We start from the raw sequence: 55,546 nt of genomic DNA on the forward strand, positions 1-55,546 counted from the left end.
TCGGCGCCGTTCTTCACGTGCCAGGCGTGCAGGGCGGTGAAGCGCACCGGCTCGAACAGGTGGCCGCAGTGGCGGCCGGCCACGGCGCCGAAGGTCACCGGGGTGTAGTTCGGGCGGAACATGGTGGTGCCGGTCTCGGCGATGCTCTTGCCCTGGGCGCGGGCGGCGATGGCCAGGCCGTTGATGTTGCCCAGCTTGCCCTGGTCGGTGCCGAAGCCCAGCGCGGTGTAGCGCTTGACGTGCTCGATGGACTCGAAGCCCTCGCGGCAGGCCAGCTCGATGGCCGCGGCGGTGACGTCGTTCTGCGGGTCGACGAACTGCTTGGGCGCGCGGGAGGTGGGCTTCTCGTGGGGCACCTGGAACAGCGCCACGGTCGGCTCCTCGGCACGTTCGGAAGCCTTCGGCAGCTCGCCTGCGACGGCCTTGAAGCCGGCGTCCTCGGCGGCCTGGGTGCCGGCGTTGTAGCCGTCCTGCAGGTTGTCGGCGAGGCGGAACACGCCGTTCACCGAGCCTGCGCAGATGCGCTTCTGCAGGCCATCGCCGGGGACGAAGGCGAGGATGTCCTCGCGCCACTCGGGCTTGCCGCCCAGGTGCGAGGCCAGGTGCACCACCGGGCTGTAGCCGCCGGAGCTGGCGATCAGGTCGCAGTCCAGCCAGTCGCCGGGGGCGGTGACCTTCAGGCGGATGGGGTCGATGGCGGCGACTTTCGCGCCAGTCACGCGTTTGCTGCCGCGCGCTTCGATCACTGCGCTGCCGGTGATGACGCGCATGCCGCGCTTGCGGGCTTCTTCCACCCACTCGCCGCGCGGGTTGGCGCGGGCATCGGCGATGGCCACCACTTCCAGGCCGGCTTCCTGCCAGTCCAGGGCCACGCGGTAGGCGTAGTCGTTGTTGGTGGACAGCACCAGCTTCTTGCCCGGCGCCACGCCGTAGCGGCGCACGTAGGTGGAGACCGCGCCGGCCAGCATGTTGCCCGGCAGGTCGTTGTTGGCATACACCAGCGGCCGCTCGTGGGCGCCGGCGGCGAGCACCACGCGCTTGGCGCGCACGCGGTGCACGCGGTGGCGCACCTGGCCCAGCGGCGCGGTTTCACCCAGGTGGTCGGTGAGGCGCTCGTGGATGGTGAGGAAGTTGTGGTCGTGGTAGCCGTTCACCGTGGCGCGCGGCAGCAGCACGACTTCCGGCAGCGACTTCAGCTCGGCCAGCACCTGCGCCACCCATTCGGCGGCGGGCTTGCCGTCGAGGGTCTCGCGGGTGTCCAGCAGGCTGCCGCCGAACTCTTCCTGCTCGTCGGCCAGGATCACCCGGGCACCGGTGCGCGCGGCGGCCAGGGCAGCGGCCAGGCCCGCGGGGCCGGCGCCGACCACCAGCACGTCGCAGTGGCGGTTCATCCAGTCGTAGCTGTCCGGGTCGACCTCGGTGGGCGCGCGGCCCAGGCCTGCGGCCTTGCGGATGTACTTCTCGTACGTCAGCCACATGGACTGCGGGTACATGAAGGTCTTGTAGTAGAAGCCGGGGGGCATCATCTTGCCGCCGACCTTGCCGAACACGCCCATCAGGTCGTTCTGCACGTTCGGCCAGCCGTTGGTGCTGCTGGCCACCAGGCCCGGGTACAGGGCCTGCTGGGTGGCGCGCACGTTGGGCACCTGGGTGGCCTCGCGCGAGCCGATCTGCAGGATGGCGTTGGGCTCCTCGGCGCCGGCCGCGACTATGCCGCGGGCGCGGGAGTACTTGAAGCTGCGGCCGACCACGTCGACGCCGTTGGCCAGCAGGGCGGCGGCCAGGCTGTCGCCGGCGAAGCCCTGGTATTGCTGGCCGTTGAAGGTGAAGGTCAGCGGCTTGCTGCGGTCGATGCGACCGCCACGGGAAAGGCGATTGATCTGGCTCATGTTCAGGCCTTCGCGACTGCGGGCTGGGCGGCGGGTTTCTTCTCGGCGCTGGTCACGCTGGGTTTCTCGCCGATCTTGTAGGTTTCGAGGATCTCGTAGGTCACGGTGTGGCGGGTGGCGTTGAAGTACTGCCGGCAGCCGGCGGCGTGCACCCACAGCTCGTGGTGGATGCCGCGCGGGTTGTCGCGGAAGAACATGTAGTCGCCCCACTCCTCGTCGGTGCAGGCGCCGGGGTCCAGCGGGCGCGGGATGTGCGCCTGGCCCTTGGCGTGGAATTCCTCTTCGGAGCGCAGCTCGCCGCAATGGGGGCAGAAGATATGCAACATGGTGATGGCCCTCTTAGTGTGCGACAGCCGCAGCACCGTGCTCGTCGATGAGCGCGCCACTGTGGAAACGTTCGATGGAGAAGGGTGCGGCCAGCGGGTGCGGCTCGCCGGTCGCCAGGGTGGCGGCGAAGACGTTGCCCGAGCCCGGGGTGGCCTTGAAGCCGCCGGTGCCCCAGCCGCAGTTGAAGAACAGGTTCTTCACCGGCGTCTTGCCGATGATCGGGCAGGCGTCCGGGGTGGTGTCGACGATGCCGCCCCACTGGCGGTTCATGCGCACGCGGGAGAGCACCGGGAACATCTCGACGATGGCCTGCAGGGTGTGCTCGATCACCGGGTAGGAGCCGCGCTGGCCGTAGCCGTTGTAGCCGTCGATGCCGGCGCCGATGACCAGGTCGCCCTTGTCCGACTGGCTGATGTAGCCGTGCACGGCGTTGGACATGATGACGCTGTCGATGATCGGCTTCAGCGGCTCGGAAACCAGGGCCTGCAGCGGGTGCGATTCGATCGGCAGGCGGAAGCCGGCGAGCTTGGCCATGTGCCCGGAGTTGCCCGCGGTGACCACGCCGACGCGCTTGGCGCCGATGAAGCCGCGGTTGGTCTCGACGCCGATCACCGCGCCGTCCTGCTTGCGGAAGCCGATGACCTCGGTCTGCTGGATCAGGTCCACGCCCAGGGCGTCGGCGGCGCGGGCGAAGCCCCAGGCCACTGCGTCGTGGCGGGCCACGCCGCCGCGGCGTTGCACGGTGGAGCCCATGATCGGGTAGCGGGCGCTCTTGGTGCAGTTCAGGTAGGGGATTTCCTCGGCCACCTGCCGGGCGTTCAGCAGTTCGCCGTCCACGCCGTTGAGGCGGTTGGCGCTGACGCGGCGCTCGCCGTCGCGCATGTCCTGCAGGGTGTGGCAGAGGTTGTAGACGCCGCGCTGGGAGAACATGACGTTGTAGTTGAGGTCCTGGGACAGGCCCTCCCACAGCTTCATGGCGTGCTCGTAGAGCTGCGCCGACTCGTCCCACAGATAGTTGGAGCGGACGATGGTGGTGTTGCGCGCGGTATTGCCGCCGCCCAGCCAGCCCTTCTCCACCACCGCGATGTTGCGGATGCCGTGTTCCTTGGCCAGGTAGTAGGCCGTGGCCAGGCCGTGGCCGCCGCCGCCGACGATGACCACGTCGTACACCGGCTTGGGCGTGGGCGTGCGCCACATGCGCTGCCAGTTCTCGTGGTGGCTCAGTGAGTGCTTTAACAGGCCGAAGCCGGAGTAGCGTTGCATGTGGGGTGCTCCTGATGTTTCTTGTCGCCGGGGCTGCTCTTCGTAGGAGCGAGCTTGCTCGCGAATTGTTGTCGGGTTCGCGAGCAAGCTCGCTCCTACGGGAGAGGCCGCGGGAATCTCAACGATAGACCGGGAAGTCGGCGCACAGGCCGGCGACCTGGGTGGCCACCTTGGCCTCGACGTCGGCGTCGCCCAGGTGGTCGAGCACGTCGCAGATCCAGCCGGCCAGCTCGCGGCTCTGTTCTTCCTTCAGGCCCCGGCTGGTGATGGCCGGGGTGCCGACGCGGATGCCCGAGGTGACGAACGGGCTCTGCGGGTCGTTGGGCACGGCGTTCTTGTTCACCGTGATGCCCACGCGGCCGAGGGCGGCGTCGGCTTCCTTGCCGGTCAGGCCCTGCTTGACCAGGCTGATCAGCATCAGGTGGTTGTCGGTGCCGCCGGAGACCACGTCGTAGCCGCGATCGATGAAGACTTCGGCCATGGCCTTGGCGTTCTTGATCACCTGGGCCTGGTAGTCCTTGAACTCCGGCTCCAGCGCTTCCTTGAAGCACACCGCCTTGGCGGCGATCACGTGCATCAGCGGGCCGCCCTGGGCGCCGGGGAACACCGCGGAGTTGAGCTTCTTCTCGATCTCCTCGTTGGAACGCGCCAGGATCAGGCCGCCGCGCGGGCCGCGCAGGGTCTTGTGGGTGGTGGTGGTGACCACGTCGGCGTAGGGCAGCGGGTTCGGGTACAGGCCGGCGGCCACCAGGCCGGCGACGTGGGCCATGTCGACGAACAGCAGCGCCCCGACCTTGTCGGCGATGGCGCGGAAGCGCGGGAAGTCGAGGGTCTTGGAGTAGGCGGAAAAGCCGGCGACGATCATCTTCGGCTTGTGTTCCACGGCCAGGCGCTCGACCTCGTCGTAGTCGATCAGCCCGGTGGCGGTGTCCAGGCCGTACTGCACGGCGTTGTACAGCTTGCCGGAGGAGGAGACCTTGGCGCCGTGGGTCAGGTGGCCGCCGTGGGCCAGGCTCATGCCCAGGATGGTGTCGCCGGCGTTGAGCAGCGCCAGGTACACCGCCGAGTTGGCCGAGGAGCCGGAGTGCGGCTGGACGTTGGCGTAGTCGGCGCCGAACAGCTGCTTGGCGCGGTCGATGGCCAGCTGCTCGACTTTATCCACATGCTCGCAGCCGCCGTAGTAGCGTTTGCCCGGGTAGCCTTCGGCGTACTTGTTGGTCAGCCCGCTGCCCTGGGCCTGCATGACGCGCTTGCTGGTGTAGTTCTCCGAGGCGATCAGCTCCAGGTGGTCTTCCTGGCGTTCTTCCTCGGCGGCCATGGCGGCGAAGAGTTCGTCGTCGTAGCCCTGGATCTGGTCATGCTTGCTGAACATCGCGGTCTCCGTGCGACAGGCGCGTCGCTTGTGGGTGGAGGCTGCCCTGACCGCCCGCGCCGGGAGCCTGGCGGGGCTCGGTGCGAAGAGGTCGGTATTAGCCAGTTGCAATCGATTGTGCGCAATAGCCAGCCCCCCCATTTGCCTGTTTGCGACGTCAAAATGCCCAAACCTACCCGCGCGCTGCACCGCCCGTCCCTGCTTCGTCTGCGCCGGGCCCGCGGTGGCCGCGAAGGCGTCGGCGCGACATCGCCAAGGGTGTAAGCTGGAGGCCGCCAGCGCCCCCGGCGCATGTCGCAGAAGAACAAGAAAAGCAGGCTGCCCCGACTGCCGTCGCCCCGCCCCGCGGAAAACGCCGCGCCAGCCAGCGCAGTGGAGGTATCGATAATGCTCAGCGCTGTCCCGACCAACGGTCGCGAACACCAACCCGACGCCGTTGCGGCCACCGCCACCAGGACCTTCGGCTTCCTGCTGGTGCCCAACTTCACCACCATCGGCTTCGCCTCGGCGGTGGAAACCCTGCGCATGGCCAACCTGGCGGCGCACCGGCCGCTGTACCGCACCCTGCAGATAGCCGCGGACCTGGAACCGGTGCGCGCCAGCAACGGCATGCGCGTGGTGCCGGACTACGGCATCGACGAGGTGCCGCGCCTGGACGCGCTCTTCGTGGTCGGCTCCAACCCCATCCCGGCCAAATGCGACCGGCGCCTGCTCGACTGGCTGCGCAAGCTGGCCCGCCAGGGCGTGCCGCTGGGCGGCATCTGCACCGGCAGCCACCTGCTGGCCAGCGCCGGGCTGCTCAAGGACTACCGCTGCACCATCCACTGGGAAGACATCGAGCAGCTCAAGGAACGCTTCCCCGGCATCGTCATCTCCAACCAGCTGTTCGAGCTGGACCGCGACCGCTACACCTGCTCCGGCGGCACCGCGGCCATGGACATGACCCTGCAGCTGATCGCCCGCGAGCCGGGCGGCGTGGAGATCGCCACCCGCGCCGCCGAGCTGCTGCTGTGCGACCGCATGCGCGGCTCCCGCGAGCAGCAGCGCATCCCCCTGCGACAGAAGCTGGGCAGCGCCCAGCCCAAGCTGAGCCAGATCGTGGCGATCATGGAGGCCAACCTGGAGGAGCCGCTGGAGCTGGACGAACTGGCGCAGCTCAACGAGGTGTCGGTGCGCCAGCTGGAACGCCTGTTCCACAAGTACCTGCAGCGCACCCCCAGCCAGTACTACCTGGAACTGCGCCTGAACCGCGCCCGCGACCTGCTGCTGCGCAGCGAGGCGCAGATCCGCGAAATCGCCCTGTCCTGCGGCTTCACCTCGCCGGCGCACTTCTCCAAGTGCTACAGCCGCTTCTTCGGCTGCTCGCCGCGCGGCCAGCGCAAGCAGAGCCCACTGGGGGCCTGAAACGCGAAAAGCCGTGCCCCCGGGCACGGCTTTTCGTTACGGATGGCGCGGCCGCCTCAATCCTCCATCGGCCGGTGCGCCGTCTCCCGCACGCAGAGCATCGCCAGCAGCGCCACCGCCGCCGCGGCCACCAGCATCCAGGCCGGCGCCAGCTTGTTGCCGGTGAGGCTGATCAGCCAGGTGGCGATGAACGGCGCGGTGCCGCCGAACAGCGCGTTGGCGGTGTTGAAGCTGAAGGCGAAGCCGGTGTAGCGCACGCGGGTGGGGAAGATTTCCGCGAGGAAGCAGGGCAGGGTGCCGTCGTTCATCGCCAGCATCAGGCCGAAGCCGATCTGGATCAGCAGGATGAAGGCGAAGCCCTGGTCGCCCAGCAGGCGGAACAGCGGCACGGTGAGCGCCAGGAACAGCAGCGAGGCGGCCACCAGCATGGTCTTGCGGCCGAAGCGGTCGGACAGCTTGCCCATCAGGAAGATGAAGCCGATGTAGGTGGCCAGCGACACGGTGGAGGCGAGGAAGGAATCGCTCTCGCTCATGCCCATCTCCGCGGACAGGTAGGTCGGCATGTAGCTGAGGATCAGGTAGAAGGCCACCGCGTTCAGGCAGGTGGCGCCCACGGCCACCAGCAGGTGCTTGCGGTGGGTGCCGAACAGCTCGCGGATCGGCGCGCGGTGCTGGCCCTGCTTCTGCTCCATGGCCGCTTCCATCTCGCGGAACTTCGGGGTGTCGGCCAGGTGCAGGCGGATGTAGCGGCCGATCAGGCCCAGGGGCGCGGCCAGCAGGAAGGGCAGGCGCCAGCCCCATTCGTGCAGCTGGGCGCTGTCCAGGTGCGCGTACAGCTGGGCGGCGAACAGCGAGCCCACCAGCAGCCCGGCGGCGGTGCTGGCCGGCACCAGGCAGGTGTAGAAGCCGCGCTTGCCTTCCGGGGCGTACTCGGCGAGGAAGGCCGAGGCGCCGGCGTATTCGCCCGAGGCGGAGAAACCCTGCACCAGGCGGATGGCCAGCAGCAGCCCCGGCGCCGCCAGGCCGGCCTGGGCGTAGCCGGGCAGCAGGGCGATGCAGAAGGTCGAGCCGGACATGATCAGGATCGACAGCGACAGCGCGTTGCGCCGGCCGAAGCGGTCGCCGATGTGGCCCCAGACGATGCCGCCGATGGGCCGCACGATGAACGACAGGGCGAACACCGCGAAGGTCGCCAGCAGGCCGGAGACCTTGTCGGTCTGCGGGAAGAACACCACGGCGATGACCGCCGCCAGGTAGCCGTAGGCGGCGTAGTCGAACCACTCGACGAAGTTGCCCATGAAGGCCGCGCTGGCGGCCCGGCGCAGGACGCGGCGTTCCTCGGAGACGGGGGCGTTCATGGCGCTTCGGCCGTAGGCCAGGGGTTGCTGGGAGAGGCTCATTGTGCGCCTCCCGCCGGTTGGGCGCAGTGTTGCGTGGGGGTGTCGGGAGCGCCGCTGGCGCCGTGCGTGAAGGTGACCATTGCCCATACCTCTGTTGTTATCGAAATGGAAGTTCGGCAGCGGGTAAGTCGTGGCTGGCGCGGATACGCCCGGCGCAGCCTCTTGTTCTTATCGGTCGTGGCACCGCCCCGGGGACGGTGGTGCTCGTTCTGCAAGCGAAGAAGCCGCGTGCTGTGCGCACGCGGCTCCCGGGGTCATTTACGGATGATGTTGCGCTGCGGCCCGTAGGGGAACCGGGTGATGTTCTCGGCGCCCTGCTCGGTGACGATCAGGATGTCGTGCTCGCGGTAGCCGCCGGCGCCCGGCAGGCCCTCGGGGAGCATGATCATCGGCTCCATGGAGACCACCATGCCCGGCTCCAGCACCGTGTCGATGTCCTCGCGCAGCTCAAGGCCGGCCTCGCGCCCGTAGTAGTGGCTGAGGGTGCCGAAGGAGTGGCCGTAGCCGAAGGTGCGGTATTGCAGCAGGTCGTGTTCCAGGTAGATCTCGTTCAGCTCGCGGGCGATGTCGCAGCAGCGCGCGCCGGGCCTGATCAGCTTCAGGCCGGCCTCGTGGACCTTGACGTTGACCTCCCACAGGCGCAGGTGCTCGTCGGAGCAGTGGTCGAGGAACAGGGTGCGCTCCAGGGCGGTGTAGTAGCCGGCGATCATTGGGAAGCAGTTCAGGCTGAGGATGTCGCCCTTGTTCACCTTGCGCGAGGTCACCGGGTTGTGCGCGCCGTCGGTGTTGATGCCGGACTGGAACCAGGTCCAGGTGTCCATCAGCTCGCCGTCGGGGAAGCGCTTGGCGATCTCGCGGATCATGGCCTGGGTGGCGTGCAGGGCCACTTCGTATTCCGGCACCTGGTCGTGCAGCGCCTCGACCACCGCGGCGCCGCCGATGTCGGCCACCTGGGCGCCGTGGCGGATGATGGCGTGCTCCTCGACGGACTTGATCATGCGCATGCGCATGCAGGCGGCGGCCACGTCCACCAGCTCGGCCTCGGGGTAGCGGGCGGCCAGCTTGTCGCGGTTCTGCAGGTTCAGGTGGTCGAACTCCACGCCGATGCGCCGGGCCTTGGGCAGGGCCTGCTGGATGGCGGCGAAGTAGTTGTCGCGCTGCCAGTCGGTGTAGACGATGTTGTCGGTGCCCTGGGTGCGGCGCCAGGGCTGGCCGCCGTCGATGTTGGCGCTGATGCTGACCACGGCGTCCTGGGTGACCACCAGGGCGTAGGGGCGGCCGAAGGAGCAGTAGAGGAAGTCGGAGTAGTAGTTGATGTTGTGGTAGGAGGTGAAGACCGCGGCATCGATGCCCGCCTCGGCCAGGTGGGCGCGCAGTCTGGCCTGGCGGTTGGCGTATTCCTGCCCGGAGAAGGTCGGGCGGACCTTCTGGCCGTTGCGGATGCGGATCGTCTGGGGCATTTGCATGGCGTTCTTCCTCGCTGCTTCTTGTCGGTCGACGCGCCTTTCTGGCCCGTCGTTGGAAGGCATTGCAGCAGAAGGCCGGGACGCTCTTTTGCACGAATCCGACCCGAACTTGGACGTATCCGCTCGGCCCGCGCCGGGGCGCTCTTCGTAGGATGGGTTGAGCTTGCGAAACCCATCGCCATGGCCTGATGGGTATCGCTTCGCTCAACCCATCCTACGGCGGCGTTTCTCGGTGTCGTGGGCGCAAAAAAAGAGGCCCGCAACGTGCTGCCGACACGTGCGGGCCTGTGGTGCAACCGGGGAAAGGGCTAGTGCAGCGCCGCCTGGCGCCGCTCCTGGGTCGGCGGGCGGCCGAAGTGCTCGCGGTAGCAGCGGGTGAAATGCTGCTGGCAGGGGAAGCCGCAGGCCCGCGCCACCTCGGCCAGCGGCCGGGCGCTGCCGCGCAGCAGCTGGCGGGCGTGGGCCAGGCGCAGGCGCTGGTAGTAGCGCGCCGGCGTGCATTGCAGGTAGCGCTGGAACAGGCGCTCCACCTGGCGCCGCGACAGGCCCAGGGTGGCCGCCAGCTGCGGCATGCCCAGGGGCCGCGTGAGGTGCGCGCGCATCAGCGCGATGGCGCGCTGCAGGTCGGCGTGGGGCGGCGTGGAGGCCTGGAGGGTGCCCAGGCTGCGTTCGTCGTCGAGGATGGTGCGCACGGCCTGGGCCAGCGCCGGGCCTTGGCTGCGGCCGATCAGTTGCAGCAGGGCGCTGGCGCAGTCGCCCTCGCCGCTCGCCGGGCGGCAGCCTTCCGGGCCGCAGAGCAGCAGCAGGTCGGCCGGCGGGCGCTGGGCGAGGCTGGCGTCGCAGTTCACGCACAGGCCGCTGCTGGCCCTGGCGGGGCCGCCGTCCAGGCTCAGCAGGGCCCAGACGGCGCAGCTGGCGCCGGCGAGCAGGTTGGCCTGGCGCAGCGGCTCCAGGGCCAGCGCCAGGGCGAACAGGTCGAAGCCGTCCTGCAGCAGGAAGTTCACGTGGGCCGGGGCGGTATCGTGCATGGCGGTTTCCTCAGCACTCGATGATGCTGACGGCCAGGCCGCCGCGGGAGGTTTCCTTGTACTTGTCGTGCATGTCGGCGCCGGTGTCGCGCATGGTGCGGATGGCCTGGTCGAGGCTGATGAAGTGCTGGCCGTCGCCACGCAGGGCCATCTGCGCGGCGTTGATGGCCTTCACCGCGGCGATGGCGTTGCGCTCGATGCAGGGCACCTGGACCAGGCCGCCGACCGGGTCGCAGGTCAGGCCGAGGTTGTGCTCCAGGCCGATCTCGGCGGCGTTCTCCACCTGTTCGGGCGTGGCGCCGAGCACTTCGGCCAGGCCGGCGGCGGCCATGGCGCAGGCCGAGCCGACCTCGCCCTGGCAGCCGACTTCGGCGCCGGAGATGGAGGCGTTCTTCTTGCACAGGATGCCCACCGCGGCGGCGGCGAGGAAGAAATCCACCACGTCCTGCTCGCTGGCATCGGGGTTGAAGCGCATGTAGTAGTGCAGCACCGCCGGGACGATCCCGGCCGCGCCATTGGTGGGCGCGGTGACCATGCGCCCGCCGGCGGCATTCTCCTCGTTGACCGCCAGGGCGTAGAGGTTCACCCACTCCATGGCGCTCAGGGTGGAGCCGATGACGTTGGGCTTGCCGATCTCCAGCAGGTTGCGGTGCAGGCGGGCGGCGCGGCGCTGCACATTGAGGCCGCCGGGGAGGATGCCCTCGGCCTTGAGGCCGTTGTTCACGCAGTCCTGCATGGCGCGCCAGATGCGCATCAGGCCCTCGCGGGTGTCGGTGTCGCTGCGCCACATGCGCTCGTTGGCCAGCATCAGCTGGGAGACGCGCAGGTTGTGGCGGCGGCACAGCTGCAGCAGCTCGGCGGCGCTGTTGAAGTCGTAGGGCAGGCGGGTGGCGTCCTGGTCGAGACTGCCGGCAGCGGCCTGCTCGGCATCGACTACGAAGCCGCCGCCGATGGAGTAGTAGGTGTCGGCATACAGCTCGGCGTCGCCCTCGTAGGCGATCAGGCTCATGGCGTTGGGGTGGTAGGGCAGGTTCTCCTCCAGCAGACGCATGTCGCGCACCCAGTCGAAGGCAATGCGCCGCTCGCCGGCCAGCAGCAATTCGCCGCTGCCGAGCAGTTCGGCCATGCGCGGGGCGATCTGGCTGGGGTCGATGCGGTCGGGCCATTCGCCCATCAGGCCCATGATCACGGCGCGGTCGGTGCCGTGGCCGACGCCGGTGGCGGAGAGCGAGCCGTAGAGCTTCACTTCGACGCGGCTGACGCGCGGCAGCAGCTGGCGCTCGCGCAGGGCGCCGACGAACAGGGCGGCGGCGCGCATGGGGCCGACGGTATGCGAGCTGGAGGGGCCGATACCGATCTTGAACAGGTCGAACACACTGATGGCCATGCCGGGGCTCCTCGAATGGCGATGCCGCTGCCGCCGATTCTCGGCTGCCTGGCCGGGGAAAAGATGTCCGCTCCCGACCTGAAAATGCACCTGGCTGCCACCGGGCCACTGCTGCACGCCGCGCCGCCCAGCGGCTAGAATGCCGCCACTGTCAAACCCGAGGACGCCATGAAACGCTCCCTGATCCTGCTCAGCGCCCTGATGCTCGGCGCGACCCTCCACGGCTGCGGCGGTGGCGACGACAAGGCCAAGGCCGAGAAGGCCGCGGCCGCCGCGGTGCCGGCCGACAGCTGTACCGGCCACCCGCTGGAAAAGGCCCTGCCGCCGAGCAAGGAAATGTACGGCTACCCGTTCATCTCCCGCGAATGCGGCTACAACGACGCCAAGCTGGTGTACGGCACCGCCGACGGCAGCCGCCACCTGGAGATCAGCCTGATCGACACCGGCATGCCGGCGCCGGCCCAGGATGCCAATGGCGAGCAGGCCATCGCCTACCGTGGTGCGCAGGACAAGCTGCGCGACATGACGCATTCCAGCCTGACCTTGCTGAACAAGACTCGTGAGACTGCGATCAAGAACGGCACTGCCGACAAGTTCGGCGGCGACGACTACCTGCCGGTGATCGACACCACCCGCATGGGCGATCCCCTGGGCGTAGTCGCCCCGGCCAAGGGCGAGGCCGGTGAGTCCAGCCTGACCGGGCTGATCAAGGGGCGCTACGTGCTGACTCTGAGCAGCCCGGACAAGCCCAATGGCGGCAGCACCCAGTCCATGCGGCAGTTGTTCGTGCCTATCGTCGAGCAGATGAAGTTGACGGCGTTGCCCTGACCGGCCGCCTCCGGCGTTATCCGCCGAATCGCGGACAGAGTCCGCTCCTACGGTTACAGGGAAGCACGGGCGTAGGAGCGGACTTTGTCCGCGATTGGATTCCCGGCCACGCCGGACGCCCCGGTGGCACGAACGGCCCCCTTCGCGAGCCGTCGTAGGATGGCGTTGAGCGAAGCGATACCCATCACCCCGGCCGCATGGGTTTCGCCAAGGCTCAACCCATCCTACGAAAAGCGCCTCGGCGTAGCCGGCAAGACTGTTGCTCCTACAAAAGCTGCGATTTCGCTACGCTGCCTGTGGATGACTCTTATCTTCCCGAGGCAGCTTTCGATGTTCGACATTTCCCAGCAATTCGCCAGCGACAACTATTCCGGCATCTGCCCGGAGGCCTGGGCCGCCATGGCCGAGGCCAACCGCGGCCATGAGCGGGCCTACGGCGACGACCAGTGGACGGCGCGCGCCTCCGACCACTTCCGCGAGCTGTTCGAGACCGATTGCGAGGTGTTCTTCGCCTTCAACGGCACCGCCGCCAACTCCCTGGCCCTGGCCGCCCTGTGCCAGAGCTACCACAGCGTGATCTGCGCCGAGACCGCCCACGTCGAGACCGACGAGTGCGGCGCCCCGGAGTTCTTCTCCAACGGCTCCAAGCTGCTGCTGGCGCGCACCGACGAGCAGGGCAAGCTGACCCCCGCGGCTATTCGCGAAATCGCCCTGAAGCGCCAGGACATCCACTATCCCAAGCCGCGGGTGGTGACCCTCACCCAGGCCACCGAGGTCGGCACCGTCTACCGCCCGGACGAACTGGGCGCGCTCAGCGCCACCTGCCGCGAGCTGGGCCTGCACCTGCACATGGACGGTGCGCGCTTCTCCAACGCCTGCGCCTTCCTCGGCGCCACTCCGGCGGAGCTGACCTGGAAGGCCGGCGTCGAGGTGCTGTGCTTCGGCGGCACTAAGAACGGCATGGCGGTGGGCGAGGCCATCCTGTTCTTCGACCGCGAACTGGCCGAAGGCTTCGACTACCGCTGCAAGCAGGCCGGCCAGCTGGCCTCGAAGATGCGCTTCCTCGCCGCGCCCTGGGTCGGGGTGCTGCAGGATGACGCCTGGCTGCACTACGCCAACCACGCCAACCAGTGCGCACGCCTGCTGGCGCAGCGGGTGGCTGACGTGCCGGGCGTGCAGCTGATGTTCCCGGTGGAGGCCAACGGGGTGTTCCTGCAGATGTCCGAGCCGGCCCTGGAGGCCCTGCGCCAACGAGGCTGGCGCTTCTACACCTTCATCGGCGCCGGCGGCGCGCGCTTCATGTGCTCCTGGGACACCGAGCTGGAGCGTGTCGAGGCCCTGGCGCGGGACATCCGCGAGGTCATGGGCGCCGCTGCCTGAGTTGTCCACCGAATCTGTCGAAAACCCTGTGCGCAGCCTGTGGCCGGGCTGTGCGCAGGCGGCTGGTGGGCGCATGGCCGCTGGGCCGGGCCAGGGCGCTCGGGGTTTGTCCGGCGGGCTGGATTCTGCCCCCGGAATCTGTTGGCCTTGCTGTGGATAAAGTGTGAATGAATACCTTCGCGCCAGGCCTGGCGGGGCCTGCGCGCGGCTGTACGTTTTTTGTCCTGATTTTTCCTGCATGCCTTGATTTTCAAGCACTTGCCTTGACCTTCCGGTGGCTGGCGAGTTGCCCACAATGGCTGTGGAGCGAGGCGCTGGAAAGCTGTGGAAAAGCTGTCGGTGAATGGCTGCACGAGCGAAACGGCGGGGCCTGCCAGGCATTGCTGGTTTTTTCGCCAATGGCCCTGTCCGGGGGCGCTGCGGAAAAAACCGGCGGCGAATCGTCGCGGGCTGTCCACGGCTTCTGTTGAACGGCTTGTGACAAAGCTGTGGATAAAGTGCTGCTGGACAGGCGTTCCGGGGCTTGCGCAGCACTGCCCAAAAAAACGCCAGTGTTGCGCTGAAGGGCCCGTGGCTCAAGGCCTGCCAGCATCCCCGACGAGTTTCCCGAACTGTCCACAATGGCTGTGGAGGCGACCTTCAGCAAGCTGTGGAAAAGCTGTGGTGAAACGGCTGTGGCAGGCATGCCCGCTGGGCTCGTGGCGCCTGGCTGTTTTTTGCCCAGAGAGTCCCGAGGTGCTACCTATACTTGCCGTTACCCTGCCTGGGAGGTGCCCCATGTCGAACTACTCGGTCGAACAGATCCGCACGGTCGCCCTGGTCGGCCATGGCGACAGCGGCAAGACCCTGCTCGCCGAAGCCCTGCTGCAGCGCAGCGGTGCCATCCCCGCGATGGGCTCGCTGGAACGCGGCGACACCCTGTGCGACGCCGACCCGCTGGAGCGCGACTACCACCACTCGCTGTCCGCCGCGCTGGCGCACTTCGAGCACGAGGGCGCGCACGTCCAGCTCATCGATACCCCCGGCCTGCCCGACTTCATCGGCCACGCGCTGCCGGCCCTGGCGGCGGTGGAGACCGCGCTGGTGGTGGTCAACGCGCAGAACGGCATCGAGCTGAACACCCACCGCATGATGGACTGGGCCGCCGAGCGCGGGCTGTGCCGGATGCTGGTGGTGAACAAGATCGACGCCGAACGCGTCGACCTGCCGACGCTGCTGGCCGACCTGCGCGAAGCCTTCGGCAAGGAGGTGCTGCCGCTGAACCTGCCGGCCGGCGGTGCGACTCGGGTGGCCGACTGCTTCTTCGCGCCCGCCGGCGAGGCGGACTTCTCCTCGGTGGAGGAGGCGCACCAGGCGCTGGTCGACCAGGTCGTGGAGGTCGACGAGGAGCTGATGGCGCGCTACCTGGAGCAGGGCTCGATCCAGCCGGAGGAACTGCACGAACCCTTCGAGCGGGCCCTGCGCGAAGGCCACCTGATTCCCCTGTGCTTCGTCTCGGCGCGCACCGGCGCCGGCGTCGACGAGTTGCTGGCGGCGCTGGCGCGGCTGGCGCCCAACCCCGCCGAAGGCAACCCGCCGCTGTTCGAGCGGCTGGACGAGCAGGGCGGCGCCAGGCCCTTTCGCTCGCAGCCGGACCCCGAGGCCCACGTGCTGGCCCATGTGTTCAAGGTGGTGATCGATCCCTTCGTCGGCCGCCTGGCGGTGTTCCGCGTGCACCAGGGCACCGTGCGCCGCGACATGCAGCTGTTCGCCGGGGACGGCCGCAAGCCGTTCAAGGTTGGCCACCTGCTGCGCCTGCAGGGCAAGCGCCACGAGGAGGTGCCGCAGCTGATCCCCGGCGACTTCGGTGCTCTGACCAAGGTCGAGGAGCTGGAGTTCGACGTGGTCCTGCACGACTCCCACGACGAGGACCACATCCGCCTGGCGCCGCTGGACTTCCCCACGCCCATGCAGGGCCTGGCCATCGAGGCCGGCCGCCGCGGCGACGAGCAGCGCCTGGCCGAAGTGATGCAGCGCCTGCTGGCCGAGGACCCCTGCGTGCGCCTGGACTACAACGCCTCCACCCAGGAAACCGTGCTGCGCGGCATGGGCGAACTGCACCTGCGCTACCTGCTGGAGCGCCTGACCGGCAGCTACAAGCTGGAAGTGAACACCCGAGCGCCCAGCGTGCCCTACCGCGAGACGGCCACGCGCCCGGCCGAGGGGCACTGCCGGCACAAGAAGCAGACCGGCGGCGCCGGCCAGTTCGGCGAGGTGTTCCTGCGCGTGGAGCCGCTGCCGCGCGGGGCCGGCTTCGAGTTCGTCGACGCCATCAAGGGCGGGGTGATCCCGGGGCAGTTCATCCCCTCGGTGGAAAAGGGCGTGCGCGCGGCGCTGGCCGCCGGGCCCCTGGCCGGCTTCCCGGTGGAGGACGTGAAGGTCACGGTGTTCGACGGCAAGAGCCATTCGGTGGACTCCAAGGACATCGCCTTCCAGGCCGCCGGGCGCAAGGCCATGTTCGACGCCCTGCGCAACGCCGGCGGCATGCTGCTGGAGCCGGTGGTGAACATCGCGGTGACGGCGCCGGAGGCGCGCCTGGGCGACATCACCGCCGACCTCACCGGGCGCCGCGGCCAGGTGCTGGGCACCGAACCGCTGTCGGCCCGCGCCACCCTGGTGCGCGGCCAGGTGCCGCTGGCGGAACTGGAGGGCTACGCCAACCGGCTGAAGGCGATCACCGCCGGGCAGGGCTTCTTCACCCTGGAGGCCAGCCACTACAACCCCGTGCCGCAGGACGTGCAGCAGCGCCTGGCCAGTGGGTACAAGGCGGTGCAGGAAGAAGACTGAGGAGGCCGGGTCCTGTCTTGCCGGCTGCGCCGGAGCGCTCTTCGTAGGAGCGAGCCGTGCCCGCCGGTATGGCAGGAGCAACTGTCTTGCGCCGAGGTGCTCTTCGTAGGATGGGGTGAGCTTGCGAAACCCATGCGGTTGCGCTGATGGGTATCGCTTCGCTCAACGCCATCCTACGGAAAGCCGTGCTTCCTGGAACCGTAGGAGCGGGCCCTGCGCGCGAATCGCGGGCAGGGCCCGCTCCTACAGGGGCCCCAGGCGCATCAATTCAGATGCAATTCCACCCCGAAACGCCGCGACAGGCACGGCCACTGCTTCCAGGCGGTGACCGTCTGCGGGTCGCTCAGGCGGGCGCGGTAGGCCTGCGCCGCCGGGCTGGCGAAGACGCTGTCGTCGAGCATCGAGTCCACCGCGTGGTGCACTGCCTCGTCCAACTGGTTGGCGAAGGGCTCGCCGATCAGCTGGTGCGCCACCAGGTTGGCCACGGTGGTGTCCAGCGGGATCAGCGGCTGGCCGAAGTGGGCGATGTAGCGGTCGTTCACTTCCTCCACCAGACGGTGCGCCAGGTAGGCCTCGTCGAGCAGCGCGTCCAGGCCGTCGTGGCCGGCCAGCAGGTCGGGCGGGGTCAGGAAGAAGTGCTCGGCGACCTTCAGCACCGGCTTGATCCTTTCCTCTATGCCGGCGTTGCGCGCCACGCTGGTGGCGGCTTCGAGGAACTCGGGGACCTGCTCGATATAGGCATGGACGAAGCGGGTGAGCACCTGGACGGCATCGTCGCCGCTCAGGTTGATGCTCGGGTGCAGGCCCGCCATCTGGCTGTGGATGAGCCGCGCCAGGTGCCCGTTGCGCGCCTCGAGCTGGTGGGCCTGCTGAATCAGTTCGCGCAGTGCTGCGATATTCATGACAACTCCAAGACAACTCGATTTGGAAAGTGAAGAAAGACCTTAGCCGGGCGGGTCGGCGAGCTAAGACGCGATCGTCATAATCACGCAACCTTTATGAGGTTCGGGCATATCAAGCCGCCACCATGGTAGCGCAAAGCCGCAGGCGGCGTGGCTTTGAGAGCACCTTTCGCAATTGCGGAGGAGTTTTTTGCGCTGCGTTGTTATGTCGCAACCCCTGGCTATACTCCGATTCGACACACCTGAACCTGATGAACCCGGCCTGCCTTGCACGTGCCGAGGCTCGGCGGTCAAAGTTTGCTGTCTTGGCGGTCGCTCCCTTGGCCGCTGGCGTTTGCCGGCGGGATAAGAACAACGATAAGGGGAACCCGAATGCTGCGACATCCGCGTACCTGGATGGGCTTGCTGTCGCTCCTCGTGTTTACTCCGGCGCACGCCGCCTGGACGGTGAACATGACCCCGGGGGCGACCGAGGTCAGCCGTAACGTGTTCGACCTGCACATGACCATTTTCTGGATCTGTGTGGTCATCGGCATCATCGTCTTCGGTGCCATGTTCTGGTCGATGATCGTCCACCGCCGTTCCACCGGCCAGCAGCCGGCGCATTTCCACGAGAGTACCGCAGTGGAAATCCTCTGGACCGTGGTGCCGTTCCTGATTCTGGTGGTGATGGCCATTCCCGCCACGCGCACCCTGATCCACATGTACGACACCTCCGAGCCGGAGCTGGACGTGCAGGTCACCGGCTACCAGTGGAAGTGGCAGTACAAGTACCTGGGCCAGGACGTGGAGTTCTTCAGCAACCTGGCCACCAGCCAGGAGCAGATCCACAACAAGGATCCCAAGGACGAGCACTACCTGCTGGAAGTGGACAACCCGCTGGTGCTGCCGGCCGGGGTCAAGGTGCGCTTCCTGGTGACCTCCAGCGACGTCATCCACTCCTGGTGGGTGCCGGCCTTCGCGGTCAAGCGCGACGCCATCCCCGGCTTCGTCAACGAGGCCTGGACCAAGATCGACGAGCCCGGCGTCTACCGCGGCCAGTGCGCCGAGCTGTGCGGCAAGGACCACGGCTTCATGCCCATCGTGGTCGACGTGAAGGCCAAGCCGGACTTCGACAAGTGGCTGGCCGAGCGCAAGGAAGAGGCGGTCAAGCTCAAGGAACTGACCAGCAAGGAATGGACCAAGGAAGAACTCGTCGCCCGCGGCGACAAGGTCTACCACACCATCTGCGCCGCCTGTCACCAGCCCGAGGGCCAGGGCATGCCGCCGATGTTCCCGGCGCTCAAGGGCTCGAAGATCGTCACCGGGCCCAAGGAGCACCACCTGGAAACCGTGTTCAACGGCGTCCCGGGCACGGCCATGGCGGCCTTCGGCAAGCAGCTCTCGGAAGTGGACATCGCCGCGGTGATCACCTTCGAGCGCAACAGCTGGGGCAACAACGACGGCGACATGGTCACTCCGCAAGACGTAGTGGCCTACAAGCAGAAGCAAAAATAACGAGGAGCCTGCGATGAGCGCTGTGATCGACCATCCCGAGCATTCGCACGCCGGCGAGCACCACCACGGCCCGGCCAAGGGCCTGATGCGCTGGGTCCTGACCACCAACCACAAGGACATCGGCACCCTGTACCTGTGGTTCAGCTTCTGCGCCTTCCTCCTCGGCGGCTCCTTCGCCATGGTGATCCGCGCCGAGCTGTTCCAGCCGGGGCTGCAGATCGTCGAGCCGGCCTTCTTCAACCAGATGACCACCATGCACGGCCTGGTGATGGTGTTCGGCGCGGTGATGCCGGCCTTCGTCGGCCTGGCCAACTGGATGGTGCCGCTGATGATAGGCGCGCCGGACATGGCCCTGCCGCGCATGAACAACTTCAGCTTCTGGCTGCTGCCGGCGGCCTTCGGCCTGCTGGTCAGCACCCTGTTCATGCCCGGCGGCGGCCCCAACTTCGGCTGGACCTTCTACGCCCCGCTGTCCACCACCTTCGCCCCGCACAGCGTGACCTTCTTCATCTTCGCCCTGCACATGATGGGGATGAGCTCGATCATGGGCGCGATCAACGTGATCGCCACCATCCTCAACCTGCGCGCCCCGGGCATGACGCTGATGAAGATGCCGCTGTTCGTCTGGACCTGGCTGATCACCGCCTTCCTGCTGATCGCGGTGATGCCGGTGCTGGCCGGCTGCGTGACCATGATGCTGATGGACATCCACTTCGGCACCAGCTTCTTCAGCGCGGCCGGCGGCGGCGACCCGGTGCTGTTCCAGCACGTGTTCTGGTTCTTCGGCCACCCCGAGGTGTACATCATGATCCTGCCGGCGTTCGGCGCGGTCAGCTCGATCATCCCGGCCTTCAGCCGCAAGCCGCTGTTCGGCTACACCTCGATGGTCTACGCCACCGCCTCGATCGCCTTCCTCTCGTTCATCGTCTGGGCGCACCACATGTTCGTGGTCGGCATCCCGCTGGTGGGCGAGCTGTTCTTCATGTACGCCACCATGCTGATCGCCGTGCCCACCGGGGTGAAGGTGTTCAACTGGGCGTCGACCATGTGGCAGGGCTCGCTGACCTTCGAGACGCCGATGCTGTTCGCCGTGGCCTTCGTCATCCTCTTCACCATCGGCGGCTTCTCCGGGCTGATGCTGGCCATCGCCCCGGCGGACTTCCAGTACCAGGACACCTACTTCGTGGTGGCGCACTTCCACTACGTGCTGGTGCCCGGGGCGATCTTCGGCATCTTCGCCTCGGTGTACTACTGGATACCCAAGTGGACCGGGCACATGTACGACGAGACCCTGGCCAAGCTGCACTTCTGGCTCTCGTTCATCGGCATGAACATGGCCTTCTTCCCCATGCACTTCCTGGGGCTGGCCGGCATGCCGCGGCGGATTCCGGACTACAACCTGCAGTTCGCCAACTTCAACATGGTCTCGTCCATCGGCGCCTTCCTGTTCGGCACCACCCAGCTGCTGTTCCTGTTCATCGTCATCAAGACCATCCGCGGCGGCAAGCCGGCCCCGGCCAAACCCTGGGACGGCGCCGAAGGCCTGGAGTGGACGGTGCCCTCGCCGGCGCCCTACCACACCTTCAGCACCCCGCCGGAAGTGAAGTGAACCGTCCTTCGTAGGAGCGAGCTCGCTCGCGCACCCGGCCCCGCTGCGGAGCTGTTCGCGAGCAAGCTCGCTCCTACAGGAGACCCGACATGAGCGACGGCAATATCGAGACGCGCAAGCTGGTTACCCGCCTGCTGGTGGTGGTGGTGGCCATGTTCGCCTTCGGCTTCGCCCTGGTGCCGATCTACAACGTCATGTGCAAGGCCCTGGGCATCAACGGCAAGACTTCCGGCAGCGCCTACCAGGGCAGCCTCCAGCAGGTGGACATGGCGCGCCAGGTGAAGGTGGACTTCGTGGCGAACAACAACATCGACATGGTCTGGGAGTTCCGCCCCGAGAGCGAAATGATCGTGGTGCACCCCGGGGCGGTGAACCAGATGCTGTTCGTCGCGCAGAACCCCACCAACAAGCCGATGACCGCCCAGGCCATCCCCAGCATCGCGCCCTCCACGGCCGCGCGCTATTTCCACAAGACCGAGTGCTTCTGCTTCACCCAGCAGGTCCTGCAGCCCGGCGAGCGCATCGAGATGCCGGTGCGCTTCATCGTCGACCGCGACCTGCCGGCGGACGTCCACCGCATCACCCTCGCCTACACGCTGTTCGACATCACCGCACGCAAGCCACCGGTGGCCAGCAACGACCGCTGACCGGCCCAGGAGAACAAGAATGGCAACCCACGATCCGTACTATGTCCCCGCGCAGAGCAAATGGCCGATCATCGCCACCATCGGCCTGCTCACCACGCTGTTCGGCGTCGGCACCTGGATGAACGACTACAGCGCCGGCAACCAGGTCTCCCACGGGCCCTGGATCCTCTTCGCCGGCGGGCTGATCGTCGCCTACATGCTGTTCGGCTGGTTCGGCAACGTGATCAAGGAGAGCCGCTCCGGCCTCTACAGCCCGCAGATAGACCGCTCGTTCCGCTGGGGCATGAGCTGGTTCATCTTCTCCGAGGTGATGTTCTTCGCCGCCTTCTTCGGCGCGCTCTTCTACATCCGCCACTTCGCCGGGCCCTGGCTCGGCGGCGAGGGCCACAAGGGCATCGCCCACATGCTCTGGCCGGAGTTCCAGTACACCTGGCCGCTGCTGAGCAACCCGGACAACAAGCTGTTCCCGCCGCCCAAGGAAGTCATCGAGCCGTGGAAGCTGCCGCTGATCAACACCATCCTGCTGGTCACCTCCAGCTTCACCGTGACCTTCGCCCACCACGCGCTGAAGAAGAACCACCGCGGCCCGCTGAAGCTGTGGCTGGCGATCACCGTGGCGCTGGGCGTGGCCTTCCTGTTCCTGCAGGCCCACGAGTACCACGAGGCCTATAGCGAACTGGGCCTGACCCTCGGCTCGGGCATCTACGGCACCACCTTCTTCATGCTCACCGGCTTCCACGGCGCCCACGTGACCATAGGCGCGCTGATGCTGAGCATCATGCTGGTCCGCATCCTGCGCGGGCACTTCGACGCCGAGCACCACTTCGGCTTCGAGGCGGCCAGCTGGTACTGGCACTTCGTCGACGTGGTGTGGATCGGGCTGTTCATCTTTGTGTACGTGCTTTGAGGCGGCACGCCCTTGTAGGAGCGAGCTTGCTCGCGAACGGCTCCGCAGCGGGGCTGGTTCGCGAGCAAGCTCGCTCCTACGAAAAGCTCAGAAAGTAGCGGAAGTGACCAGTTGCCCGGAGTAGAAGCCCCAGGCGACCAGGGCGAGGGTAAGGGCGGCGAGGATGACCCGCACGGTAAGGGCGTTGACCACACGGGAACCGTGGCCCTCGTCCTTGACCAGGAAGAACAACCCGCTGAACAGGCTGGCCACGGTGGCCAGCAGCAGAACGACGATCGCGGCCTTGAGCATGACCTGGCTCCGATTGCTGAGGGGGTAACTTGCAGTATAGCCAGCACGCCATCGACTCCCGCCCGCGCCACGGCGTGGCGGCGGTGTTCCGGCCGGGCCTGGCGCCGACCCTGGTGGTCCTGGCGCTGCTCCCGCTGCTGGTCGCCCTGGGCTGCTGGCAGCTTTCCCGCGCCGCCGAGAAACGCGTGCTGCTGGCCGCCGCCGAAGCACGCCGCGAGGCGGCGCCCATCCCCGCCGCGCAGCTCGAACGCCTGGCCAACCCCGCCTACGTGCGGGTGCGCCTGCAGGGCCGCCTGGACGCCGAGCACAGCCTGCTGCTGGACAACCGCACCCGCGACGGCGCCGCTGGCGTCGAAGTGCTGCAACCCTTCCACGACAAGGCCAGCGGCCTGTGGCTGCTGGTCAACCGCGGCTGGCTACCCTGGCCCAACCGCCGCGTGCCGCCGGCCTTCGACACGCCGGCCGGCGACCTGCTGCTCGACGCCTGGGCCTACGTCCCGCCGCCCGGCGGCCTGCAACTGGCCGATGCGCGGCAGCAGGCCTGGCCGCAGCTGATCACCCGCGTCGACCCCGACGCCACCTGGCAGGCCCTGGACCGCAACGGCCTGGCCCTGGAGCTGCGCCTGGAACCGGGCGACGCCGCCTTCGAGACCAACTGGCCGGTGGTCGCCATGGCCCCGGAACGCCACACCGGCTACGCCGTGCAGTGGTTCGCCATGGCCACCGCCCTGCTCGCCCTCTACCTCTACCTCGGAATCCGTCGCGCACGGGAGAAGCCAGACCATGACCAGCCTGACCCTCGATGAAGCCCAACTGCGCCGCCGCACCCGCGGGCGCATCCAGCTGCTGCTGATCCTCGCGGTGGTGTTCGGCCCCATGCTGCTGGCCGGCGGCATGTACAAGTTCCGCTTCTGGGTGCCGGAAAGCCGCATCTACCACGGCGAGCTCTTCGCCAACGGCAAGACCGCGGCCGACCTCGGCGTGCAGGCCGACGCGCCCAGCGATCGCTGGCAGCTGCTGGTCACCGCCCCGTCCACCTGCGCCGCCGACTGCCAGCAGCTGGTGTACCTGGCGCGGCAGATCAACATCGGCCTGAACCGCGACGCCAACCGCGCCGAGCACGCCCTGGCCGCCGCCCAGGCGCTGCCGGCGGAATTCCAGGCGCAGCTGGACAAGGACTACCCGCGCCTGAAGCGCTACGCCCTGCAACCGGCCGCCGGCGAGCAGGCGCCGCAGCTGTGGATAGTCGATCCCCACGGCAACCTGGTGCTGCGCTACGCCGCCGGCGCCAACGGCAAGCAGATCCTCGGCGACCTGCAACTGCTGCTGAAGCTCTCCCACATCGGCTGAGCGCAGGCCACGACAACAACAAGAACGGGGGCTGTGCATGACGAACACACCGCGTAAACCCGGCTTCTACGTCGCCGCCTTCGCCACCGCCCTGGCGCTGGTGGTGGTGCTGCTCGGCGCCTACACCCGGCTCACCCACGCCGGCCTGGGCTGCCCGGACTGGCCCGGCTGCTACGGCTTCATCCACGTGCCCAGCAGCGAGGCGCAGCTGGCCCACGCCGAGCAGCACTTCCCCGAGGCCCCGGTGGAAGCGCAGAAGGGCTGGAACGAGATGATCCACCGCTACTTCGCCGGCACCCTGGGCCTGCTCATCGCCGGCCTTGCGGTACACGCCCTGCTGCGCCGCGGCCGCGACGGTCAGCCGCTGCGCCTGCCGTTGCTGCTGCTGGGCGTGGTGATCGCCCAGGCCGCCTTCGGCATGTGGACGGTGACCCTCAAGCTGTGGCCGCAGGTGGTCACCGCGCACCTGCTCGGCGGCTTCACCACCCTGTCGCTGCTGTTCCTCCTCGCCCTGCGCCTGTCCGGCGCCGTGCAACCGCTGCAACGCGCCGGCGCGCCGCGCCGCCTGGCAGCCTTCGCCCTGGCCCTGGTGGTGCTGCAGATCGCCCTGGGCGGCTGGGTGAGCAGCAACTACGCGGCGGTCGCCTGCATCGACCTGCCCATGTGCCACGGCCAGTGGTGGCCGCAGATGGACTTCGCCAACGGCTTCCACCTGACCCAGCACATCGGCCCCAACTACCTGGGCGGGCAGCTCGACAGCGACGCCCGCACGGCCATCCACATGACCCACCGCATGGGCGCCTTCTGCGTGGTGGCGGTGCTGCTGGTGCTGGCCTGGCGCATGCAGCGCATCGGCCTGATCTACCCCACCGCGCTGATGTTGCTGGCGCTATCGCTGCAGGTCGGCCTGGGCATCAGCAACGTGCTGCTGCACCTGCCGCTGCCGGTGGCGGTGGCGCACAACGGCGGCGGCGCCTGCCTGCTGCTGAGCCTGGTGCTGGTCAACTACCGCCTGCGCGCGCCGGTCAGCGTGGCCAAGGTCGCTGCGGCCGGCAGGGCGCGCACGCTGCCGGCGCTGGAACGGCCGGTGGCCTACCCCTCGCAAGGCTGAACCTCATTCAACGAACGGAGAGTCGAACATGGCCAGCGTACTGAGCGGCACCCGCAGCCAACCCGGCTGGCGCGATTACCTGGAGCTGACCAAGCCCAAGGTGGTCCTGCTGATGCTGATCACCTCGCTGATCGGCATGCTGCTGGCCACCCGCAGCGGCGTGCCCTGGACGGTGCTGCTGTTCGGCAACCTGGGCATCGGCCTGTGCGCCGGCGCGGCGGCGGCGGTGAACCACGTGGTGGACCGGCGCATCGACTCGATCATGGCGCGCACCCACCGCCGCCCGCTGGTGGAGGGGCGGCTCTCGCCCAGCGTGGCCCTGGGCTTCGCCCTGCTCCTGGCGCTGGCCGGGATGAGCCTGCTGCTGACCTTCACCAACGCCCTCACCGCCTGGCTGACGCTGGCCTCGCTGCTGGGCTACGCGGCGCTCTACACGGGCTTCCTCAAGCGCGCCACGCCGCAGAACATCGTGATCGGCGGCCTGGCCGGCGCGGCCCCGCCGATGCTCGGCTGGGTGGCGGTGACCGGGCACCTGTCGGCCGAGCCGCTGCTGCTGGTGCTGATCATCTTCGCCTGGACGCCGCCGCACTTCTGGGCCCTGTGCCTGCACCGCAAGGACGAGTACGCCAAGGCCGAGATTCCGATGCTGCCGGTGACCCACGGCGAGCGCTACACCAAGCTGCACATCCTGCTCTACAGCCTGGTGCTGTTCGCCGTGAGCCTGATGCCCTTCGCCATCCACATGAGCGGCCTGGTCTACCTGCTCGCCGCGCTGGCCCTGGGCGCTCGCTTCCTCGACTGGGCCTGGGCGCTGTACCGTGACAGCAAGCCCCATGCGGCCATCGGCACCTTCAAGTACTCTATCGCCTACCTGTTCCTGCTGTTCATCGCCCTGCTGGTGGACCATTACCTGCCGGTGCGCCTGGCGATGTAACGGCCGGGTTCGCGAGCAAGCTCGCTCCTACGAAGAGCCCCGCAGGACCGACCTGTAGGAGCGAGCTTGCTCGCGAACGCTCTTCCACCCGCTCCCGACCACGAGAACCCCATGTCCCGAGTCAACAAGACCGTCCTCATCCTGGTAGCCATAGTCGCCGTCATCCTCGGCCTCACCGTGCAGAAGGTGCTCACCGAGAAACACCGCCTCGACCCCGCCGCGCTGCTCGACGCCGGCATCGTGCTGCTGCCGCAGAGCCGCGAGGTGCCGGCGCTGACCTTCCAGGACCAGGACGGCAAGCCGTTCGACACCGCCAGCCTCAAGGGCCGCTGGAGCCTGCTGTTCTTCGGCTACACCTTCTGCCCGGACGTCTGCCCCACCACCCTGGCGCAGCTGCGCGAGCTGCAGGGCAAGCTGGCCCCCGAGGCGCGCGAAAAGCTGCAGGTGGTGTTCGTCAGCGTCGACCCGCACCGCGACACCCCGGCGCGCCTGAAGGAATACCTGGGCTTCTTCAACGCCGGCTTCCAGGGCCTGGTGGGCAGCGACGAGGCCATCCAGAAGCTGGCCAACGCCATGAGCATCCCCTACATCCCGGCCGACACCAGCAAGCCCAACTACACCGTCGACCACAGCGGCAACCTGGTCATCATCGGCCCGGACGGCACCCAGCACGGCTTCATCCGCGCCCCGCTGAACAACGCCAAGCTCGCCGAACAGCTGCCCAAGGTGCTCGCCGACCAGGGCTGAGCCATTCGCCGGCGCGCAGCCGGCCCATTCACCGCGCTGCTTTGTCGCAGCCAGGCAACGGCCACCCGAGGGTGGCCGTTCTTTTTTTTCATCACCCGCCTGCACAGCCTTGGACTAGTCTGTTTTTCAGGACCCGCCCCGACGCCCGCCCGAAAGCCAGGGAACATGCGCCGTGAGGCGGTCGCCAGGGATTTTCTGACTCTGTAGTCAATGTAAAAAATCTGCTACGGAATTCCAGGCATCAGTGATCACTCATATTTCGGATTAAAAACATTAATTAACACCTATAGATACGCCTGAGGCAGGATTGACGGGCCTCTCACCGGGTTGCCGGGGGTTCTGATGAGCAAACATTCACACCAGGGATAGCGTTTTCCCCCGGTCACAATAGGCAATTAGGCTAAAAGCCAGGGCGCACGCGCCCCTTGCCGGGACGGGGGAACTACGGGTCCCAACGTGACTTGTAGTCCTTTTTCAGTACTACTTCAGAACTTCTTGCCGACCCAGTGGCTCGATTGCACAATGCCGACGCCCAGCGGGTTCTGGACCCGCCCTTTCGCGGCATGCGTTGCCAGTTCGACAACCCGGCCGCCTTCCGGCGCCGGACTACTCAAGGATCACGCAGGAGATTTGTGAGTGCAGATCGGTGTCCCTCTCGAGACCCATGCCGGTGAAACACGGGTCGCCGCCACCGCTGAAACCATCAAGAAACTGGTTGGCCAAGGCCACCAGGTGATCGTTCAGAGTGGCGCCGGTATCAATGCCTGTCAGCCGGACAGCGCCTTCGAGGCCGCCGGGGCGAAGATCGGCTCCGCCGCCGACGCCCTGGGCGCCGAACTGGTGCTCAAGGTGGTCGCCCCCAGCGCCGAGGAACTGGCGCAGATGAAGCCGGGCGCCGTGCTGATCGGCATGCTCAACCCCTTCGACAACGACAACATCGCGCGCATGGCCGAACGCGGCATCACCGCCTTCGCCCTGGAAGCCGCCCCGCGCACCTCGCGGGCGCAGAGCCTCGACGTGCTGTCGTCCCAGGCCAACATCGCCGGCTACAAGGCGGTGATGCTCGCCGCCAACCACTACCCGCGCTTCATGCCCATGCTGATGACCGCCGCCGGCACCGTTAAGGCCGCCCGCGTGCTGATCCTCGGCGCCGGCGTCGCCGGCCTGCAGGCCATCGCCACGGCCAAGCGCCTGGGCGCGGTGATCGAGGCCTCGGACGTGCGCCCGGCGGTGAAGGAGCAGATCGAATCCCTCGGCGCCAAGTTCGTCGACGTGCCCTACGAGACCGACGAGGAGCGCGAGTGCGCCGAAGGCGTCGGCGGTTACGCCCGCCCCATGCCGGCCTCGTGGATGGAGCGCCAGGCCAAGGCGGTGCACGAGCGCGCCAAGCAGGCCGACATCGTCATCACCACCGCGCTGATCCCGGGCCGCAAGGCGCCGACGCTGCTGCACGAAGCCACCGTGCAGGAGATGAAACCGGGCTCGGTGGTCATCGACCTGGCCGCGGCCCAAGGCGGCAACTGCCCGCTGACCGAAGCCGGACAGGTGGTGGTCAAGCACGGCGTGACCCTGGTCGGCCACACCAACCTGGCCGCCATGGTCCCGGCGGACGCCTCGGCCTTGTATGCGCGCAACCTGCTCGACTTCCTCAAGCTGACCCTCTCCGCCGAAGGCTTCAAGGTCAACCTGGAAGACGACATCGTCGCCGCCTGCCTGATGTGCCGCGACGGCCAGGCCGTGCGCAAGAACGGCTGAGCCCTCCTTAATAAAGAAGAACCCGCCGGGCTCCTGCCCGGCCTAGAGACCGGTGAAAGACGATGGAAGAAATGCTGATCTCCCACGGGATCTACAACCTGATCATCTTCGTGCTGGCTGTGTACGTCGGCTACCACGTGGTATGGAACGTCACCCCCGCGCTGCACACCCCGCTGATGGCGGTGACCAACGCCATCTCGGCGATCGTCATCGTCGGCGCCATGCTGGCCGCCGCCCTGACCGTCACCCCGCTGGGCAAGATCATGGGCACCCTGGCCGTGGCCCTGGCCGCGGTCAACGTGTTCGGTGGCTTCCTGGTCACCCGCCGCATGTTGGAAATGTTCAAGAAGAAAGCGCCGAAAGCGCCGGCGGAGAAGCACTGACCATGAGCATGAACCTCGTCACTCTCCTTTACCTGATCGCCTCGGTCTGCTTCATCCAGGCCCTGAAGGGCCTGTCGCACCCGACCAGCTCGCGGCGCGGCAACCTGTTCGGCATGGTCGGCATGGCCATCGCCGTGCTCACCACCGTCGGCCTGGTGTTCAAGCTCGGCGCGCAACTGGCCGAGGGCGGCAACGCCGCCGCCGGCATCGGCTACATCCTGGTCGGCCTGCTGATCGGCGGCAGCGCCGGTTCGATCATGGCCAAGCGCGTCGAGATGACCAAGATGCCCGAGCTGGTCGCCTTCATGCACAGCATGATCGGCCTGGCCGCGGTCTTCATCGCCATCGCCGCCGTGGTCGAGCCGCAGTCGCTGGGCATCGTCCAGCATCTGGGCGACACCATCCCCACCGGCAACCGCCTGGAGCTGTTCCTCGGCGCGGCCATCGGCGCCATCACCTTCTCCGGTTCGGTGATCGCCTTCGGCAAGCTGTCGGGCAAGTACAAGTTCCGCCTGTTCCAGGGCGCACCGGTACAGTTCGCCGGCCAGCACATGCTCAACCTGGTGCTGGGCCTGGCCACCCTGGGCCTGGGCCTGGTGTTCATGTTCACCGGCAACCTCGCCGCCTTCGCCCTGATGCTGGCCCTGGCCTTCATCCTCGGCGTGCTGATCATCATCCCCATCGGCGGCGCCGACATGCCGGTGGTGGTGTCGATGCTGAACTCCTACTCCGGTTGGGCCGCGGCGGGCATCGGCTTCTCGCTGAACAACTCGATGCTGATCATCGCCGGCTCCCTGGTGGGCTCCTCGGGCGCCATCCTCTCGTACATCATGTGCAAGGCGATGAACCGCTCGTTCTTCAACGTCATCCTCGGTGGCTTCGGCGCCAGCACCGACGACGCCGGCCCGGCTGGCGCCAAGGAAGCCCGCCCGGTGAAGTCCGGTTCGGCCGACGACGCCTCCTTCCTGCTGACCAACGCCGACAGCGTGATCATCGTCCCCGGCTACGGCCTGGCGGTGGCCCGCGCCCAGCACGCGCTGATGGAACTGGCGGAGAAGCTGACCCACCGCGGCGTCACCGTGAAGTTCGCCATCCACCCGGTCGCCGGGCGTATGCCGGGCCACATGAACGTGCTGCTGGCCGAGGCCGAAGTGCCCTACGAGCAGGTGTTCGAGATGGAAGACATCAACTCCGAGTTCGGCCAGACCGACGTGGTGCTGGTGCTGGGCGCCAACGACGTGGTCAACCCGGCGGCGAAGAACGATCCGAAGTCGCCGATCGCCGGCATGCCGATCCTCGAGGCCTACAAGGCCAAGACCGTGATCGTCAACAAGCGCTCGATGGCCAGCGGCTATGCCGGCCTGGACAACGAACTGTTCTACCTGGACAAGACCATGATGGTCTTCGGCGACGCCAAGAAAGTCATCGAAGACATGGTCAAGGCCGTCGAATAACGACAGCCGTCGATCCACAAGACACCGGCCGCGCGCCGGTGTCTTGCTTTGCCGCAAAGGAAAACCCTCTGGACTTTGGTAGTAAGGAAGGCAGTGGTGGGGCGATTTTTCGACCTTGGTATAAGGGCGAAAAATCGCCGAATCCCTAGACTGGCCGCCTTGCACTCCCCATAAAGCCTGAGGTTTTTCCATGTACCGTGATCGCGTGCGCCTGCCTTCCCTGCTCGAGAAGGTGATGACTGCTGACCAGGCCGCAGCCCTGATCCAGGACGGCATGACCGTCGGCATGAGCGGCTTCACCCGCGCCGGCGAAGCCAAGGCCGTGCCGGAGGCCCTGGCCCAGCGCGCCAAGCAGCAGCCGCTGAAGATCAGCCTGATGACCGGCGCGAGCCTGGGCAACGACCTCGACAAACACCTGACCGAGGCCGGCGTACTGGCCCGGCGCATGCCCTTCCAGGTCGACAGCACCCTGCGCAAGGCGATCAACGACGGCTCGGTGATGTTCATCGACCAGCACTTGTCGGAAACCGTCGAACAGCTGCGCAACCACCAGCTCAAGCTGCCGGACATCGCGGTGATCGAAGCCGTGGCCATCACCGAGCAAGGCCACATCGTGCCGACCACCTCCGTGGGCAACTCGGCCAGCTTCGCGATCTTCGCCAAGCAGGTGATCGTCGAGATCAACCTGGCGCACAACACCAACCTGGAAGGCCTGCACGACATCTACATCCCGACCTACCGGCCGACCCGCACACCGATCCCGCTGACGAAGGTCGACGATCGCATCGGCAGCACCGCCATCCCGATCCCGCCGGAGAAGATCGTCGCCATCGTCATCAACAACCAGCCCGACTCGCCCTCCACCGTGCTGCCGCCGGACAGCGAGACCCAGGCCATCGCCAACCACCTGATCGACTTCTTCAAGCGCGAAGTGGACGCCGGCCGCCTGGCGAAGAACCTCGCGCCGCTGCAGGCGGGCATCGGCAGCATCGCCAACGCGGTGATGTGCGGCCTGATGGAATCGCCCTTCGAAGACCTGACCATGTACTCCGAAGTGCTGCAGGACTCCACCTTCGACCTGATGGACTCGGGCAAGCTGCGCTTCGCCTCGGGCAGCTCCATCACCCTGTCGAGCCGCCGCAACGCCGACGTCTTCGGCAACCTGGAGCGCTACAAGGACAAGCTGGTGCTGCGCCCGCAGGAAATCTCCAACCACCCCGAGGTGGTGCGTCGCCTGGGCATCATCGGCATCAACACCGCGCTGGAGTTCGACATCTACGGCAACGTCAACTCCACCCACGTCGGCGGCACCAGGATGATGAACGGCATCGGCGGCTCGGGCGACTTCGCCCGCAACGCCCACCTGGCCATCTTCGTCACCAAGTCCATCGCCAAGGGCGGCAACATCTCCAGCGTGGTGCCGATGGTCAGCCACGTCGACCACACCGAGCACGACGTGGACATCCTCGTCACCGAGCAGGGCCTGGCCGACCTGCGTGGCCTGGCGCCGCGCGAGCGCGCCCGGGTGGTCATAGAGAACTGCGTGCACCCGTCCTACCGCGACGCCCTGGCCGCCTACTTCGAGGCCGCCTGCCAGCGCGGCGGGCACACCCCGCACATCCTGCGCGAAGCCATGAACTGGCACATCAACCTGGAAGAACGCGGCCACATGCTCGCCGCCAGCTGATCCGGCATGCCTGGCGGGCCATTCCACAAAGAATGGCCCGCCAGGGTGGACAGTCGGAAAAAAACCACGTAAAAACACTTCCGAACAGTTTTTTATCCCACAGCGACTGTTCCACTTCTCCTACTGCCATCCCCGGCAGACCTGCTGAAAATCCTCAATCCCCCGCCGCCTGTGCACCACAATGGAGCGCAGCGGTACAGTTCGCCCCAAAATCGCCATTACAGTTCGCTGAAACAATTCGCTGACGCTATTTAATTCAAGGAAACTGTACCTATCGCGGCTGACCAAAAAGTCAGAAGATACTCCTCAACAACTTCCGCAACCCCACTACCCGCCAAAAGCGGGAAGGACGAAAATCATGGAACGTACCCTCGGTTCCGCCACTGTCAGCAACATCCGTTCTTCCTCCACCGCCCACCGCAGCCTGGTCGGCACCGTCCGCCTGTGGCAGCGCCGCATCGAGAGCCGCCGCCAACTGGCCCGCCTCGACTCGCGCCTGCTGGCCGACGCCGGCATCAGCGAAGCCCAGCGCTACGCCGAGCTGAACAAGCCGTTCTGGAAATAAGCAATACAGCTTCAAACTGTTACGGTCCGCGGTAAGCCAGCAGGACTGTACCGGTCACCCGTAACGGGCCGCTCCCTTCCCAGGTAGCGGCCCGTACTGTTTTCAGCCCTCCCGAATCCGCTGCTCCGTCATTGGGCAGGCGTGCCCGAACAGACGCGCTCAAAGCGGCCATAACAGTTGTCACTGCCGCCTGACTGTTCTCCCCGAATTTCCCCTGCCTGGCCCTGCCGGGCGATAGCCGCCCCTGCCAACCTGTATTGCCCACCAGCGACCGAGGTCGGCAAACATGGAACGTGCACTCGAACTCAACGGCTCCACCCCACGATTGACCTTCCTGTTCCGGCGCCTGCGCGCAGCATTTGGCCAGTGGCGCCACAACGCTCGCACCCGCTACCTTCTCGCCCAGTTCAACGAACGCGAACTGGCCGACGCCGGCATCGACCGTTGCCAGCGCGAGCGGGAACTTTCAAAACCTTTCTGGCGCTGAGCGGCTGGCCGCCGGGGGCGGGCTCCGCTAGTCTGCATCGGTAGCGCGCGGCAGCTTTGGCCGCGCGGTTTTATCTCGACTGGGAGTGTCCATTCATGAATCGTCTGCGCCTGCTTACCGCCGCCGCCCTGATCACCTGCGCCAGCGGCGCCTTCGCCAGCAGCTTCATCGTCACCACCGATGCGCTGGTCGGCGCCACCAAGGCCACCTCCGACGGTACCACCGACATCACCAACTCCTTCCGCGACGACAAGATCGTCCTGGACGCCCGCGACGACGCCGCCACCTTCGTCGCCACCGACGGGCAGGTGCGCGGCGCGCATCTGGAAGCGGCGCTGCGGCACATTCGCGGCAAGCTGCCGAGCCTGGCCGCCAACGACCTGCAGCTGGCCCAGGCGATCCTGGTCATCTGACCCCCGCTCTTCGCCCGGAGGCGCCTTTTCAGAGCGTCTACCGGGCCTGCAAGGCTGGCTCTTGCCGGCACATTCCGTTAGCCTTGGCGGCTGTGCTTTTCCGATCGCCATAGCCCATGCGCAGCCTGCTATTCCTGCTCACCGGCCTCTGCCTGGCCACCCCCGTGCTGGCCTTCGAACAGACCACCATGTTCGTCGCCGGCAGCAGCTACGTGACCAGCAAAGTCACCAGTACGCCTTTCGAGAACAAACTGCTCGGTGCCGCCCGCGATGATGCCGCCAGCTACATCGCCACCGACGGCCGGGTGCGCGGAGCGCGCCTGGAACAGGCGTTGCGCTGGCTGCGCACGCAGCATCCGGAGCTCGCGGCGAACGATCGGGAACTGGCCGAAGCCATTCTTGCCCAATAGTCAGTCGTGAGCAGCGCCCGCTGCCGTTTCGGAGACTCCCATGCGCCTCAGCTCGATCCCCAAGAGCCCCCTGATCCTCGGCCTGCTGCTGGCCGCCTGCGCCTCCAGCGCCCAGGCCCACTCGGTCATCCGCCTGTTCAACATCACCACCAACGCCATCGGCCGCAGCGTGGACTTCACCTCCGACACCACCACCTCGATCCGCGACATGAAGATCGTCCGCGAGGCCCGTGACGACGCCGCCAGCTTCGTCGCCAGCGAAGGCGCCATCCGCGGCGTGCAGCTGGAAGCCGCCTTCAAGGTGGTGCGCGAGCAACTGCCGGAAGCCCGCGACGCCTCCGACCAGCAGCTGGCCGAAGCCATCCTCGCTCTGTGATCCCCCGCGGCCGCCGCGCTCTGGCGGCACTGGGCCTGCTCGTCGCCGCCGGCGCCCAGGCCGACCTGCGCCTGGAGCTGCTGCCCGACGGCCTCGCCCCGGCGCAGCGTCAGGCCAGCCAGCAGTTGCTGGATGACGTCCGCCAGGCGCTGCCGCCACTCTTCGTCCAGGCCCTGGACCGCCGTGTCGAGGTGCAATGGCGCGACGACCTGCCGGGCAACGGAATGGGCCAGGCCCTGCGCCCCGGCGCCATCGCGCTGAACCGCAAGTACCTCGCCGCCCTCGCCGACGGCAGCGCCGCCACCCTCAAGACCGGCCGCAGCCACGGCACCCTGCGCCGCGAGCTGCAGGCCACGGTGGTCCACGAGCTGACCCACCTGTACGACCGCGGCCGCCTCTGGCTGCCCGCCGAGGCCCGGCTGATCCAGCGCTGCACGCGCCAGCAGGGCAGCATCGGGCGCATCGGCGAGGGCGCCGAGTGCCGCGGCCAGGGCAACCGCCGCTTCACCCTCTCCGACGACCCGCGCCTGCTCGACCTCGCCGGCTGGCCGCAGCTGGCCGGCAAGCGCGGCCAGCGCGAGCACGACAACCGCTTCGTCCTGCGCAGCCCGGACCGCTACGAGCTGAGCAACCCGCGTGAGTTCGTCGCGGTGAACATGGAGTACTTCGTTCTCGACCCCAGCTACGCCTGCCGCCGCCCGGCGCTGTACCGCTACTATGCCGAACGCTTCGGCGAACGCCCGCAGCGCCAGGCCTGCGCGCCGTCCTTCGCCTACCTCAACGCCGGCCGTGACTTCGGCCGTCAGCCGCTGGGCAAGCTGGACCCGGAGCGCGTCTACGAGGTCGATTACCTGCTGGCCGAAGCCAACGACCAGTGGATGAGCCGCTGGGGCCACGCCATGCTGCGCCTGGTGGTCTGCGCCCCGGGCCGGCCGCGCGGCCCGGACTGCCGGCTGGACCTGGACCAGCACCTGGTGCTGTCCTACCGCGCCTTCGTCGGCGACCTGCAGCTGTCCAGCTGGGACGGCCTGACCGGCTCCTACCCGTCGCGGCTGTTCGTCCTGCCGCTGTCCCAGGTGATCGAGGAATACACCAAGATCGAGCTGCGCAGCCTGGCCTCGATCCCGCTCAAGCTCAGCCGCCAGCAGATCGACGAGCTGGTGGAGCGGGCCATGCAGGTGCACTGGAACTACGACGGCAACTACTACTTCATCTCCAACAACTGCGCGGTGGAGACGCTCAAGCTGCTGCGCAGCGGCATTCCCGACCCGCGCCTGCAGGACCTCGACAGCATCACCCCCAACGGCGTGGTGCAGGTCCTGGAGAACCGCGGCCTGGCCGACGCCAGCGTGCTCGACGATCCCAAGCGCGCGCTGCGCCTGGGTTATCGCTTCGACTCCTTCCGCGACCGCTACCAGGCGATGTTCGAGGTGCTGCGCCAGCGCCTGGACATTCCCCAGACCAGGGTCGAGGACTGGCTGGCCCTGCCCGCCAGCGAGCGCCGCGCCTGGTTCGACAAGGCCGACCTGCGCGCCAGCGCCGCCATGCTGCTGCTGGAGCAGGCCTCGCTGCGGCGCCAGCTGCAACTGGCCCAGGACGAGCTGAAGCGCCTGTACCTGGGCCACCGTGACGACGCCCGCGCCGACCCCAAGCTGGTGGCGGCAGGCAAGACGCTGCAGCAGATCCTCGACGACAGCGGCTTCCTCAGCCAGCCGGCGGAACTGCTGGACAGCGGCTACGGCCTGCCGCAGCCGGGCGAATCGACGCGCCTGGAGCAGCAGACCCAGGCCCGCCAGGCCCGCCTGCGCCAGCTTAGCGACGACCTCGACCAGGAAGTCCGCGCGCTGCTGGAGCCGGAGCGCCGCGAGGAGTTGCAGGCGCTGGAGGCCAATCTCAAGCAGCTTGGTGCGCACCTGCGGGCGCTGCATAAGGCGGCGGGTGGGTTTGAGTTGCCTTGAGGGGCTGTTTCTGTAAGACCGACTGCGCCAAAGCGCTTTTCGTAGGATGGGTTGCAGGGGAGCACGTTGTAGGAGCGAGCTTGCTCGCGAATGGAACTCTGCCTGATGGTTTCGGTGCGTGTCCTGAAGAGCCCCTCTCCCTAACCCTCTCCCTGAAGGGAGAGGGGACCGTTCGGAGTGCTTGGATGCTCTGGAGTCAGCCGGCAGCACCGTTGGTTTCCGACTGAAACCATTCCTTCTCTCGGCACGGACAAGCCCCCTCTCCCTTCAGGGCGGGGCGCGCAGCCGAGGGCTGGGGAGAGGGGAGGAGTTGATCCGAAACACAGCAACTGCCGGTAAACGCCATTCGCGAGCAAGCTCGCTCCTACAACAGCCATCCTGCTCCAAACAAAAAACGCGCCCAAAGGCGCGTTTTTCATCAACGGAAGAACACCTCAGCGGCGCCCCTCCAGCTTGAAGTAGAAGACCTTGGTCGCCTGCCGCGCGACGATGCGGCCGCCGCTGATGCGCGGCTCGAAGCGCCAGGTGTCCATGGCCTGGCGCACGGCGTTGTCGAACATCCGCGGCGGCGAGGAGTCCAGCACCTGGATGTCGTCGATGCGGCCGTCGGCGGTGATGGTGAACAGCACCTTCACGTGGCCTTCGATGCCGCGGCGCTGGGCCATCAGCGGGTATTTCGGCGACTCCATGCGCAGCGGCTTGATGTCGCTGTCGTTGAGGCTGCCGGTGGGCAGGCCGGCCGGGCCCTGGGTGCCGGTCGGGGCAGCCTGGGCGCCCGGGGTGCTCTGGCCCACGGTCGGCGCGGCCGGAGGCGGCGGCGGGGAGGGCGGCGTCGGCTCGGCCTGGGCTTCCTCAGCCGGCTCGGGCTCGGGCTTGGGTTTCGGCTTGGGCTTGGGTGCCTTCTTCGGCACCGCCTTTTCCACCGGCTTGGGCTTGGGTTTCGGCGGCTCCGGCTTGGGCGGCTCGACCACCGGCTCCGGCGGCGTGGGTTGCGGCGGCTGCGGCTCGGGCGCGGCGGCCGGCGGTTCTTTCACCGGTTCAGGCTTGGGCGGCAGTTGCACCACGCTGACCTGCATGGTCGGCACTTCGCCACGGCCGAGGTTGAGCTCGTCGGGGCTGGGCACGGCCCAGACCAGGCCGGCGACCACGGCCAGGTGCAGCACCACGGACAGCCCGGAAGACTTCCACCAGCCCGCCTGCTGGGGCGGCTGCTCCGCTTCTTCCACGCCCTCCACCGGCGCGGCGTAGGGGATCAGCAGTTCGGAGACGGGCACTTCCTCGTCGCGGCGGGCGCCGGAGCAGTCCACCAGACGCAGGTTGGCTTCATTGCCACGCTGGGCGCTGACGCAGGGCAGCGAGAGTCCTTCGTCGCTGTCGGAAGACGAAGGAAGTTCCGCGGCGGACGCGACGAGCGCGGAGCCCGCCGGCGAGCGCGATTGCGATGGCGCCATGGGAGAAGCCTGTGGGGAAATGACCAGAATCTGATAATTATTATCATTCGCCCCGGGTATGGCAACCTTATTGGCCATCCGGCAACCAGGCACAGGTCAACATTTGCTGCTGCAGCGCCTGCAAATCCTGCTCTTCGGCGAAGATCAGCTCCAGCCGATTGTCCCGTCGCCAGGCGCTGGGCCGCCAGGGCTCGGCGCCCGTGACCCGGTTGCAGGCCTGCCAGCCGTCCTCGCAATGCAGCACCGCCTTGGCCCGCAGCAAGCCGTCCAGGCCGGCCAGCCAGGCCTCCAGCGCCGCGCGGCGGAAGCGCCAGTCGGCGTGCAGGCGCCAGCCGACAGCCTGGTGCCCGCCATCGCTATGCACCTGCCGCAGGGGCGCGGCGCGGGTGAGCAGCACCGGCAGTTCGGCCGCGGGGGCCGGCAGTTCCGTCGTCGTTGCCGAATCGAACCCAGCGACGAACGGCAGGCTCGCGAAGGGCAGGCGCCCCTGCTCGGTCCACACCAGCGGCAACGCCGGCAGGCTGGCTTGCAGACGCTCGCGGGCCTCTTCATCCAGACCTTCGCTCTTGTTCAGCACCAATAGCGCGGCATCGGCCAGGGCGTCCTGCTGCGCCTCCGGCAGCGAGGCCCCGGCGGCCAGCGCCGCGGCATCCAGTACCAGCAGCAGCGGCTGTGGCGCCAGCACGCCGCGCCAGGGCGCCTCGCCCAGTTGGCGCAGCAGGGTACGCGGGTGGCCGAGGCCGGAGGGCTCGATGAACAACCGCTGCGGCCGCGCCCTGCGCAGCAGGCGGGCGAGGCCGACCTGGAAAGGCGCGCCGTTGACGCAGCACAGGCAGCCGCCGGCCACCTCGCCTATGGCCACGCCGTCGGCGTCGGTGGCCAGCAGCGCGGCGTCCAGGCCGACCTGGCCGAATTCGTTGACCAGCACCGCCCAGCGCTCGCCAGGCGGGCGCTGGGCCAGCAGGTCGCGGATCAGGCTGGTCTTGCCGGCGCCCAGTGGGCCGCCGATCACATGGGTGGGAATCTGTTCGAGCATGGCGCCATGTTGCCGCCTGACGAGGGCGGGGAAAAGCGCTAGAGTCGGCCCTTCGCTCAAAGGACCCCGTTTTCATGCGTCTGCCGGCCCTGTTCCTGTCGTCCTGCCTCGCCCTGCCAGCCCTTGCCCACGCCGAAGCCTGCGTGGTGCACAGCCGCGGCAAGAACCTCGACGTGAAGGTCTGCCAGCAGAACCGCAGCATCCCGGCGAAGCTGTTCCACGAGGGTTTCTGCCAGCCGCAGCTGAAGGACCAGCAGGTCGAGGTGACCTACGCCGACGCCTGCCCCAGCGGCGCCTTCGGCGTCTGCAACAACGCCCAGGTGCCCAACAGCCCCTACCGCCAGGACATCCACTACTACGGCGTGGCCAGCGACGCGCGCTTCCTCCAGCCGTTCTGCGAAAGCCAGAGCAAGGGCCAATGGCACGCCGGCAAGTGACCGTCATGCGCCTGTCATGGGCGGCTGTTCTACTGCTGGTCGGGTACCTCACACCCACTGGCACCCCACGCCAGCAAAGATCTTGGTGATAGGGCCGCCCCGCGCGGCCCTCTTTTTTCCGACTCTATTTCCCGCGTTTTCGCCATCCGGACCGGCGGTATCGCCGTTCGTCCGCGCAAAGGTGTCTTGCGCAGTTGGCCCTTCTGTCAAAAGGTCACATCCGCTAAGTTTTCAGAGCGTGAGGTACCTTTGGGGGTTACGCATGAGCACGTCTATGAACCTGGACGGCCCCTTCTATCCACCGGCGCTGGGGGCGCCGGAACGACTCAGCGCGGAGCAGTTGCGCGCCTCGTTGGAAATCACCATGGCCGAGCACGGCGGCGGCGCCGTCTGGCTGTTCGCCTACGGCTCGCTGATCTGGCGCCCGGAGTTCCCGGTGGCCGAGGCCAGCCGTGCGCGGGTGCACGGCTACCACCGCGGACTCTACCTGTGGTCGCTGACCCACCGTGGCACCCCGGAGATGCCCGGCCTGGTGCTCGGCCTGGACCGCGGCGGCTCCTGCGGCGGCTTCGCCTACCGGCTGCCCGACGAGGGTCTGGACGCCAACCTGTTCGCCCTCTGGCAGCGCGAGATGCCCTACGCCTCCTACCGCCCGGAATGGCTCAGCTGCCGCCTGGAGGATGGCCGCCGGGTGCGCGCCCTGGGCTTCGTCCTCGAACGCCACCTGCCCAGCTACGCCGGCTCGCTGCCGGACAGCGTCGTGCAGCGCGTGTTCGACAGCGCCCAGGGGCACTTCGGCACCACCCGCGAATACGTCGAGCAGACGGTCAGCGCGCTGCGTGCCTGCGCCATGCCCGACCTGAACCTGGAAGCCTTGCTGGCGCGTTGCTGCGCCAAGGCTTCCGGCTGAATCAGGGCGCCGGCTGGCGCACCTCGATCGGCTGTGCGGGCGTCTCGTCCAGGCCCCAGGCGGATTCGTCCGCCCAGTCCTCGCCGAAGATCTCGACGGGGTGCTGGGTGCGGCTGGAGCCGTTGCCGCAGCCCATGGCCGAGGCCGGGCAGTAGCGGTCGCAGCCCCAGCAGATGCGTTCGGGGTGGGCGGGGTGCAGGGGGAATTTCTTCGCCATGGGGAATTGCCTGGAGGGAGTGGGCCCAGCGTCGATTCAACGCCTTCCAGCCCCCTGCGTACTTGTCGCGAATCAAGAAGTGCGGGAATAAGCAAATACAGCATAAGCAAAGCATTTTTTATTCCTTAATTTATTGACGAAGCCCACCTACACTGCCTCCCCATGACGACTTTCAGGGGGATGAACCCATGCGCAGCGAACGCGTCCGCTATGTCCTGGTGCCCGGCTGGCACGGCTCGGAGGGCGAGCACTGGCAAAGCCACTGGCAGCGCGCGCTGCCCAACGCCTCGCGGGTGGAACAGCGCGACTGGGTGACGCCGCGGCATGTCGACTGGGTTGCCGAACTGGACCGCGAGATCCGCCGCCAGCCCGGCCGCGTGGTGCTGATCGCCCACAGCCTGGGCTGCGTCACCGTCGCTTCCTGGGCCCGCCGCGCCGGGCCCAGGGCCCTGGCCCAGGTGGCAGGCGCCCTACTGGTGGCGCCCGCCGACGTCGAGCGCGAGACCTGCCATGCGGCGCTGCGCAACTTCGCCCCCATCGCCCTGGACGCCCTGCCTTTTCCCAGCGTGCTGGTGGGCTCGGACAACGACGCCGCCTGCAGTCCGCAGCGCGCCTTGCAGTTGGGCCGCGCCTGGGGCGCCGAGACGTTGATCCTGCCGGATGCCGGGCACATCAATGTGAAGTCCGGTCATGGGGCCTGGGAAGCCGGCTACCGTCACCTGTTCCGCCTGCAGTACCTGATCGACCAGCGCGAACGCCGCCGGGCCTGAGCGAGCCGGAAAATCCGGCCTCAGCCTGCAGGAGCAACTGTCTTTCCAACTGCGCCGAGGTGCTTTTCGTAGGATCGAGGGGGACGCCTAGTTCTTGCTCGCGAACAAGCGCGGTGCCATGCGGTTCGCGAGCAAGCTCGCTCCTACGAGAGGCCGTGCCTTGCCCATACGGTAGGAGCAACTGTCTTGCGCCGATGCGCTCTTCGTAGGATGGGTTGAGCTTGCGATACCCATGCTGCCGTGGTGATGGGTATCGCTTCGCTCAACACCATCCTACGAAAAGCCGTGCTTCCCTGGAGGTGTAGGCGGGCCCTGCCCGCGATTTCGCGCGCAGGGCGCGCTCCTACATGGGAATGCATTGGTGCTCGGGCTTGCCCTCTTCCAGAGGGTGAGGGGACCGCAGGCTCCGAGCGCGGGTAGCACGGTGTAGCGGATCTCATCCGCGATCCGGCTGTCATGAGTGTCGCGGCATGACAGCAGAAACCCATCCTACGAACCTGCCGCTCCCGCCTCGCGCCGTGCGCGGCCTTCGAGGCGGCGGCGCAGGCCGTGGTTTTCCAGGCTCAGCCGGCAGCCCTTGGCCGCCGCGGCGCGGCCCCAGTCCTCCAGCAGTTCCATGCAGGCGTGGTCGATGTAGCGCAGGTGCTGCAGCGGCACGTGCAGCGTGGTGCCCGGCTTCACCTGGTCCAGCAGGCGCGCCAGCTGCGGTACCCGCAGGAAGGTGGCGGCGCCCACCAGGCGCAGCTCGGCTTCGTCGCCGGCGCCGTTGTAGTGCAGGCTGGCCTTCAGCCGCGCGGCCTTCAGCGCCAGCTTGAGCAGGGTCAGGGCGAAGCCCACCAGTACGCCGGTGAGCAGGTCGGTGAGGACGATGCCCAAAGCCGTGGCCAGGTACACCAGCGCCGGCATCCGCCCGTAGCGCAGCAGGCCGGTGAGCGCCTTGGGATCGGCCAGCTTGAGCCCGGTGTAGACCAGCACCCCGGCCAGGCTGGCGATGGGAATCTGCCGCAGCAGCCCGCCGAGCAGGGCGACGAAGGCCAGCAGCCAGAGGCCGTGGAGAATGGCGGACAGGCGGCTGCGGGCGCCGGCCTGCACGTTGGCCGAGCTGCGCACGATCACCCCGGTCATCGGCAGCGCGCCGAGCAGGCCGCAGATCAGGTTGCCGACGCCCTGGGCGGACAGCTCGCGGTCCATGTCCGAGCGCGGCCCCTGGTGGATGCGGTCCACCGCGGCGGCGGAGAGCAGCGTCTCGGCGCTGGCGATGAAGGCCACCGCCAGGGCCGCCAGCAGCAGCTCGGGTTCGGCCAGGCGCAGCAGGTCGGCCGGGCGGACCCAGTCGATGGCCTGGCTGAGCTGTTCCGGCACTTCCACCCGCAGCACGTCCATGGGCAGCGCCAGGCTCGCCAGGGTCGCCGCGCTCACCCCGAGCAGGGCGCCGGGCAGGAAGCGCAGGCGCGCCGGGCGGAAGCGTTCCCAGCCCCACATCAGCGCCATGGTGCCGAGGCCCAGGGCCAGGGCCTGCGGGCCGTTGCCCAGCGAGGCGGCGAGGGCGGCAGGGAATGCCAGCAGGTTGTCCAGCCCCGAGGCCTGGGGCTGGAGGTCGAGCATCACGTGGACCTGCGACAGCACGATGAGGATGCCGATGCCGGCGAGCATGCCGTACACCACCGCCGGCGCGGTGACGCGGAACCAGCAGCCCAGGCGCAGGCGCCCGGCGACCAGCTGGATCAGCCCGGCCAGCAGCAGGATCGGCCCGAGCATGGCCATGCCATGGCTGCGCACCAGCTCGAAGACCAGCACCGCCAGACCCGCCGCCGGCCCGCTGACCTGCAGCGGCGAGCCGGCCAGCAGGCCGACCACCAGGCCGCCGACGATGCCGGTGAGCATGCCCTTGGCCGGTGGCATGCCGGAGGCGATGGCGATGCCCATGCACAACGGCAGGGCGACGAGAAAGACCACCACCGAGGCCAGCAGGTCGCGGGGCAGGTTGTCCTTGAGGGCGCGCAGGGGCGCATGAAGGGGTTGGGGAACGGGCATGGCGCTGTCCTCCTTGGTTTTTTCGGGCGCGAGAAGGCCCACGACGCCGAGGTAGCGGCATCGACACGCGCAGGTTGTCAGGCCGCGCCGGCGGGCCGGCGCGGGGTTCGGGCAGGTGTCAGGTCAGGAAGCGGGCACGGCTGTCGTTGTGGAGGCGGGCGCCGTGCCCGTTTGGGTCAGGACTGCGAGTAGCGCGGGCGCGGCGTCGCCATGGGGATCGGACCTTCGCCGTCCAGCGGGCGGAAGTGGCCCACCTCGGCGTCGTAGCCCTTGATCTGGCTGGTCTCGATGTCATAGACCCAGCCATGGATGAACAACTGGCCGCTGGCCAGGCGCGCGGCCACCGAGGGGTGGGTCTTCAGGTGGTCGAGCTGGGCCACCACGTTTTCCTCGGTGAGGATGTCCAGGGTGTCGTGGCTGGCACAGCCGCAGTTCTGCTCGACTACCGTCTTGGCCACCTCGGCGTGGCGCAGCCAGGCCTTCACCGTGGGCATGCGCTCCAGCGTCTGCGGGTCGAGCACGGCCTTCATGGCGCCGCAGTCGGAGTGGCCGCAGACGATGATGTGCTGCACGCCCAGGGCCATCACCGCGAACTCGATGGCGGTGGACACGCCGCCGTTCATCTGCCCGTAGGGCGGCACCACGTTGCCGACGTTGCGGGTGACGAAGAGGTCGCCCGGCGAGCTCTGGGTGATCAGTTCGGGGACGATGCGCGAATCCGCGCAGGTGATGAACATGGCGCGCGGGTTCTGCGCATGGGCGAGCTTCTTGAACAGCGCTTCCTGTTGCGGGAAGACTTCCTGGCGGAACTGGCGGAAACCTTCGACGATGCGCCGCAGGGCCTCGTCGGCATTCTCCGTGATGTGCTCCTCACCGTGCGATTTGTCGTTCATTGCATGAGCCTCGAAGAGTGTCGATGGATTTTCCCATGCTTGCCGACGTCTCGCGCCTGGCGAAAAGGCACAAACGATGGGAAATGACTTTCGTGACCGTGGGGTCATCCTGTTCACGCAACCCTAGACAAGGAAGATTAATCAAAAATTAAATAATCGCTCTATCTCGCACGTTACAGATGTTTTTGAGGCAAGATCGCCGATGATGCCGACAAGCTATCATGGCCCGATGATGTGAATGCGCCGCCTCAGAACAGGCTCATCTGCGCCCGCGGGACCTGGAACAGCGAGCAGTCCAGCCCACCGTAGTCGCGGCGGTCCAGCCCGAGGCGGCGGGCGGCCAATTGGAAGCGCTTGGCCAGCAGTTCGGCGAACACGCCTTCCCCGCGCATGCGCGTGCCGAAGCGGCTGTCGTAGTCCTTGCCGCCGCGGCTCTGGCGGATCAGGCTCATCACGTGCTCGGCGCGGTCGGGGAAGTGCGCCTGCAGCCATTGCTGGAACAGCTCGGAAATCTCCAGCGGCAGGCGCAGGAGGATGTAGCCGGCCGAACGCGCGCCGTTGTCGCGGGCGGCTTCCAGCAGGCGCTCCAGCTCCATGTCGTTGACCATCGGGATCATCGGCGCCAGCACCGCGCTGACCGGCACGCCGTGCTCGTGCAGGGTGCGCATGGCGCGCAGGCGCGCGCCGGGGCTGGCGGTGCGCGGCTCCATGATGCGCTTGAGCTCGTTGTCCAGGGTGGTGAGGCTGAAGGCCACGCTGACCAGGTTGAGGCTGGCCAGTTCGCCCAGCAGGTCGAGGTCGCGCAGGATCAGCGAGCCCTTGGTGATGATGTGCAGCGGGTGGCGGAAGCGCAGCAGGATTTCCAGCGCCTGGCGCGTCAGGCGCTGCTCGCGCTCCAGCGGCTGGTAGGCATCGGTGTTGATGCCCAGGGCGATCGGCCGCGGCACGTAGCCGGGCTTGCTCAGCTCCGCTTCCAGGCGTTCGGCGAGGTTGGTCTTGGCGATCAGCCGCGTCTCGAAGTCGATGCCCGGCGACAGGTCCCAGTAGGCGTGGCTGGGCCGCGCGAAGCAGTAGATGCAGCCGTGCTCGCAGCCGCGGTAGGGGTTGATCGAGCGGTCGAAGCCGACGTCCGGCGACTGGTTGCGGCTGATCACCGTCTTCGCCTGCTCCATCCGCACCTCGGTGGCGCGGCAGGGCGGCGCCTCGTCCTGGTACCAGCCGTCGTCCTCGGCCTCGCTGCGGGTCGGCGCGAAGCGGTTGTGCGGATTGCTGGCGGTGCCGCGGCCACGCGGCGGCAGGGGAGAGGACATGGGTGGGCTCCAGAAAATACTGTATATAAATACAGTATTCCCATGTGAATGACAGCCCCCGCCGATGGATGGTCGGGCGTAGGGCGGATAACCGTTCGCGGTTATCCGCCGTTTGACCATGGCTCCAGGCCCCCTGCGGAGCCAAACCCGAAGCCCCGCCTCAAGGCGCTCCGAACCCGACCAGGAAGCCGACATCGGGTTGGGTAACGGCGTACAACCGCGAACGGTTGTACGCCCTACGAATGGTGATGGGTATCGCTTCGCTCAACCCATCCTACGAGAGTGTTTCTCCCGCACCCCGTAGGAGCGGATTCATCCGCGATTCCGCCGGCAGGGCCGGCGCTCATGCCATTGCCGACCTCAGATCAACACCCGCAACAACCAGTACAGCAGCGCCGCCAGGCAGATCGCCGCCGGCAGCGTCAGCACCCAGGCCAGCAGCATGTTGCGGATGGTCTGCCATTGCAGGCCGCTGCCGTTGGCGGTCATGGTCCCGGCGACGCCGGAGGAGAGCACCTGGGTGGTGGACACCGGCAGGCCGTAGATGTCCGCCGCGCCTATGGTGAGCATCGCGGTGAGCTGCGCGCTGGCGCCCTGGGCGTAGGTCAGCGGCTGCTTGCCGATGCCCTCGCCGACGGTGGTGACGATGCGCCGCCAGCCCACCAGGGTGCCCAGGCCGAGGGCCAGGGCCACCGCCACCTTGACCCACGGCGGGATGAACTGGACGGTGTCCAGGCTGCGGTCGCGCAGGGCCTGCAGGGTGCTCCAGGTGTCCACGTCGAAGACCTGCTCGGTGCGGTCGAGCTGGCGGATGGTCTCCACGCTCAGGTACAGCTCGTTATGCAGCGCCAGCACCTCGTCGTCGGGCAGCCCGCTCAGGTCGTCGTGGCCGCGCAGGCGCGCGCCTATGTTGTGCAGTTGCGCGGCCAGCGCCGGCAGCACCTCGGGGGTCAGGCGCTGCTCGCTCTGGTAGTCCAGCAGCACCCGGCGCGGGGCCGTGGGGATGTCTTCCGGGGCCAGCCGGCGCAGCTGCAGTTCGGCCCGGTGCGCCAGTTCGCGCAGCTGCTGCACCTGGGCCGGCGCCTGGCCGCGGTCGACGGCGAAGCTCAGCGGCATCAGCGCGGCGAGGATCAGCATTATCAGGCCGATGCCCTTCTGCCCGTCGTTGGAACCGTGGGCGAAGGACACCCCGGTGCAGGTCAGCACCAGCAGCGCGCGGATGCCCAGCGGCGGCGGCTGGCGCCCCTGGGGTGCGCTGAACAGCGTCTTGCGCCGCGCCACCGCGCGCATACCCAGCAGTAGCAGGCCGGCGCCGAGGAAGCCCAGCAGCGGCGACAGCAGCAGGGCGTAGCCGACTTTCTGCAGCTGCTCCCAGGCGCTGCCGTCGATGCCCAGCGTGCCGCTCAGCACGCCGTGGGCCAGGCTCACGCCGACGATGGAGCCGATCAGGGTGTGCGACGACGACACCGGCAGGCCCAGCCACCAGGTGCCGAGGTTCCACAGGATGGAGGCGCCGAGCAGGGCGAAGATCATCGCCAGGCCGGCGGCGCTGTCCACCCGCAGCAGCAGGTCCAGGGGCAGCAGGGTGACGATGCCGAAGGCCACCGCGCCGCTGGAGAAGAGCACGCCGAGCAGGTTCCACAACCCCGACCAGCCCACCGCCAGCTGCGGCGGCAGGGCGTTGGTGTAGATCACCGTGGCCACCGCGTTGGCGGTGTCGTGGAAGCCGTTGATGAACTCGAAGCCCAGGGCGATCAGCAGCGCCAGGGCCAGCACCAGCAGGGTGCCGCTGGGGCGCAGTTGGCCGCCCTGGGCGAGGATGTCCAGGGCCAGGTTGCCGAAGGTGTAGACCAGGCCGCCGCCGAGCAGGAGGAAGAACAGCACCTGCCCGGTGGGCGTGGCCACCTCCTGCAGCACCGGGTTCACCGGCATGCGCGAGACGCGCGTGGCGCGCAGGGACTGGAGCAGGTGGTAACGGTCAAGCACGTCCGCTGTGCTCCCTGTCGGAGACTGTGGTGTCGGGGGAGGGGCGAGGGGGCACTGGCGGCTCCTTCCTGCAAATGCCTAATAGCCTAGTCCGCCGGGCGGCGCTGCGGTTCTCCAATGTTTCCGAGATAGGCGGTCCAGGCGATATGTCAAATGGCTATTAGCCGTGCCAGTATTTCAGCCACTACGCTTTCCTGGTGGGCCACCCGAGGGCACTGTCATGCAGGAAGAAAGCCCAAGTGCGTTTCCGAGATGGATGCCAGCCATGCCCTACGACCAGCTCCCGGATGTCTTCGCGCAGATTCTCGAACAGGCCATCGATGGCGTGGTGGTGCTGGACGAGCACAACCGCGTGCTGCTGTTCAACGCCGCCGCCGAGCGCCTGTGGGGCTATTCCCGCGAGGCGGTGCTGGGCCAGGACGTCGGCCTGCTGCTGCCCCAGGAGGTGCGCCCGCGCCTGGACGCCAGCCTGGAGACCGAGGGCATCGTCGGCAGCCGCAGCGAGGTGCCGATGCGCTGCCGCGACGGCAGCCGGCTGTGGGGCTCGATGTCGATCTCGCACATCGAGTTCGACGGCAAGCGCCTGCTCACCGCCTTCGTCAAGGACTGCACCCTGCAGCGCCGCCAGCGCGAGCAGATGGACGTGCTGTCACTGGCCGCCAACGAGACCGACAACGCGGTCATCGTCACCGGCCGCGAGGGGCGCATCCTCTACGTCAACGCCGGCTTCAGCCGCATGTTCGGCTGGAACGCCGAGCAGGCCCAGGGGCGCTATCCCTCGGAGCTGCTGCAGGTGCCCCAGGCCAGCGTGCGGCGCTGGCGCCAGGCCGGCGCCGGGCTGTTCCGCAGCGAAGAGCTGGTGCGCGACCTGATCGGCCGGCCGCTGTGGTGCTCGGTGGTGGCCAACCCCATCCTCGACACCCGCGGCCAGCCGGTGAACTCGGTGATGCTGCTCACCGACATCACCCACACCAAGCTGCATGAAGTGCTGCAGAACAAGGTGCTCGACGCCCTGGTGCGCGAGCGCCCGCTGGTGGACGTGATGGACCTGGTGTGCCGCGAGGTGGAGCGCATCGCCCCGGAGGTCAAGGCCTCGATCCTGCGCGTGGACGCCCAGGGGCGCATGCACCCGCTGGCGGCGCCGAGCCTGCCGGAGACCTTCTCGCAGTCCATCGAGGGCGCGCGCATGGGCCCCCGCGCCGGCAGCTGCGGCACCGCGGCCTACCGGGGCAAGGCGGTGATGGTCAGCGACATCGCCAGCGACCCGTTGTGGGACGACTACCGCCATCTGGCGCTGCCCCTGGGCCTGAAGGCCTGCTGGTCGAGCCCGATCAAGAACAGCGAGGGCCGCGTCATCGGCACCTTTGCCTTCTACTACGAGCAGTGCCGCGGCCCGGACGAGCTGCACCTGCGCCTGGTGGACGTCAGCCTGCCGCTCTGCGCCCTGGCCCTGGAGCGCGAGGAAGCTCGCGCGCACATCCGCCAACTGGCCTTCTACGACACCCTCACCGGCCTGCCCAACCGCAGCCTGCTGCTGGCCGAGGCCGAGCAGGCGATGACGCGCATCGAGAGCGACGAGGCGGAAATGGCGGTGCTGTTCATCGACCTGGACCGCTTCAAGCAGATCAACGATTCCCTCGGCCACCCGGCCGGCGACGAGCTGCTGCGCCTGGTGGCGGCGCGCCTGCAGGAAGTGGTGCGCGAGCAGGGCCTGGTGGGGCGCCTGTCGGGCGACGAGTTCGTGGTGGTGCTGCCGTACTGCGGCGGCCTGCTCGCCTCGCAGATCGCCGAGCGCATCCTCGCCCGCCTGGCCCTGGCGCACCGGGTGGGCGGCGTCAGCCTGATCACCCTGGCGAGCATCGGTATCAGCCTGTTCCCCAGCAACGGCCGGGACATGGAGACGCTGCTGCACCGCGCCGACATCGCCATGTACCAGGCGAAGAACGGTGGGCGCGGCAGCTACCGCTTCTTCAGCGAAGAGATGAACCAGCGCGCCCAGGAACGCCTGGCCCTGGAAAGCGCGCTGCGCGAGGCCGTGCAGCGCCAGGCGCTGAGCCTGCACTACCAGCCCCAGGTGCGCCTGGACGACGGCCGCGTGCACGCGGTGGAAGCCCTGGCCCGCTGGCGCCACCCGCAACTCGGCGCGGTGGCGCCGAACCGCTTCATCCCCCTGGCCGAGGAGTGCGGCATCATCGGCGAACTCAGCCAGTGGGTGCTGCGCGAGGCCTGCCGGCAACTGGCCGACTGGCGCCGGCGCGGCATCCACGTTCCGGCGGTGGCGGTCAACCTGTCCCCCGCCGACTTCCGCGACCCCGACCTGCCGGTGCGCCTGCAGGACCTGCTGCAGCGCAACGGCCTGGCCGGCACCGACCTGGTGGTGGAAATCACCGAAGGCATGCTGCTGGACAACCACCCGGCGACCCTCGACATCCTCCGCGCCGTGCACGGCCTGGGCGTGCGCCTGTCGATGGACGACTTCGGCACCGGCTATTCCAGTCTCGGCTACCTGCACCGCCTGCCGATCAGCGAACTGAAGCTCGACCGCAGCTTCGTCGCCGAGCTGAACGCCGGCGCAGCGGCGCAGGCGCTGACCGACGCGGTGATGAACATCGGCCGCAGCCTGGAGCTGATGGTGGTCGCCGAAGGGGTGGAGGACGAGGCGCAACTGGAGCTGTTGCGCCAGCAGGGCTACCCGGTGGCCCAGGGTTACCTGTTCTCGCGGCCCTTGCCGGCGGCGGCGCTGGAGGAGTGGTTGGTGAGGAGGGGGAGGGGGTTGTAGGAGCGAGCTTGCTCGCGAACCGGGTTTGCCGGTGGCTCTGGCGTGTCGGGTTGACTCCGCTCCCTCTCCCCAGCCCTCGGCTGCGCGCCCCGCCCTGAAGGGAGAGGGGGCTAGTCCGTGCTGAGAGAAAGTTTGGTTTCACCTGAAACCTGCAGAGTTGCCGGCTGACTCAGGAATACCCAAGCACGCCGAACAGTCCCCTCTCCCTTCAGGGAGAGGGTTAGGGAGAGGGCGCTCTAAACCCCCAGCACCAATCCCCCCAGCAACCTCAATCCTTCTTCTTCAACTTCGGATTAGGGAAAAACTGCACCCCCTGCACCTTCGGATCAGCCGGCTTCTTCAACGCGCTGGTATTGACCCGCGTAGCCAACTCCTTCGGCACCGACTGCCCCTGGGCATTGAGCGTGTCGGCATAACCGCAGGCCACGCACTCGCGGTGCGGCACGCCGTCCTCGTCCCACATCAGGATCTTGTCCTGCTCGCTGCAGGCCGGGCATACCGCACCGGCGATGAAGCGCTTCTTCACCTCGGCCATCACGCAGCCTCCCCGGTCAGGCCGGAATGGCGCAGCAGCGCGTCGATCGACGGCTCGCGGCCGCGGAAGGCGACGAACAGCGCCATCGGCTCCTGCGAGCCGCCCTTGGCCAGGATGGCCTCGCGGAAGGCCGCGCCGGTCTGCGGGTTGAACACGCCCTCTTCCTCGAAGCGCGAGAAGGCGTCGGCCGACAGCACTTCCGCCCACTTGTAGCTGTAGTAACCGGCCGCGTAGCCGCCGGCGAAGATGTGCGCGAAGCTGTTGGCGAAGCGGTTGTACGCCGGCGGGCGCATCACCGCCACCTCGTCGCGCACGCCGTTGAGCACGTCGAGCACGCTGCGGCCGTCGCCGTGGCTGGTGTGCAGCTCGAAGTCGAACAGCGAGAACTCCAGCTGGCGCACCATCATCAGGCCGGACTGGAAGTTCTTCGCCGCCAGCATCTTCTCCAGGATGTCCTGGGGCAGCGGCGCGCCGCTCTCGTAGTGGCCGGAGATCAGCGCCAGGCCCTCGGGCTCCCAGCACCAGTTCTCCATGAACTGGCTGGGCAGCTCCACCGCGTCCCAGGCCACGCCGTTGATGCCCGAGGCGCCGGCATGCTCGACGCGGGTCAGCAGGTGGTGCAGGCCGTGGCCGAATTCGTGGAACAGCGTGGTCACTTCGTCGTGGGTCAGCAGCGCCGGCTTGCCGTTCACCGCCGGGGTGAAGTTGCACACCAGGTAGGCGACCGGGGCGATCAGCTGGCCGGCGGCGTCGCGGCGGCGGTCGCGGGCGCCGTCCATCCAGGCGCCGCCGCGCTTGTTGGCGCGGGCATAGAGGTCGAAGTAGAAGCGCCCGACGTGCTGGCCGTTCTCCTCGATCTCGAACAGGCGCACGTCCGGGTGCCAGCGCTCGAAGTCATGCAGCTCGCGGATCTGGATGCCGTAGAGCTTCTGCACGATGGCGAACAGGCCGGACAGCACCTTGTCCACCGGGAAGTACGCGCGCAGCGCTTCCTGCGACACGCTGTAGCGCGCCTCGCGCAGCTTCTCGCCGTAGTAGCCGGAGTCCCAGCTCTGCAGCTGCGCGCAGCCCTGCTCGGCGGCGTAGGCCTTGAGCTGGTCGAGGTCCTGCTGCGCGTAGGGCTTGCTGCGCAGCGCCAGGTCGCGCAGGAAGTGCAGCACCTGCTCCGGGGATTCGGCCATCTTGGTCGCCAGCGACAGCGCCGAGAAGTTGGCGTAGCCCAGCAGGCGCGCCAGCTCCTGGCGCAGGTCGAGGATTTCCTGCATCACCGGACCGTTGTCGTTCTGCCCGGCGTTGGGGCCCTGGTCGGAGGCGCGGGTGCAGTAGGCGGCGTAGACCTCTTCGCGCAGAGCGCGGTCGTCGGCGTAGGTCATCACCGCGAAATAGCTGGGGAATTCCAGGCTGATCAGCCAGCCGTCCAGGCCCTTGGCCTGCGCGGCCTGCTGCATCTGCGCCCTGGCCGAGTCGGTCAGGCCGGCCAGCGCCGCCTCGTCGGTGACGTGCTTGGTCCAGGCCTGGGTGGCGTCCAGCAACTGGTTGGAGAAGCGGCTGCCCAGCTCGGAGAGGCGCGCCTGGATTTCCGCGTAGCGCTTCTGCTGCTCGGCCGGCAGGTCGATGCCCGACAGGCGGAAATCGCGCAGGGCATGTTCCAGGATGGTCTTCTGCGCCACGTCGAAGTTCGCCGCGGCGGGGCTGGCGGCCAGGGCCTCGTAGGCCTTGAACAGCTCGCGGTTCTGGCCCAGCTCGGTCCAGTAGGCCGAGAGCAGCGGCAGGCAGCCTTCATAGGCCTCGCGCAGCTCGGTGCTGTTGCACACGGCGTTGAGGTGGCTCACCGGGCTCCAGGCCGCGCCCAGGCGCGCATGCAGTTCGTCCATGGCCAGCACCAGGCCGTCCCAGCTCGGGTTCGCGCCCTGTTCGGCGAGGATGCGCGCAATCCCGGCGCGGTTGTCGGCGAGGATCTGCTCGATGGCCGGCTTCACGTGCTCGGGGCGGATGGCGGAGAAGGGCGGCAGGTCGTAGGACTGCAGAAGGGGATTCGCGCTCACGGTGGCAACCTTGGCTGAGGAAACACCCGGCCATCTTAAATACAATCGACGGCATCCGCAGCCTGAAGGAAAACTATCGTGGCCATACGTTCGTATCAGGGTAAAACGCCGCAACTCGGCGAGCGCGTCTTCGTCGACCCCAGCGCCGTGCTTATCGGCGACATCGAAATCGGCGCCGACAGCTCGGTGTGGCCGCAGGTCACCATCCGCGGCGACATGCACCGCATCCGCATCGGCAGCCGGACCAGCATCCAGGACGGCAGCGTGCTGCACATCACCCACGCCGGCCCCTACAACCCCGACGGCTTCCCGCTGACCATCGGCGACGAAGTGACCGTCGGCCACAAGGTCCTGCTGCACGGCTGCAGCGTCGGCAACCGCGTATTGGTCGGCATGGGCTGCATCGTCATGGACGGCGCGGTAATAGAGGATGAAGTGATCCTCGGCGCCGGCAGCCTGGTGCCGCCGGGCAAGGTGCTGGAAAGCGGCTTCCTCTATGTCGGCAGCCCGGCGAAGAAGGCCCGCCCGCTGAGCGACAAGGAAAGGTCCTTCTTCGCCTATACCGCTGGCAATTATGTGAAGCTGAAGGACCAGCACATCGCCGAGGGCTATGCCGGGTAGGCCGTCCGTCAGTCATCTCTTTTCGCCAGGCGGCGTCAGCGTCAATCTGCGCCCGGCCCAGCCCAAGTGAGTTCCCATGCACTACCAGAACATCCTCTTCGACCTCGACGGCACCCTCACCGACCCGCGCGAGGGCATCACCCGTTCGATCCAGTACGCCCTGGCGCAGCTGGGCATCGACGAGCCGGACCTGCGCCGGCTCGAGCACTTCATCGGTCCGCCGCTGCTGCAGTGCTTCATGAGCACCTATGGCTTCGACGAGGCGCGGGCCTGGGAGGCGGTGAACCATTACCGGGTGCGTTTCAAGGACACCGGGCTGTACGAGAACCGGGTGTTCGACGGCGTCGGCGAGTTGCTGGCGCTGCTCGGCGGCCAGGGCCGCACGCTGTTCATCGCCACCAGCAAGCCCACCGTGTTCGCCGCCGAGATCGCCCGGCACTTTGACTTCGCCCGGCACTTCAAGGTGATCTACGGCAGCGAGCTGGACGGCAGCCGCACCAACAAGGTGGAGCTGATCGAGCACCTGCTGCGCCTCGAAGGCCTGGACCCGGCGCAGACGCTGATGATCGGCGACCGCAAGCACGACCTGATCGGCGCGCACCGCAACGGCCTGAGCGCCGCCGGCGTCGGCTATGGCTTCGGCAGCCGCGAGGAGCTGCTGGCCGAAAGCCCGGCGCACTACTTCGCCAACCTGGGCGAACTGCGCGCAGCCTTCGCCGCCGGCTGAGGCGCAAGACCCCGGGAGGACCGCCTCCCCGTGCCGCTGCGGGGGCGCCGTGGCGGTGGGGGAAATCGCGTCTAGAATGAGTCAGTCGGATGACGTCAAAAATATGGCAAATAGCCATTAATTTGCATTGCCTGGGGAAAGGCTCGCCTGCACAATTGCGCTTTCGCCAAAAGAACGACACTGACTCGGCGAACGGGATTTCTGGGGACAGCCATGGCGGCACGATGGGGATTGCGCGGCAAATCGGTGGTAGCGCTGTTACTGGCCTGCGTTCTGGCGTTGGTTCCCGCGGTGCTGCTCGGCTGGAAGGCGATGGAGGACATCCGTACGCACTTCGGCCTGGCCTATGCGAAGAACTTCACCCTGCTCAACCAGCAGAAGATCCTCGCCCCGGTGATCCGCGAGCTGTCGCTGTCGCGGCGCCTGGCCGAGTCGGTGGTGACCCAGGACTGGCTGCTGGACGAGAGCAGTTCCGAGCGGCGCACGCGCTTCTTCCGTGAGGCCGACGGTTACCGCGGCGACCAGGGCGAGTATTCCTACTTCGTCATCGTCGACTCCTCGCTGCACTACTACTTCAACGACTCCACCTCGCCGCTGTCCAACGCCCCGCGCTACACCCTCAGCCGCGACGACCCGCAGGACGCCTGGTACTTCGCGACCATGGCCAGCGACAGCCCCTACAACATCAACGTCAACTACGACGCCAAGCTGCGCGCCACCAAGGTCTGGTTCAACGTCCAGGTCATCGCCGGCAACCACAAGGTCGGCCTGGCCGGCGGCGGGCTGGACCTGACCGCCTTCCTCGACCAGTTCATCTCGCGCCGCGAGCCCGGGGTGACGCCGATGATCGTCGACGCCGACGGCGCCATCCAGGCGCACCCGGACCGCAAGCTGATCGCCCTGAGCTCCGGCGCCGGCACCGCCGACAACGGCGGCCACCGGGTCTTCGACCTGCTGGGCAGCGACGAGGAACGCAAGGGCCTGCGCCAGGTGATGGACGACGCCCAGGCGCACCCGGGCGAGGTGCGCACCTTCTGGGCCACCCTCGACGGCAAGCAGCAGCTGTTGGCCACCGCGTACATTCCCGAGCTGCGCTGGCACGTGCTCAGCGCCGTCGACCTGCACGCCGCGCAGGTGCTCGACAGCCGCTGGATCTGGCCGCTGGCGGGCACCCTGCTGGGCCTGCTGGCGCTGCTGCTGATCGGCTTCGCCTACACCGTCGAGCTGCTGCTGCTCAAGCCGCTGCGCGGCCTGCGCCAGTCGGCCAAGGCGATCGCCGCCGGGCAGTACGACAACCCGCTGCCCAAGTCCCGCGGCGACGAGATCGGCGAGCTGTCCGACGCCTTCGCCAGCATGGCCAACCAGGTCCGCCGGCACACCGAGGACCTGGAGGACAAGGTGCGCCAGCGCACCCAGGCCCTGGAGCAGGCCAACCGCGAGATGGCCGCGGCGCAGAAGAAGATCGGTGATTCCATCGACTACGCCAGCCTGATCCAGCGCGCCATCCTGCCCGACCGCCAACTGCAGTCGTCCCTCGGCCAGCACCACTTCGTGCTGTGGAAGCCGCGCGACGTGGTCGGCGGCGACTTCTACATCTACCGCGAAGGCAGCGAGGACAGCCTGATCGGCGTGGTCGACTGCGCCGGCCACGGCGTGCCCGGCGCGCTCATGACCATGCTGGCGCTGGCCGCCATCGACCACGCCATCGACAGCGTGCAGAGCCACGACCCCGCGTCGATCCT

General features: G+C 67.9%; 51 protein-coding genes (2 of these 51 cut by a window edge). 32 read left to right on the plus strand and 19 right to left on the minus strand.

Annotation, left to right across the window (positions count from 1 at the left end; genetic code table 11):
- The 4 genes from ACTWJ5_RS00745 to glyA form a co-directional block, all read right to left on the minus strand.
- Nucleotides 1-1,889: the 5' portion of a sarcosine oxidase subunit alpha gene (locus ACTWJ5_RS00745; RefSeq protein ID WP_444437283.1), read on the minus strand. It extends 1,132 nt beyond the left edge of the window; only the first 1,889 of its 3,021 coding nucleotides appear in the window; it begins with the start codon at nt 1,887-1,889; its stop codon lies beyond the left edge, outside the window.
- A gap of 2 nt (nt 1,890-1,891) precedes the next feature.
- On the minus strand, nt 1,892-2,215 hold the full coding sequence (locus ACTWJ5_RS00750; RefSeq protein WP_009614657.1) for a sarcosine oxidase subunit delta: 324 nt from the start codon (nt 2,213-2,215) through the stop codon (nt 1,892-1,894).
- 13 nt (nt 2,216-2,228) lie between these two features.
- Nucleotides 2,229-3,479: a sarcosine oxidase subunit beta gene (locus tag ACTWJ5_RS00755; protein ID WP_301500423.1), complete on the minus strand. Its 1,251-nt coding sequence runs from the start codon at nt 3,477-3,479 to the stop codon at nt 2,229-2,231.
- A 118-nt stretch (nt 3,480-3,597) separates the two neighbouring features.
- Complete coding sequence (glyA, locus tag ACTWJ5_RS00760) at nt 3,598-4,851, minus strand: serine hydroxymethyltransferase (protein WP_043269972.1); 1,254 nt, start codon at nt 4,849-4,851, stop codon at nt 3,598-3,600.
- Between the two features lie 387 nt (nt 4,852-5,238).
- Between glyA and ACTWJ5_RS00765 the strand changes: the two genes are divergently transcribed.
- Nucleotides 5,239-6,255 (plus strand): GlxA family transcriptional regulator, encoded by a 1,017-nt coding sequence (locus ACTWJ5_RS00765; RefSeq protein WP_253407726.1) that lies wholly within the window; start codon nt 5,239-5,241, stop codon nt 6,253-6,255.
- A 56-nt stretch (nt 6,256-6,311) separates the two neighbouring features.
- Here ACTWJ5_RS00765 and ACTWJ5_RS00770 read toward each other — a convergent pair whose 3' ends face one another.
- The 4 genes from ACTWJ5_RS00770 to ACTWJ5_RS00785 form a co-directional block, all read right to left on the minus strand.
- Complete coding sequence (locus tag ACTWJ5_RS00770; RefSeq protein WP_203228554.1) at nt 6,312-7,613, minus strand: MFS transporter; 1,302 nt, start codon at nt 7,611-7,613, stop codon at nt 6,312-6,314.
- 296 nt (nt 7,614-7,909) lie between these two features.
- The gene (locus ACTWJ5_RS00775) at nt 7,910-9,121 is read right to left on the minus strand and encodes a M24 family metallopeptidase (protein WP_253407728.1); all 1,212 of its coding nucleotides are present in this window, start codon (nt 9,119-9,121) and stop codon (nt 7,910-7,912) included.
- 308 nt (nt 9,122-9,429) lie between these two features.
- Nucleotides 9,430-10,149: a GlxA family transcriptional regulator gene (locus tag ACTWJ5_RS00780; RefSeq protein ID WP_444437284.1), complete on the minus strand. Its 720-nt coding sequence runs from the start codon at nt 10,147-10,149 to the stop codon at nt 9,430-9,432.
- Nucleotides 10,150-10,159: 10 nt separating this feature from the next.
- Nucleotides 10,160-11,536, minus strand: a complete 1,377-nt coding sequence (locus ACTWJ5_RS00785) for an L-serine ammonia-lyase (protein ID WP_444437285.1) — start codon at nt 11,534-11,536, stop codon at nt 10,160-10,162.
- Nucleotides 11,537-11,551: 15 nt separating this feature from the next.
- Between ACTWJ5_RS00785 and ACTWJ5_RS00790 the strand changes: the two genes are divergently transcribed.
- The 5 genes from ACTWJ5_RS00790 to fusA all read left to right on the plus strand — a co-directional run bounded on the left by ACTWJ5_RS00790 (nt 11,552) and on the right by fusA (nt 16,570).
- Nucleotides 11,552-11,674, plus strand: a complete 123-nt coding sequence (locus tag ACTWJ5_RS00790) for a hypothetical protein (protein ID WP_256513688.1) — start codon at nt 11,552-11,554, stop codon at nt 11,672-11,674.
- A gap of 30 nt (nt 11,675-11,704) precedes the next feature.
- Nucleotides 11,705-12,364: a hypothetical protein gene (locus tag ACTWJ5_RS00795; RefSeq protein WP_444437286.1), complete on the plus strand. Its 660-nt coding sequence runs from the start codon at nt 11,705-11,707 to the stop codon at nt 12,362-12,364.
- Nucleotides 12,365-12,694: 330 nt separating this feature from the next.
- Nucleotides 12,695-13,744 carry a threonine aldolase family protein gene (locus tag ACTWJ5_RS00800; protein WP_116425936.1) on the plus strand — a complete coding sequence of 350 codons (1,050 nt, stop codon included), beginning with the start codon at nt 12,695-12,697 and terminating at the stop codon, nt 13,742-13,744.
- Between the two features lie 167 nt (nt 13,745-13,911).
- Nucleotides 13,912-14,214, plus strand: coding sequence for a hypothetical protein (locus ACTWJ5_RS00805; protein ID WP_444437287.1), 303 nt, complete (start codon nt 13,912-13,914; stop codon nt 14,212-14,214).
- A 307-nt stretch (nt 14,215-14,521) separates the two neighbouring features.
- On the plus strand, nt 14,522-16,570 hold the full coding sequence (fusA, locus tag ACTWJ5_RS00810; RefSeq protein WP_074980525.1) for an elongation factor G: 2,049 nt from the start codon (nt 14,522-14,524) through the stop codon (nt 16,568-16,570).
- Nucleotides 16,571-16,833: 263 nt separating this feature from the next.
- Here fusA and ACTWJ5_RS00815 read toward each other — a convergent pair whose 3' ends face one another.
- Nucleotides 16,834-17,472: a hypothetical protein gene (locus ACTWJ5_RS00815; RefSeq protein WP_043318508.1), complete on the minus strand. Its 639-nt coding sequence runs from the start codon at nt 17,470-17,472 to the stop codon at nt 16,834-16,836.
- 372 nt (nt 17,473-17,844) lie between these two features.
- Here ACTWJ5_RS00815 and coxB point away from each other — a divergent pair, with 372 nt between their 5' ends.
- The 4 genes from coxB (at nt 17,845) to ACTWJ5_RS00835 (ending at nt 22,132) form a co-directional block, all read left to right on the plus strand.
- Nucleotides 17,845-18,969 (plus strand): cytochrome c oxidase subunit II, encoded by a 1,125-nt coding sequence (gene coxB, locus ACTWJ5_RS00820; RefSeq protein ID WP_444437288.1) that lies wholly within the window; start codon nt 17,845-17,847, stop codon nt 18,967-18,969.
- A gap of 13 nt (nt 18,970-18,982) precedes the next feature.
- Nucleotides 18,983-20,578, plus strand: coding sequence for a cytochrome c oxidase subunit I (ctaD, locus tag ACTWJ5_RS00825; RefSeq protein WP_444437289.1), 1,596 nt, complete (start codon nt 18,983-18,985; stop codon nt 20,576-20,578).
- Between the two features lie 89 nt (nt 20,579-20,667).
- Nucleotides 20,668-21,225 carry a cytochrome c oxidase assembly protein gene (locus tag ACTWJ5_RS00830; protein ID WP_074980529.1) on the plus strand — a complete coding sequence of 186 codons (558 nt, stop codon included), beginning with the start codon at nt 20,668-20,670 and terminating at the stop codon, nt 21,223-21,225.
- A 19-nt stretch (nt 21,226-21,244) separates the two neighbouring features.
- On the plus strand, nt 21,245-22,132 hold the full coding sequence (locus ACTWJ5_RS00835; protein WP_444437290.1) for a cytochrome c oxidase subunit 3: 888 nt from the start codon (nt 21,245-21,247) through the stop codon (nt 22,130-22,132).
- Nucleotides 22,133-22,219: 87 nt separating this feature from the next.
- Here ACTWJ5_RS00835 and ACTWJ5_RS00840 read toward each other — a convergent pair whose 3' ends face one another.
- On the minus strand, nt 22,220-22,423 hold the full coding sequence (locus ACTWJ5_RS00840; protein WP_009614697.1) for a twin transmembrane helix small protein: 204 nt from the start codon (nt 22,421-22,423) through the stop codon (nt 22,220-22,222).
- Nucleotides 22,424-22,452: 29 nt separating this feature from the next.
- On the opposite strand from ACTWJ5_RS00840, the gene ACTWJ5_RS00845 reads away from it, so the two are divergent.
- From ACTWJ5_RS00845 to ACTWJ5_RS00915, 15 genes are all read left to right on the plus strand, one after another.
- Complete coding sequence (locus ACTWJ5_RS00845; RefSeq protein ID WP_370311022.1) at nt 22,453-23,229, plus strand: SURF1 family protein; 777 nt, start codon at nt 22,453-22,455, stop codon at nt 23,227-23,229.
- On the plus strand, nt 23,207-23,773 hold the full coding sequence (locus ACTWJ5_RS00850) for a hypothetical protein (RefSeq protein WP_444437291.1): 567 nt from the start codon (nt 23,207-23,209) through the stop codon (nt 23,771-23,773). The genes ACTWJ5_RS00845 and ACTWJ5_RS00850 overlap by 23 nt, the downstream gene beginning before the upstream one ends.
- 37 nt (nt 23,774-23,810) lie before the next feature.
- Nucleotides 23,811-24,884: a COX15/CtaA family protein gene (locus tag ACTWJ5_RS00855; RefSeq protein WP_444437292.1), complete on the plus strand. Its 1,074-nt coding sequence runs from the start codon at nt 23,811-23,813 to the stop codon at nt 24,882-24,884.
- A gap of 28 nt (nt 24,885-24,912) precedes the next feature.
- On the plus strand, nt 24,913-25,818 hold the full coding sequence (gene cyoE / locus ACTWJ5_RS00860; RefSeq protein WP_116425933.1) for a heme o synthase: 906 nt from the start codon (nt 24,913-24,915) through the stop codon (nt 25,816-25,818).
- Between the two features lie 111 nt (nt 25,819-25,929).
- Nucleotides 25,930-26,565, plus strand: coding sequence for an SCO family protein (locus ACTWJ5_RS00865; RefSeq protein ID WP_009614707.1), 636 nt, complete (start codon nt 25,930-25,932; stop codon nt 26,563-26,565).
- A 636-nt stretch (nt 26,566-27,201) separates the two neighbouring features.
- Nucleotides 27,202-28,320 (plus strand): Re/Si-specific NAD(P)(+) transhydrogenase subunit alpha, encoded by a 1,119-nt coding sequence (locus ACTWJ5_RS00870; protein ID WP_074980534.1) that lies wholly within the window; start codon nt 27,202-27,204, stop codon nt 28,318-28,320.
- Nucleotides 28,321-28,382: 62 nt separating this feature from the next.
- Nucleotides 28,383-28,703 (plus strand): NAD(P) transhydrogenase subunit alpha, encoded by a 321-nt coding sequence (locus ACTWJ5_RS00875; RefSeq protein ID WP_009614711.1) that lies wholly within the window; start codon nt 28,383-28,385, stop codon nt 28,701-28,703.
- A gap of 2 nt (nt 28,704-28,705) precedes the next feature.
- Entirely contained in the window at nt 28,706-30,157 is a 1,452-nt protein-coding gene (locus tag ACTWJ5_RS00880; RefSeq protein WP_116425930.1) for an NAD(P)(+) transhydrogenase (Re/Si-specific) subunit beta, read from the plus strand.
- Nucleotides 30,158-30,347: 190 nt separating this feature from the next.
- A complete protein-coding gene (locus ACTWJ5_RS00885; RefSeq protein WP_074980536.1) occupies nt 30,348-31,844 on the plus strand; it encodes an acetyl-CoA hydrolase/transferase family protein in 1,497 nt (498 codons plus the stop codon).
- Nucleotides 31,845-32,202: 358 nt separating this feature from the next.
- Entirely contained in the window at nt 32,203-32,409 is a 207-nt protein-coding gene (locus ACTWJ5_RS00890; RefSeq protein WP_009614715.1) for a DUF1127 domain-containing protein, read from the plus strand.
- A gap of 286 nt (nt 32,410-32,695) precedes the next feature.
- Nucleotides 32,696-32,896, plus strand: coding sequence for a DUF1127 domain-containing protein (locus ACTWJ5_RS00895; protein ID WP_074980537.1), 201 nt, complete (start codon nt 32,696-32,698; stop codon nt 32,894-32,896).
- 95 nt (nt 32,897-32,991) lie between these two features.
- Entirely contained in the window at nt 32,992-33,309 is a 318-nt protein-coding gene (locus ACTWJ5_RS00900) for a DUF2388 domain-containing protein (protein WP_074980538.1), read from the plus strand.
- 116 nt (nt 33,310-33,425) lie between these two features.
- Entirely contained in the window at nt 33,426-33,719 is a 294-nt protein-coding gene (locus ACTWJ5_RS00905) for a DUF2388 domain-containing protein (protein ID WP_058487845.1), read from the plus strand.
- Between the two features lie 40 nt (nt 33,720-33,759).
- On the plus strand, nt 33,760-34,095 hold the full coding sequence (locus ACTWJ5_RS00910) for a DUF2388 domain-containing protein (protein ID WP_444437293.1): 336 nt from the start codon (nt 33,760-33,762) through the stop codon (nt 34,093-34,095).
- Entirely contained in the window at nt 34,095-36,053 is a 1,959-nt protein-coding gene (locus ACTWJ5_RS00915) for a DUF7844 domain-containing protein (protein WP_444439703.1), read from the plus strand. The genes ACTWJ5_RS00910 and ACTWJ5_RS00915 overlap by 1 nt, the downstream gene beginning before the upstream one ends.
- A gap of 434 nt (nt 36,054-36,487) precedes the next feature.
- On the opposite strand, the gene ACTWJ5_RS00920 is transcribed toward ACTWJ5_RS00915, so the two are convergent.
- The gene (locus tag ACTWJ5_RS00920) at nt 36,488-37,504 is read right to left on the minus strand and encodes an energy transducer TonB (RefSeq protein ID WP_444437294.1); all 1,017 of its coding nucleotides are present in this window, start codon (nt 37,502-37,504) and stop codon (nt 36,488-36,490) included.
- 67 nt (nt 37,505-37,571) lie between these two features.
- On the minus strand, nt 37,572-38,540 hold the full coding sequence (locus ACTWJ5_RS00925) for a CobW family GTP-binding protein (protein ID WP_253407755.1): 969 nt from the start codon (nt 38,538-38,540) through the stop codon (nt 37,572-37,574).
- Nucleotides 38,541-38,614: 74 nt separating this feature from the next.
- Between ACTWJ5_RS00925 and ACTWJ5_RS00930 the strand changes: the two genes are divergently transcribed.
- Nucleotides 38,615-38,977: an NADH:ubiquinone oxidoreductase gene (locus tag ACTWJ5_RS00930; protein ID WP_249918198.1), complete on the plus strand. Its 363-nt coding sequence runs from the start codon at nt 38,615-38,617 to the stop codon at nt 38,975-38,977.
- 262 nt (nt 38,978-39,239) lie between these two features.
- Nucleotides 39,240-39,887, plus strand: a complete 648-nt coding sequence (locus ACTWJ5_RS00935) for a gamma-glutamylcyclotransferase (RefSeq protein WP_253391046.1) — start codon at nt 39,240-39,242, stop codon at nt 39,885-39,887.
- Between the two features lies 1 nt (nt 39,888).
- On the opposite strand, the gene ACTWJ5_RS00940 is transcribed toward ACTWJ5_RS00935, so the two are convergent.
- Nucleotides 39,889-40,104: a DUF3079 domain-containing protein gene (locus ACTWJ5_RS00940; RefSeq protein WP_249918196.1), complete on the minus strand. Its 216-nt coding sequence runs from the start codon at nt 40,102-40,104 to the stop codon at nt 39,889-39,891.
- A 188-nt stretch (nt 40,105-40,292) separates the two neighbouring features.
- On the opposite strand from ACTWJ5_RS00940, the gene ACTWJ5_RS00945 reads away from it, so the two are divergent.
- Nucleotides 40,293-40,874, plus strand: a complete 582-nt coding sequence (locus ACTWJ5_RS00945; protein ID WP_444437295.1) for an alpha/beta hydrolase — start codon at nt 40,293-40,295, stop codon at nt 40,872-40,874.
- A 489-nt stretch (nt 40,875-41,363) separates the two neighbouring features.
- On the opposite strand, the gene ACTWJ5_RS00950 is transcribed toward ACTWJ5_RS00945, so the two are convergent.
- The 4 genes from ACTWJ5_RS00950 to ACTWJ5_RS00965 form a co-directional block, all read right to left on the minus strand.
- Nucleotides 41,364-42,908, minus strand: a complete 1,545-nt coding sequence (locus ACTWJ5_RS00950) for a SulP family inorganic anion transporter (RefSeq protein ID WP_444437296.1) — start codon at nt 42,906-42,908, stop codon at nt 41,364-41,366.
- Nucleotides 42,909-43,084: 176 nt separating this feature from the next.
- Nucleotides 43,085-43,801, minus strand: a complete 717-nt coding sequence (locus tag ACTWJ5_RS00955; protein WP_444437297.1) for a carbonic anhydrase — start codon at nt 43,799-43,801, stop codon at nt 43,085-43,087.
- A 248-nt stretch (nt 43,802-44,049) separates the two neighbouring features.
- Nucleotides 44,050-45,111: a PA0069 family radical SAM protein gene (locus ACTWJ5_RS00960; RefSeq protein ID WP_116425926.1), complete on the minus strand. Its 1,062-nt coding sequence runs from the start codon at nt 45,109-45,111 to the stop codon at nt 44,050-44,052.
- Between the two features lie 360 nt (nt 45,112-45,471).
- Nucleotides 45,472-47,043 (minus strand): inorganic phosphate transporter, encoded by a 1,572-nt coding sequence (locus tag ACTWJ5_RS00965; protein ID WP_444439705.1) that lies wholly within the window; start codon nt 47,041-47,043, stop codon nt 45,472-45,474.
- A gap of 319 nt (nt 47,044-47,362) precedes the next feature.
- Between ACTWJ5_RS00965 and ACTWJ5_RS00970 the strand changes: the two genes are divergently transcribed.
- Nucleotides 47,363-49,876: an EAL domain-containing protein gene (locus ACTWJ5_RS00970; protein WP_253407777.1), complete on the plus strand. Its 2,514-nt coding sequence runs from the start codon at nt 47,363-47,365 to the stop codon at nt 49,874-49,876.
- A gap of 268 nt (nt 49,877-50,144) precedes the next feature.
- Here the strand turns inward: ACTWJ5_RS00970 and ACTWJ5_RS00975 are convergent, their stop codons facing one another.
- Both ACTWJ5_RS00975 and prlC read right to left on the minus strand, forming a co-directional pair.
- On the minus strand, nt 50,145-50,411 hold the full coding sequence (locus ACTWJ5_RS00975; RefSeq protein WP_301500440.1) for a YheV family putative zinc ribbon protein: 267 nt from the start codon (nt 50,409-50,411) through the stop codon (nt 50,145-50,147).
- Nucleotides 50,411-52,456 (minus strand): oligopeptidase A, encoded by a 2,046-nt coding sequence (gene prlC / locus ACTWJ5_RS00980; RefSeq protein WP_444437298.1) that lies wholly within the window; start codon nt 52,454-52,456, stop codon nt 50,411-50,413. The genes ACTWJ5_RS00975 and prlC overlap by 1 nt, the downstream gene beginning before the upstream one ends.
- A gap of 78 nt (nt 52,457-52,534) precedes the next feature.
- Here prlC and ACTWJ5_RS00985 point away from each other — a divergent pair, with 78 nt between their 5' ends.
- From ACTWJ5_RS00985 to siaA, 3 genes are all read left to right on the plus strand, one after another.
- Nucleotides 52,535-53,077, plus strand: a complete 543-nt coding sequence (locus ACTWJ5_RS00985) for a gamma carbonic anhydrase family protein (protein WP_423360040.1) — start codon at nt 52,535-52,537, stop codon at nt 53,075-53,077.
- A gap of 76 nt (nt 53,078-53,153) precedes the next feature.
- On the plus strand, nt 53,154-53,804 hold the full coding sequence (locus ACTWJ5_RS00990) for an HAD family hydrolase (protein ID WP_253392045.1): 651 nt from the start codon (nt 53,154-53,156) through the stop codon (nt 53,802-53,804).
- 213 nt (nt 53,805-54,017) lie between these two features.
- Nucleotides 54,018-55,546, plus strand: the 5' portion of a protein-coding gene (gene siaA, locus ACTWJ5_RS00995) for a biofilm regulation protein phosphatase SiaA (protein WP_261747217.1). 466 nt of this gene lie beyond the right edge of the window; only the first 1,529 of its 1,995 coding nucleotides appear in the window; its start codon is at nt 54,018-54,020; its stop codon lies beyond the right edge, outside the window.

It is taken from the genome of Pseudomonas sp. A6 (genome assembly GCF_052367875.1).
GTDB classification, from domain to species: Bacteria; Pseudomonadota; Gammaproteobacteria; order Pseudomonadales; family Pseudomonadaceae; genus Pseudomonas; species Pseudomonas citronellolis.

Bases quoted from the DNA above. Each gene is read 5' to 3' on its own strand.
- ACTWJ5_RS00770 (WP_203228554.1), bottom strand. From the start codon at position 7,613: ATGAACGCCCCCGTCTCCGAGGAACGCCGCGTCCTGCGCCGGGCCGCC.
- ACTWJ5_RS00875 (WP_009614711.1), top strand. From the start codon at position 28,383: ATGGAAGAAATGCTGATCTCCCACGGGATCTACAACCTGATCATCTTC.
- ACTWJ5_RS00955 (WP_444437297.1), bottom strand. From the start codon at position 43,801: ATGAACGACAAATCGCACGGTGAGGAGCACATCACGGAGAATGCCGAC.
- ACTWJ5_RS00815 (WP_043318508.1), bottom strand. From the start codon at position 17,472: ATGAATATCGCAGCACTGCGCGAACTGATTCAGCAGGCCCACCAGCTC.
- ACTWJ5_RS00890 (WP_009614715.1), top strand. From the start codon at position 32,203: ATGGAACGTACCCTCGGTTCCGCCACTGTCAGCAACATCCGTTCTTCC.
- fusA (WP_074980525.1), top strand. From the start codon at position 14,522: ATGTCGAACTACTCGGTCGAACAGATCCGCACGGTCGCCCTGGTCGGC.
- ACTWJ5_RS00990 (WP_253392045.1), top strand. From the start codon at position 53,154: ATGCACTACCAGAACATCCTCTTCGACCTCGACGGCACCCTCACCGAC.
- glyA (WP_043269972.1), bottom strand. From the start codon at position 4,851: ATGTTCAGCAAGCATGACCAGATCCAGGGCTACGACGACGAACTCTTC.
- ACTWJ5_RS00905 (WP_058487845.1), top strand. From the start codon at position 33,426: ATGCGCAGCCTGCTATTCCTGCTCACCGGCCTCTGCCTGGCCACCCCC.
- ACTWJ5_RS00800 (WP_116425936.1), top strand. From the start codon at position 12,695: ATGTTCGACATTTCCCAGCAATTCGCCAGCGACAACTATTCCGGCATC.
- cyoE (WP_116425933.1), top strand. From the start codon at position 24,913: ATGGCCAGCGTACTGAGCGGCACCCGCAGCCAACCCGGCTGGCGCGAT.
- ACTWJ5_RS00805 (WP_444437287.1), top strand. From the start codon at position 13,912: ATGAATACCTTCGCGCCAGGCCTGGCGGGGCCTGCGCGCGGCTGTACG.
- ACTWJ5_RS00795 (WP_444437286.1), top strand. From the start codon at position 11,705: ATGAAACGCTCCCTGATCCTGCTCAGCGCCCTGATGCTCGGCGCGACC.
- ACTWJ5_RS00855 (WP_444437292.1), top strand. From the start codon at position 23,811: ATGACGAACACACCGCGTAAACCCGGCTTCTACGTCGCCGCCTTCGCC.
- ACTWJ5_RS00775 (WP_253407728.1), bottom strand. From the start codon at position 9,121: ATGCAAATGCCCCAGACGATCCGCATCCGCAACGGCCAGAAGGTCCGC.
- ACTWJ5_RS00850 (WP_444437291.1), top strand. From the start codon at position 23,207: ATGACCAGCCTGACCCTCGATGAAGCCCAACTGCGCCGCCGCACCCGC.
- ACTWJ5_RS00765 (WP_253407726.1), top strand. From the start codon at position 5,239: ATGCTCAGCGCTGTCCCGACCAACGGTCGCGAACACCAACCCGACGCC.
- ACTWJ5_RS00835 (WP_444437290.1), top strand. From the start codon at position 21,245: ATGGCAACCCACGATCCGTACTATGTCCCCGCGCAGAGCAAATGGCCG.
- ACTWJ5_RS00975 (WP_301500440.1), bottom strand. From the start codon at position 50,411: ATGGCCGAGGTGAAGAAGCGCTTCATCGCCGGTGCGGTATGCCCGGCC.
- ACTWJ5_RS00925 (WP_253407755.1), bottom strand. From the start codon at position 38,540: ATGCTCGAACAGATTCCCACCCATGTGATCGGCGGCCCACTGGGCGCC.
- ACTWJ5_RS00935 (WP_253391046.1), top strand. From the start codon at position 39,240: ATGAGCACGTCTATGAACCTGGACGGCCCCTTCTATCCACCGGCGCTG.
- ACTWJ5_RS00945 (WP_444437295.1), top strand. From the start codon at position 40,293: ATGCGCAGCGAACGCGTCCGCTATGTCCTGGTGCCCGGCTGGCACGGC.
- ACTWJ5_RS00940 (WP_249918196.1), bottom strand. From the start codon at position 40,104: ATGGCGAAGAAATTCCCCCTGCACCCCGCCCACCCCGAACGCATCTGC.
- ACTWJ5_RS00750 (WP_009614657.1), bottom strand. From the start codon at position 2,215: ATGTTGCATATCTTCTGCCCCCATTGCGGCGAGCTGCGCTCCGAAGAG.
- ACTWJ5_RS00970 (WP_253407777.1), top strand. From the start codon at position 47,363: ATGCCCTACGACCAGCTCCCGGATGTCTTCGCGCAGATTCTCGAACAG.
- ACTWJ5_RS00780 (WP_444437284.1), bottom strand. From the start codon at position 10,149: ATGCACGATACCGCCCCGGCCCACGTGAACTTCCTGCTGCAGGACGGC.
- ACTWJ5_RS00840 (WP_009614697.1), bottom strand. From the start codon at position 22,423: ATGCTCAAGGCCGCGATCGTCGTTCTGCTGCTGGCCACCGTGGCCAGC.
- ACTWJ5_RS00930 (WP_249918198.1), top strand. From the start codon at position 38,615: ATGCGTCTGCCGGCCCTGTTCCTGTCGTCCTGCCTCGCCCTGCCAGCC.
- ACTWJ5_RS00785 (WP_444437285.1), bottom strand. From the start codon at position 11,536: ATGGCCATCAGTGTGTTCGACCTGTTCAAGATCGGTATCGGCCCCTCC.
- coxB (WP_444437288.1), top strand. From the start codon at position 17,845: ATGCTGCGACATCCGCGTACCTGGATGGGCTTGCTGTCGCTCCTCGTG.
- ACTWJ5_RS00895 (WP_074980537.1), top strand. From the start codon at position 32,696: ATGGAACGTGCACTCGAACTCAACGGCTCCACCCCACGATTGACCTTC.
- ACTWJ5_RS00865 (WP_009614707.1), top strand. From the start codon at position 25,930: ATGTCCCGAGTCAACAAGACCGTCCTCATCCTGGTAGCCATAGTCGCC.
- ACTWJ5_RS00920 (WP_444437294.1), bottom strand. From the start codon at position 37,504: ATGGCGCCATCGCAATCGCGCTCGCCGGCGGGCTCCGCGCTCGTCGCG.
- ACTWJ5_RS00960 (WP_116425926.1), bottom strand. From the start codon at position 45,111: ATGTCCTCTCCCCTGCCGCCGCGTGGCCGCGGCACCGCCAGCAATCCG.
- ACTWJ5_RS00885 (WP_074980536.1), top strand. From the start codon at position 30,348: ATGTACCGTGATCGCGTGCGCCTGCCTTCCCTGCTCGAGAAGGTGATG.
- ACTWJ5_RS00910 (WP_444437293.1), top strand. From the start codon at position 33,760: ATGCGCCTCAGCTCGATCCCCAAGAGCCCCCTGATCCTCGGCCTGCTG.
- ACTWJ5_RS00950 (WP_444437296.1), bottom strand. From the start codon at position 42,908: ATGCCCGTTCCCCAACCCCTTCATGCGCCCCTGCGCGCCCTCAAGGAC.
- ACTWJ5_RS00755 (WP_301500423.1), bottom strand. From the start codon at position 3,479: ATGCAACGCTACTCCGGCTTCGGCCTGTTAAAGCACTCACTGAGCCAC.
- ACTWJ5_RS00965 (WP_444439705.1), bottom strand. From the start codon at position 47,043: ATGCCGGTGAACCCGGTGCTGCAGGAGGTGGCCACGCCCACCGGGCAG.
- ACTWJ5_RS00900 (WP_074980538.1), top strand. From the start codon at position 32,992: ATGAATCGTCTGCGCCTGCTTACCGCCGCCGCCCTGATCACCTGCGCC.
- ACTWJ5_RS00790 (WP_256513688.1), top strand. From the start codon at position 11,552: ATGGCGATGCCGCTGCCGCCGATTCTCGGCTGCCTGGCCGGGGAAAAG.
- ACTWJ5_RS00880 (WP_116425930.1), top strand. From the start codon at position 28,706: ATGAGCATGAACCTCGTCACTCTCCTTTACCTGATCGCCTCGGTCTGC.
- ctaD (WP_444437289.1), top strand. From the start codon at position 18,983: ATGAGCGCTGTGATCGACCATCCCGAGCATTCGCACGCCGGCGAGCAC.
- ACTWJ5_RS00830 (WP_074980529.1), top strand. From the start codon at position 20,668: ATGAGCGACGGCAATATCGAGACGCGCAAGCTGGTTACCCGCCTGCTG.